Source organism: Streptomyces sp. NPDC018031 (genome assembly GCF_044327625.1).
In the GTDB taxonomy this organism is placed as follows: domain Bacteria; phylum Actinomycetota; class Actinomycetes; order Streptomycetales; family Streptomycetaceae; genus Streptomyces.
In genome coordinates, this window is the sequence record NZ_JBIRFT010000007.1 from 57,140 (window position 1) to 114,594 (window position 57,455).

Genomic DNA, 57,455 nt, shown 5'->3' on the forward strand with positions numbered 1-57,455 from the left:
GCGAGGTCATGCGCTCCATCATCGCCAAGTCGATGGGCCTGTGAGCCGCCCGGCCGCGGCGGCGCGCCGCCCGGCGGCCCGCACCACCCGGAACCCGGGCCGGTCATGAACCCCGCACTGCGGAGCCTGCTGGACCTGCTGGACCTGGAGCAGATCGACCGGGACATCTTCCGCGGGGCCAGCCGGCCCTCCCTGGTGGAGCGGGTGTTCGGCGGCCAGGTGGCGGCGCAGGCGCTGGCCGCCGCCGGCCGTACCGTCCCCGGGGACCGGCCGCCGCACTCCCTGCACGCGTACTTCCTGCGCCCCGGCGACCCCGGCGCGCCCATCGTCTACACCGTCGACCGGATCCGCGACGGCTTCTCCTTCACCAACCGGCGGGTGGTGGCGGTGCAGCACGGGAACCCGATCTTCCACCTCTCCGCCTCCTTCCAGGAGCACGAGGAGGGCATGGAGCACCAGGAGCCCATGCCGCACGCCCCGGACCCGCTGACCCTGCCCACCGCCGGGGAGCTGCTGCCCCGCTACGCCCACCGCTTCGCGGACCCGGAGCGGACCGTCCGGCGGATGCTCCGGGCGCGCGCCGCGGTCGACCTGCGCTATGTGGACGAGCCGCCGTACGGGCGCATCGGGCAGCCCCGCGAAGCCGCCTCCCAGGTGTGGTTCCGGACCGACGGCAAGCTCGACGGCGACCTGGACGGCACCCTGCTCCACGTCTGCCTGGCGGCCTATGTGTCCGACATGACGCTGCTGGACCCGGTCCTGCTCGCGCACGGACGGGGCGGCTGGGCGGTGGGCGACGTGGTCGGCGCCAGCCTGGACCACGCCATGTGGTTCCACCGCCCGTTCCGCGTGGACGAGTGGCTGCTGTACGACCAGGCGAGCCCGTCGTCGTCCGGCGGGCGGGGGCTGGCCAAGGGGCGGATCTTCACCCAGGACGGGCGGCTCGCGGTCTCGGTCATCCAGGAGGGCATGGTCCGCGTCCCACGCACCCGGCGGCGGCCGGGAGGCTGAGCGCGGCGGCACACACCGGAAGCGGCCGGCCCCCGCCCGGGTACGGATGGTTCGGCCAGGACCGGAGCGGGGCCGGGTACGGATGATCTGGCCAGGACCGGAGCGGGGCGGTGGGGCCCGGCCGCCCGGCCCGGGGACCGCGGCCGGCGTACGGGGAACCCGCGGGCGGGTGTGACCGCGCCGGGCGGGGCGGCCCCGGCGCGGCGGACCGGGCCGCGGGCCGCGGCCGGGCTCAGCCCCAGGACGCCAGACCGGCCGCGTCCAGCAGGTACGCGGTCAGCGGGTCGTAGAACCGCGGGTTGGTGACGTGGTCGTCCAGCGGCACCACCACCGCGAGGGTGCCCTCCGCCTCGGCGAGGAAGAGCGCCGGGTCGTTGCAGTCGGCGTAACCGACCGCGGTGAGCCCGCGCTGGGCCGCGCAGCCGGCCCAGCCGTGGTCGGCCACCACCAGGTCCGGCAGCGGACGGCCCTCGCGCTCCAGGCCGTCCAGGATCGCGGCCATCGGGGCGGGGGAGTGGGTGTGCCACAGGGTCGCCCCGCGCTCCAGCACCGCCACGTCGGCGAACTGGAAGACATAGCCCTCGTCGGCGGTCAGCCCGCCGGGGATCTCCACGATCTCGCAGCCCGCGGCCCGCAGCGCCACGGCCGTGGCCCGGTGCACGTCCAGCAGGCCGCCCGGGTGGCCGGTGGCGAAGAGCACCCGCTCCCGCCCCTTCGCGGCCTTCCGCAGCACCGCCGCCATCCGGTCCAGCGCCCCGACGGTCAGCTCCGGGTCGATGGTGTCCTGGCCCATCCGGTGCTGCGGGTCGTCGACCACGCCGCACCGCTCCGCCATCACGGCCAGGACGTCCTGCTCGTCCGCCCAGCGCTCGCCGAATTCCAGTCCGAACCAGTAGTGCCGGTCACCGTTCGCGAGCTTGCGGTAGTGGGAGAGGTTGTTGTCGCGGGGGGTGGCCACGTCGCCCGCGATGCGGGTGCGGACCAGGTGATCGATCAGTTCGGCCCGGGACGGGACGGGGCTGGCTATCGGCATGCCGCCCATTGTCCCCCCTGAACCCGGAAAATGGACGTGGTGTCCAAATGGCCGCGCTTGGGGCTCGGGAACGTACATGTGCGGAATCCGTCGTTCTGCCTACCCTCGGAGGTCGTACCCCTGATCCCGCACCGCCGAGAGGCAGCAGCCGCATGAGCACGGACGCCCGTCAGCCCGGTCAGCCCGCCGGCCCCGTAGGCCCGGTCGACTCCTCCCGCATCCCGCGCTACGCCGGGCCGGCCACCTTCGCCCGGCTGCCGCGCATCGACGAGGTCGGCGGCACCGCCGACGTCGCGGTGGTCGGCGTGCCCTTCGACACCGGGGTCTCCTACCGTCCGGGCGCCCGCTTCGGCGGCAACGCGATCCGCGAGGCCTCGCGGCTGCTGCGCCCGTACAACCCGGCGCAGGACGCCTCCCCGTTCGCGCTCGCCCAGGTGGCCGACGCCGGGGACATCGCCGCCAACCCGTTCAACATCAACGAGGCGGTGGAGACCATCGAGGCCGCCACCGACGACCTGCTGGGCACCGGTGCCCGGCTGATGACGCTCGGCGGCGACCACACCATCGCGCTGCCCATCCTCCGTTCGGTGGCCCGCAAGCACGGGCCGGTGGCGCTGCTCCACTTCGACGCGCACCTGGACACCTGGGACACCTACTTCGGCGCCGAGTACACCCATGGCACGCCGTTCCGCCGAGCGGTCGAGGAGGGCATCCTCGACACCTCCGCGCTCAGCCACGTCGGCACCCGGGGCCCGCTGTACGGCAAGCAGGACCTGGACGACGACGCGAAGATGGGCTTCGGCATCGTGACCTCCGCCGATGTGATGCGACGCGGCGTGGACGAGGTGGCCGACCAGCTCCGCCAGCGGATCGGCGACCGCCCGCTGTACATCTCCATCGACATCGACGTGCTGGACCCCGCGCACGCCCCGGGCACCGGCACCCCGGAGGCCGGCGGCCTCACCTCGCGGGAGCTGCTGGAGATCCTGCGCGGGCTGGCCGGCTGCCACCTGGTCTCCGCCGACCTGGTCGAGGTCGCCCCCGCCTACGACCACGCCGAGATGACCTCCGTCGCCGCGTCCCACACGGCGTACGAACTGACCACGATCATGGCGCGCCAGATCGCGGCCGAGCGCGCGGCCTGACGGCCGAACCCTCCGCGCTCGGGCCCGACGCCCGGCCTCCCCGTGCGGGGAGGCCGGGCGTCGGCACGTCCGGGGCCGGCCGCGCCCCGAGGCGGGCGGCGGGCGCCGCGTCCGGGGCCGGCCGTCCCCCGAGCCGAGCCGAGTCGGCCTTCCTCCGAGCCGGGCCGGCCGTGCCCCCAGCCGGGTCGGCCGTCCCCCGAGACGGGTCGGCCGTCCCCCGAGCCGGCCCGGGCACCCACCGGCCGGCGTGCCCGTCGGCGCCCTCCGGTCGCCGTCCCCGTCGGCATCCCGCGCCGTCGTTGTCGTGCCGACCCGTCCGCCCGGTGCCGCCCGGGGACGGTTCCTTGGGCCGAATGCATTCATCTTCTGAACATGTTGTGCGATCTATTGATGTCACGTGTTCAGGTCTTTATTGTCGCTGCGACCTTTCCGCGACCCGCGACGGAGAACGATGAGGCACTCCCCCCGGCCGTCCCGTCCTGCCCGGCTCCTCGCGCCGCTCCTCGTGAGCACGCTCGCCGCGGCGGTTCCCGCGACCCCGGCCGCCGCCGGCACCCCCGGCACCGGCCATCCGCACGCCCGCGCCACCCCCTCCTGCGCCCCGGACGGCACCCGGGCCGGAGCCGCCCGGCGGACCCCGGGCGGGTCCGCGTCCGACGCCTCCTGGGCGCCCACCGCCACCCGGATCGACCCCGAGGACAGCCACCACGCGTTCGTCGGCAACGGCTACCTCGGCCAGCGCGTCCCGCCGAACGGCACCGGGTACCCGGCGACCGGGGCCAAGACCGGCTGGCCGCTGTTCACTCCGCGCTACGACGGCTCGTTCGTCTCCGGGCTGTATGCCAACAACCCGCAGACCACCGAGAATCGGCAGGTCATCGCCGCCATCCCGACCTGGACGTCGCTGGAGGTGCGGACCGGCGGCAAGCGGGGCGAGACCTTCGGGCCCACCACCGGCGCCGACCGCGTCTCGAACTACCGGCAGACCCAGTTCCTGCGCTGCGGACTGGTCCGCACCTCCCTCACCTGGACCGCCTCCGACGGCCGCGCCACCGACCTGGTCTTCGAGGTGCTCGCCGACCGCAACACCGCCCGGGCGGGTGCCGTGCGGCTGCTGATGACGCCGCGCTGGAGCGGGCAGGCCACCGTCACCGACCTGCTGGACGGGCGGGGTGCCCGCCGGATCTCCGGGACCGGCGGCGGACCGCGCCCCGGTGGCCGGACGGTGGACGTCGCCTTCCGCACGGACGGCACCGGGACCGACGGGGCGGTGGCCTCCACGCTTCGACCCGGTCGCGGTGTCCATACAAAGGGTGAACGTCAAAAGGGCGTGGACGTAGCGAAGTTGACGGCCCGGCAGGCCGTTTCGTTTCCGGTGGAGCGCGGCCGGTCCTACGAACTGACCAAGTACGTCGGGGTGGACACCGAACTCACCTCCCGCGCCCCGCGCGCCGCCGCCACCGCCGTCTCCCAGGCGGCCGCCCGGCGCGGCTGGCACCGGCTGCTGGGCGCGCACACCGCCGCCTGGGAGAAGCTGTGGCGCGCCGACGTCGAGGTCCCCGGCCGGCCGGAGCTCCAGGCATGGCTGCGCGCCGCCCGGTACGGACTGCTCTCCAACACCCGTACCGGGGCCGTGAACAGCATCGCCCCGACCGGGCTCACCAGCGACAACTACGGCGGACTGATCTTCTGGGACGCCGAGACCTGGATGTTCCCCGGTCTGCTGGCCACCCACCCGGAACTCGCCAGGACGGTCGTCGAGTACCGCTACCGGACCCGCGCCGGAGCCCGCGCCAACGCCCGCCGGCTGGGCTTCCCCGGCCTCTTCTACCCGTGGACCAGCGGCGCCCGGGGCGACCTGCCGTCCGAGTGCCACAGCGTGGACCCACCGCACTGCCGCACCCAGATCCACCTGCAGAGCGACATCGCGCTGGCGGTGTGGCAGTACTACCTGGCCACCGGCGACCTGGGGTGGCTGCGCGAGCGCGGCTGGCCGGTCCTCAAGGGCATCGCCGAGTTCTGGTCCGGCCGGGTCGCCCGGAACGCCGACGGCAGTTACTCGGTGAAGGACGTCGCCGGGCCCGACGAATACAGCAACGGGGTGGACGACGGGGTCTTCACCAACGCCGGAGCGGCCACCACCCTGCGCACCGCCACCCGCGCCGCCCGGCTGCTCGGTGAACGGCCGGCCGCCGAGTGGAACCGGATCGCGGAGCGGCTGCGCATCCCCTACGACGCCGAACGGCAGGTCTTCCTGCAGTACGCGGGCTACCAGGGTTCGGTGATCAAGCAGGCCGACACGGTGCTGCTGATGTACCCGCTGGAGTGGCCCATGTCGCGGCAGGCGGCCGCCAACACCCTCGCCTACTACGCCGCCCGGACGGATCCCGACGGGCCGGCCATGACCGACTCGGTGCACGCCATCGACGCGGCGGCGATCGGCGAGCCCGGCTGCGTCACCCACACCTACCTGGAGCGTTCCATCCGGCCGTTCGTCCGCGGCCCCTTCCACCAGTTCTCCGAGGCGCGCGGCGAGAAGGCCGGGGCGAGCGACCCGCTGGCGGGTTCCCCGGCGCAGGACTTCCTCACCGGCAAGGGCGGCTTCCTGCAGGTCTTCACCCAGGGGCTGACCGGGCAGCGGCTGCGCGCCGACCGGGTGCACCTGGACCCGATGCTGCCCCCGCAGCTCTCCCAGGGCGTCACCCTCAAGGGGCTGCGCTGGCAGGGCCGTAGCTACGACGTCGCCATCGGGCCCGACGAGACCACGGTGCGGCTGACGTCCGGGCAGCCCTTCCGGATCGACACCCCGCAGGGTGAGCGGGTGGTCAGCGCCGGCTCCCCGGCGGTCCTCAAGACCCGCCGCCCGGACCTGGAGCCCACCGACAACCTGGCCCGCTGCCGTACCGCCACGGCCTCCTCGGAGGAGCCCGGGATGTACGCGGGCGCCGCGCTGGACGGCAGCACCGCCACCGCCTGGGTGCCGGACGGGGTGCGCGGCACGCTCACCGCCGACCTGGGCCGGGTCCGGCGGATCGGCGGGATCACGCCGACCTGGACCGCGGTGCGGCCCACCGGCCACACCGTCCGCACCTCGGCGGACGGCGTCCACTGGAGCGACTGGCGGCCCGGGGGAAGCGCCCGCGAGGCGCGCTACGTCGAGGTGGCCGTGGTCTCGGCGGACGACCGGAAGCGAGCCGGGATCGCCGAGTTGTCGGTGCGGCGAGCGGCCGGCGGCTGAGCCACCGGCCGGTCCGCGCCACCGGGCCCCTGCCTCCTGGACCGCCGGGTCCGGGGGCGGGGGCCGCGGCTGTCCGGGGCGGGTGGCCGGGCAGGGGGCGGCGGGAACGCCCAGGCGGGGGCCGGGCGGGTGACGGGCGACCGGGCAGGGGGCGGACGGGCGGGGCGGACGGGCGGAGGGTGATCGGAGAGGGGCCGGATAGGGGCCGACCGGACGGGGGCCGACCGGACAGGGGGTTGGACGGACGGGGTTGGACGGAACGTCCAGGCGCTGTACAGTCCATCCAGAAGCGTGTCGGCGTCCGGGTCGGCTCCGGTCGGTCTCCGTGAGCCGGCACCGGTCCGGTGCCGGAGGGAGGCATGGAGTGAACGCGGACGTGAACGCGGACGTGAACGCTGACGTGGATGCGGAGGCGGACCGGGCCGAGGCCGACGCCGTCCTCGCGGCGCTACGGCCGGTCGTCGACGGGCTGGCGGCCACCTTCGGCCGGTCCTGCGAGGTGGTCGTCCACGACTTCCGGCGGCCGGACGGCTCGGTGGTGCTGATCGCGGGCGACCTCACCGGCCGCACCGTCGGAGGGTCGATGAGCGAGATCGGCATGGACCTGCTGCGGCAGGGCGACGCCGCGCCCGACCGGCTCAACTACGTGACCCGGACCCCCTCCGGGCGGATGCTCAAGTCCTCGACGGTGGTGCTGCGCACCACCCGGGGCACCGCGTTCGGCGCCTTCTGCGTCAACCTCGACATCACCGCCCTCCACCAGGCCCACGAGGTGCTCGGTGATCTGGTGGGGGTGGCGCCCGCGGCCCCGGGGGCGGCGGTGCCCACCACCACCTTCAGCAACGACGTGGACGACGTGGTCGACGCCGCCGTGGACGGCCTCCAGCTCGCCCGGGGCAGGCAGTGGGCCGATCTGGACCGGGCCGAACGGATCGCCCTGTTCCGGCGGCTGGACGCGACCGGCGTCTTCGCGGTGCGGCGAGCGGTGCCCCGGGTGGCGGCCCGGCTCGGCATCTCCCGCGCCTCCGCATACGCCTACCTGGCCGATGTCCGCAGGAGCGAGGACACGCACGGCCCCCGGGAGTGATCGACGAGTGACACGGCCCGCAGGAGTGATCGACGAGTGAGAGGACGCCGGATCCCATGACCAGCACCGAGCAGGTCACCATCGACGACATCCGCGCCGCCGCGGCCCGGCTCGAGGGCGTGGCGCACCGCACCCCGGTACTGACCTCGCGCACCCTGGACGAACGGGTCGGCGCGGAGATCTTCCTCAAGTGCGAGAACTTCCAGCGGGTGGGCGCGTTCAAGTTCCGCGGCGCCTACAACACCATCGCCCAGCTCCCGCCCGAGCGGCTGCGCCGCGGCGTGGCCGCCTACTCCTCCGGCAACCACGCCCAGGCCGTCGCCCTCGCCGCCAGGATGCTGGGCGCGCCCGCCGTGATCCTCATGCCGGAGGACGCCCCCCGGACGAAGCGGGAGGCCACCCTCGGCTACGGGGCGGAGGTCGTCACCTACGACCGCTACACCGGCGACCGGATCGCGCTGGGGGAGCAGCTGGCGGCCGAACGCGGGCTGACCCTCGTCCCGCCCTACGAGCACCCGCACGTCATCGCGGGCCAGGGGACCGTCGGACTGGAACTCGCCGAGCAGGTCGCCGGGCTGGGGGCCCTGGTCGCCCCGGTCGGCGGCGGCGGACTGATGGCCGGGTGCGCCACCGCCGTGCGGGCCGTGGACCCGGCGGTCCGTACCGTCGGCGTGGAGCCGGAGGCGGGCGACGACTACAAGCGCTCGCTGGAGGCCGGGCGGCGGGTGCGGATCCCGGTGCCGCGCACCATCGCCGACGGCCAGGCGCTGGAGATGCCCGGCGAGCTGTCCTTCGCCGTCAACCGGCGGCTGCTGGACGAAGTGGTGCTGGTCAGCGACGACGAGATCCGCGACGCCATGGAGTTCGCCTTTACCCGGCTGAAGATCGTGGTGGAGCCGAGCGGCGCGACCGGGCTGGCCGCACTGCTCGCGGGCCGGCTGGGGGCGCTGCCGCCGCGGGTGGGCGTGGTGGTCTCCGGCGGCAACATCGACCCGGCCCGCTTCGCCGAACTGGTGGGGGCGCGCTGAGCGGGGTGGCCGGCCGGCGCGGTGCGCCCGCGGGCGGCCCGGCCGTCGACCGGGCTCCGGCGCCGGCGGCCGTCGGCGGGGTGCCCGGGTGCCCGGGCCGGTTCAGCGGACGGTGAGCACCCGGGGGCCGTCCTCGGTGACGGCCACCGTGTGTTCGCTGTGCGCGGCCCGGGCGCCGTCCGTGGTGCGCAGCGTCCAGCCGTCGTGGTCGGTCAGGTAGTCGTCGGAGCCGCCGGCCAGGAACATCGGCTCGATGGCCAGCACCAGCCCGTGCCGCAGCGGGAAGCCGCGCCCGGGCCGGCCCTCGTTGGGCACCGGCGGATCCTCGTGCATCCGGCGGCCGATGCCGTGGCCGCCGAAATCGGCCGGGATGCCGTACCCGGCGGCCCGGCCGACCGAGGCGATGGCGTGCCCGATGTCTCCCATCCGGGCGCCCACCACGGCGGCCTCCACGGCCGCCGCGAGGGCGCGTTCGGTGGCCTCGATCAGCCGCTGGTCCTCGGGGCGCGGGGTGCCGACGGTGAAGCTGACCGCGGCGTCGCCGACCCAGCCGTCGACCACCGCACCGCAGTCGATGCTCACCAGGTCGCCGTCGCGCAGCCGGTAGCCGTCCGGGATGCCGTGCACGATCGCGTCGTTGACGGACGCGCAGATGACGGCCGGGAAGGGGACCGGCGCGAAGTCCGGCCGGTAGCCCAGGAAGGGCGAGTCGGCTCCCGCCTCGCGGAGCACCGTCCGCGCCGCCTCGTCCAGTTCCCGGAGCCGGACCCCGACCGCGGCAGCGCCGCGCACCGTGTCCAGCGCCTCCGCCACCACGCGCCCGGCTTCGCGCATGGCGTCCAGGGCCGCGTCCGTCTTGATCTCCACCATGGCCGGCTCTCTCCGCTTCTTCCCGTTTCTTCCCGTACAACGGCTGTCTTCGGGGGCCGCCGGGTCCGCGCGCGCCGCCGAACATCCGGGGCGCGACATGGAGCGCACCGGCTCCCAATTCTTATACCGGTATTAGTATCACGGTCATGGTGCGCACCCCCCTGACCCCACTGGAACGCGAACGCGGCCGCCACCTCGGCGTCCTGCTGCGCGAGGCGCGCGGCGAACGGAGCATGGCCACCGTCGCCGCGGCGGCCGGCATCTCCGCCGAGACCCTCCGGAAGATCGAGACCGGGCGGGCCCCGACCCCGGCCTTCTTCACCGTCGCCGCGCTGGCCACCGCACTGGGACTGGCCCTGGACGACCTCGCCGCGCGCTGCGCGGAGATCACGGTCGTCCCGCCGGAGGAAGCCGGACACGCCGCCGCCTGACGCGGGCGTCGCCCGTACGGCCCACTTCACCCTTCCGGGTTTCTTTTGTTGCAGCAGGATGAAATCCGCACGTGTGTGCGTTGCAGCATCCGGTGGCGAGCCACGCCACGGGGCGGAGACGAAGCGTGAAGACGGGGAGGTCGCGGGTGGCAAGCGCGTCGATGGGGGACGGAGAGCAACAGGGCTGGGTGCGCAGGCTCACCCGGTACTGCTGGCGGTACCGGCGCAACGTGCTGCTCTCGCTGGGTGCCTCGCTCGCCGGCATGGCGGTCATGGCGCTGGTGCCGCTCGTCCCCAAGGTGATCATCGACGACGTGATCGTGGACCAGGAGCGGCCCATCGCCCCGTGGGCCACCCTGCTGGTCGTCGCCGCCGTGGTGGTCTACGTCCTCACCTACCTCCGCCGCTTCTACGGCGGCCGGCTCGCCCTGGACGTCCAGCACGACCTGCGGACCGAGATGTTCCGGTCGATATCGCGCATGGACGGCAGACGGCAGGACGAGCTCAGCACCGGCCAGGTCGTCGGCCGCGGCACCAGCGACCTCCAGCTCATCCAGGGGCTGCTGTTCATGGTGCCGATGATGATCGGCAACGTTCTGCTGTTCCTCATCTCGCTGGTCGTGATGGCGGTCCTGTCGCCCCTGCTCACCGTCGTGGTGCTGGCCGTCGCCCCCGCCCTGTGGATCCTCGCCTCGCGCAGCCGCATTCGGCTGTTCCCGGCCACCTGGTACGCCCAGGGACAGGCCGCGGCCGTGGCCGGGGTCGTCGACGGGGCCGTCACCGGGGTCCGGGTCGTCAAGGGGTTCGGCCAGGAGGAGCAGGAGACCGGGAAGCTCCGCGAGGCCGGCCGGAGTCTGTTCGCCGCGCGCCTGCGGACCGTCCGGCTCAACGCCCGCTACACCCCGGCGCTCCAGGCCGTCCCGGCACTGGGCCAGGTGGCCATGCTGGCGCTCGGCGGCTGGATGGCCAGCCGCGGGCAGGTCACGCTCGGTACCTTCGTGGCCTTCTCCACCTATCTGGCGCAGCTCGTCGGACCGGTGCGGATGCTCACCATGATGCTGACCATGGGCCAGCAGGCCCGGGCCGGTGTGGAGCGGGTCTTCGAGCTCATCGACACCGAGCCCGCGATCAGCGAGCGGCCGGACGCCCGTGAGCTGCCCGCCGACGCCCCCGCCACGGTGGAGTTCGACCGGGTCGGCTTCGGCTACGACACGGAGCGCCCGGTGCTCAAGGAGGTCTCGCTGCGCATCGAGCCGGGCGAGACCCTGGCGGTGGTCGGCGCCTCGGGCAGCGGCAAGTCCACGCTGTCACTGCTGCTGCCGCGCTTCTACGACCCGTCCGGCGGCGCGGTGCGGATCGGTGGCCACGACGTCCGGGACCTGACCTACCGGTCGCTGCGCTCGGCCATCGGGCTGGTCCCGGAGAGCAGCTTCCTCTTCTCCGACACCGTGCGCGCGAACATCGCCTACGGGGTGCCGGACGCCACCGAGGAGCAGATACGCGCGGCGGCCCGGGCCGCCCAGGCCGACGCCTTCATCACCGCGCTGCCCCAGGGCTACGACACCGAGGTGGGGGAACAGGGCCTGACCCTCTCCGGCGGTCAGCGCCAGCGCATCGCCCTGGCCCGTGCCATCCTCACCGATCCGCGACTGCTGGTGCTGGACGACGCCACCTCCGCGGTGGACGCCCGGGTCGAGCACGAGATCCACGAGGCGCTGCGCGGGGTGATGGCGGGCCGGACCACGCTGCTGATCGCCCACCGCCTGTCCACCCTGTCGCTCGCCGACCGCGTCGCGGTGCTGGACGCCGGCCGGGTGGTCGACGTGGGCACCCATGACGAGCTGCGGGCCCGCTGCGAGCTGTACCGGGCGCTGCTCACCGACCCGGACGAACTGGGCGGGGTGGCCCGGGACCCGGCCGGGCTCGCGGTCGCCGGGCGGGCCGCGGGCCGCGAGGTGGACCTGGCGCTGGAAGCCGGGCTGGAGGTCGAGGCGGAGATCGACAGCGAGCCGGTCAACGCGCGTCGTCGCGTGGTGGACGGGGTCACCCCCGAGCTGTGGGTCCGCTCCCAGGACGGCGGCACCGCCCAGGAGGGCCCGGCGGCGACCGGATCGGACGCCGCGGCCGCCGGCCGCCCGGGCGCGATGGCCGGTGCGCTGGCCGGTATGCCCGCCACCCCGGACCTGCTCGCCAAGGTGGCCGCGCTCCCCGCGGCCACCGACACCCCGGCCATCGACGAGGCAGCGGCCGAGCGGCCCGAGAAGGAGTACGGGCTGCGGCAGCTGCTGCGCGGGTTCGGAGCGCCGCTGACCGCCGCGCTGCTGCTGGTCGCCCTCGACGCGCTGGCCGGGCTGCTGCTGCCGGTGCTCATCCGGCACGGCATCGACGAGGGTGTTCAGCGCGCCGCGCTGGGCGCGGTGTGGGCCGCCTCCGGTCTCGCCCTGCTGGTCGTGCTGGGCCAGTGGGTGGCGCAGATCGGCGAGACCCGGCTGACCGGCCGCACCGGTGAGCGGGTGCTGTACTCGCTGCGCGTCAAGATCTTCGCCCAGCTGCAGCGGCTCGGCCTCGACTACTACGAGCGCGAACTGACCGGCAAGGTCATGACCCGGATGACCACCGACGTGGACGCGCTCTCCACCTTCCTGCAGACCGGACTGGTCACCGCGGTGGTCAGCCTGCTGAGCTTCTTCGGCATCCTGGTGGCGCTGCTGGTCATCGACGTCCAGCTGGCGCTGGTGGTGTTCGCGACGCTGCCTCCGCTGATCATCGGCACCGTCTTCTTCCGGCGGCAGAGCGTCAAGGCGTACGAGCTGGCGCGGGAGCGGGTCAGCGGTGTCAACGCCGACCTCCAGGAGAACGTCGCCGGGCTGCGCATCGTGCAGGCGTTCCGCCGCGAGGACACCGGCCGCGCGCGGTTCGCCGAGCGGAGCGACGGCTACCGGCAGGCCCGGGTCCACGGCCAGTGGCTGATATCGGTGTACTTCCCGTTCGTCCAGCTGCTGGCGTCGGTGGCCGCCGCCGCGGTACTGATCGTCGGCGCCCAGCGGGTCGCGGACGACACGCTGACCGCGGGCGCGCTGGTCGCCTACCTGCTCTACATCGACCTGTTCTTCGCGCCGGTGCAGCAGCTGTCCCAGGTGTTCGACGGCTACCAGCAGGCGAGCGTGTCGCTCCGCCGGATCCAGGAGCTGCTGCGGGAGCCGACCAGCACCCCCGCCGCCGAGGCCCCGCGCGAGGTGCGGGGGCTGAGCGGCGAGGTGGTCTTCGAGGACGTGCGCTTCCGGTACGGCGGGGCGGACGGCGCGGACGAGGAGGCGCTGGCCGGCATCGACCTCCGGATACCCGCGGGGCAGACCGTGGCGTTCGTCGGCGAGACCGGCGCGGGCAAGTCGACCCTGGTCAAGCTGGTGGCCCGGTTCTACGACCCGACCTCCGGCGCGGTCCGGGTGGACGGCACGGACGTGCGCGAACTCGATCTGACGGCGTACCGCCGCCGGCTCGGAGTGGTGCCGCAGGAGTCGTACCTCTTCCCCGGCACCGTCCGCGACGCCATCGCCTACGGGCGCCCGGAGGCCACCGACGCGGAGGTGGAGGCGGCGGCCCGCGCGGTCGGGGCGCATGCCATGGTCGCCACGCTGGACGGCGGCTATCTGCACGAGGTGGCCGAGCGGGGACGCAACCTCTCCGCGGGACAGCGGCAGTTGATAGCCCTGGCCCGGGCCGAGCTGGTGGACCCCGACGTCCTGCTGCTCGACGAGGCGACCGCCGCCCTGGACCTGGCCACCGAGGCGCTGGTGAACCAGGCGACCGACCGGCTCGCCGGGAGGCGCACCACCCTGGTCGTCGCCCACCGGCTGACCACGGCGGCGCGCGCGGACCGGGTGGTGGTGATGGACCATGGCCGGGTCGTCGAGGACGGCACCCACGAGGAACTGCTGGCCCGGGAGGGGCGGTACGCCGAGCTGTGGCGGACGTTCGTCGGAGAGGCGGAGCCCGCACAGGTCTGAGCCCCGCGGCCAACGGGCGCCCCGGCAGCCGTTTCACGACGCCGGGTCGACGCCGGCCACGACGCCGAGGACAGGGACGCGGACGAGGACAGGGAGGGGACGGGCGCGGCGCCGGTCCCTCCCGGTCCCCGCGGGGGCTCCGGCAGCCGATTCACGACGCCGGGGATGACGCCGGCCACGACGCGAGGACTCGGATGACGCCGGCCACGACGCGAGGACTCGGACGAGGACGATGCCGAGGACGGGGACGGGTGCCGGCCGGGGGAGGGACGCCGAAACGGGCGTTCGCGGCCGACGGGCGGGAACGGGGGCCGGGACGGGCGGGAACGGGGACGAGCCGGAGACGGGCAGGAGCCGGCCTGCCGCGCGGCGGGGGCAGCGCGCGCCCGGGGCGGCTCCGCGCCGGGCTGCTCACACCGTCCGGTTACCGCTCGGTCCGCCCCGTACGGCCGCATCGGTACTGAAAATCAGCATCGATTTCCTGCCCGCACCTCTCCGCCTCGTTTCACTCTGAGTGATCGTCACGGCTCCATGCCACTGGCCCGTGCGATCGCCTCGACCTCCTGCCGGTCCCGCTCCCGCCGCTCCGCGTCGGCGGCGATCCGGCTCTTGTGGCGGGCCAGGAAATCCGGGTCGTCCGCCTGGTCCGGCTCCACCAGGACCTGCATCCCGCGGGCGTGCGGAGTGTCCCCCAGATCGACCACGATCCGCTCCTCCTGTGCGGTGAGCAGCCCCAGCAGCACCAGGAGTTCGGCCTGCAGGGCGGGTGTGAACAGCTCTTTCTCCTCCGGGCCCATGCCCAGTTCGTAGGTCCCGCCGCGTACCGCGGGGGACGAGCTCACCTCGTGCAGCAGCCGCATCAGCAACTCCAGCGCGCGGGGGTCGACCCGCTCCTGAAGCTCACCCAGATAGCGCCTCAACCGCTCGGTACGCGCACTCCGCTCCGGTGGTTCGTCCCGGCCCTCGTCTCGGTCCATGTAGGCAGCATGCGTCATCACGCGCCGCTACGAAAGAGGGCGGGCCGCAACTCTCCGTATCCGTAAGGGAGCTGATCGGGGCTGGCGGGGCGGGCGTGGCGCGGGTAGGTTCGCGGCGACCTTTGCGACCCAGGGGAGGGCGAATGCACAAGGCGCTCAGATGTGTGGTGATGTCGGCCGTGCTCATAGGCACCGTCGGCGCCACCGGGGCCACCACCCATGCCGCCGGGCATGAGGGTGCCACGTCCGCCGGTGCGGCGACCGCCGCCAGCACGGACATCAAGGACCGGCTCCTCGCGATACCGGGGATGAGCTTCGTGGAGGAGAAGCCCTATCAGGGCTACCGCTTCTTCGTGCTCGAGTACGAGCAGCCGGTGGACCACCGCAAGCCGTCCAAGGGGACGTTCAAGCAGCGCATCACGCTGCTGCACAAGTCGACCGACCGGCCGACGGTGTTCTTCACCTCCGGCTACAACGTCAACACCAGTCCGCGGCGCAGTGAGCCCACGCAGATCGTGGACGGCAACCAGCTGTCGATGGAGTACCGGTTCTTCACTCCGTCCCGGCCGAACCCGGCCGACTGGACCAAGCTGGACATCTGGCAGGCGGCCAGTGACCAGCACCGCCTGTACCGGGCGCTGAAGCCGATCTACGGCAAGAACTGGCTGGCCACCGGCGGCAGCAAGGGCGGCATGACCGCCACCTACTACCGCCGCTTCTTCCCCCAGGACATGGACGGCACCGTCGCCTACGTGGCGCCCAACGACGTGGTGAACCAGGAGGATTCGGCGTACGACCGGTTCTTCCGGACCGTCGGGACCAAGGAGTGCCGCGACAAGCTCAACGCGGTGCAGCGCGAGGCGCTGGTCCGCCGCGACGAGATGGTCGCCCGCTACCAGAAGTGGGCGGACGACGAGGGGCAGACCTTCAAGGTCATCGGCAGTGTCGACAAGGCGTACGAGAACGCCGTGCTGGACATGGTGTGGGCGTTCTGGCAGTACAGCCTGGAGAAGGACTGCGCCGACATCCCCGCGCCGACCGCCTCCACCGACGAGCTGTACGCCTTCGTCGACGCGATCTCCGGCTTCTCCTCCTCGACCGACCAGGGCCTGGAGACGTACACGCCGTACTACTACCAGGCGGGCACCGAGCTGGGCGCGCCCACCGTCGCCTACCCGCACCTGAAGGGTCTGCTGCGCTACCCCGGCTACTTCGGCCCCCGCGTGTACGTGCCGCGGGACATCCCGATGAAGTTCAAGCCGGCCGCGATGCGTGACGTCGACCGCTGGGTGCGCAACCGGGGCGAGCAGCTGATGTTCGTCAACGGGCAGAACGACCCGTGGAGTGCCGAACCGTTCCGCCTGGGCAAGGGTGCCGAGGACTCCTACGTCTACTCCGCGCCGGGTGCCAACCACGGTGCGAACGTCGCCTCGCTGAAGGCGGGCGAGAAGGAGAAGGCCACCGCCACCATCCTCAAGTGGGCCGGGGTCGCGCCCGCCGCGGTGATCAGTGGTGACCAGCCCGCCAAGCCGCTGGCCAAGCACGACGCCAAGCTGGACAAGCGGGAGATCCAGCGGATGCCGGGCCTGCGTCCCTGACCTCGCCGCGACAGCCGCCACCCCACGGTCCCCGGACGGGCTCGGAACGAGCCCGTCCGGGGACCGCCGGTTTCCGCCCGGCCCGGCCGCGCGACCGTGCGGGCGGGCCGGTCAGTAGCGCAGGCCGTACCCGACGGGGAAGAGCACCCGGGACGGGTCGTCGGCGCGCGGCACCGGAACCGGCAGGGTGCCGCGCGGGTGGGTCCGTCCGGCGATGACCCGGGCGGCGGCCCGCAGCTCCACGTCGGTCCAGGAGTAGGCCGCCAGCGAGGCGGCCACCCCGGTGCCGGCCAACCGGGCGATGTCGTACGGGTTGCGCAGCGCCAGGTGGACGACCGGCACACCGGTGGCGGCCAGCGCGGCGACCAGGGTGCGCTGGCTGGAGGTGCCGCTCACGTTGTAGGTGGCCACGATCACCGCGTCCCGGCCCCGCGCGGCCGCGACCGCCGCGTCGATCACCTCCGGCGCCGGGTCGGGCCGGGAGCCGGTGCCGGTCGACCGCGCCTCGGCGGAGTGGCCCAGTTCGGTCAGGGCGCGGGCGAGCACGGTGGTGGGCGGGCCCCCGGTACCGGAGGGCGCGGCCGGATCCACCCCGACCACCAGCAGATCGCGGTGACGGCGCCGGGACAGCGGCAGCAGCCGGTCCTCGTTGACCAGCAGCGTGGTGGTGTGTCCGGCGATCCGGTCGGCGGCGGCCCGGTGCGCCCGGGTGCCCACGGTGCGGTCCACCGCCTGCCGGGTGGTGTAGGGATCGGTGAACAGACCGCGGCGCGCCTTGAGTTCCAGGATCCGCAGGATCGATTCGTCCAGCCGGGACTCGGGGATCTCGCCGCTCTCCACGGCCCGGCGCACCCCATGCCAGGCGGCCGGCAGGTCCGGCGGGTTCAGCAGCTGGTCCGCGCCCGCCTTGAGCGCGAGCACCGGCACCCGGTCGTCACCGTACTTCTCGCGCACCCCGGCCATGCCCAGCGAGTCGGTGACCACCACGCCGCCGAACCCGAGTTCGCCGCGGAGCACCCCGGTGAGGATGGGCCGGGACAGGGTGGCCGGGTCGTCGACCGGGTCCAGGGCCGGGAAGAGCAGGTGGGCGGTCATGATGGCGTCGATCCCGGCGGCGATGGCGGCCCGGAACGGCGGGGCGTCCAGCCGCTCCCACTCGGCCCGGGAGTGGGTGATCAGCGGCAGGCCGACGTGGCTGTCCACGGAGGTGTCGCCGTGCCCCGGGAAGTGCTTGGCGGTGGCCGCGACCCCGCCGCTGCGGTAGCCCCGGACCTGCGCGGCGACCAGCTCGGAGACGGCCCGCGGGTCGGCGCCGAAGGACCGCACCCCGATCACCGGGTTGGCCGGGTTGACGTTGACGTCGGCGACCGGCGCGTAGTTCTGCCGGATGCCCAGCGCGGCCAGCTCCAGCCCCGCGGTCCGGGCCGCGGCCCGGGCGTCCGCGCCGTTGCCCCCGGCGCCGAGGGCCATCGCGCCGGGGAAGAGGGTCGCGGGCGCGCCGACCCGGGCGACGATGCCGTGCTCCTGGTCGGTGGAGATCAGCAGCGGTACCGGGGCCGGCTGGGCGAGCCCGGCGCGCTGGATGCCGTTGGAGAGTTCCGCGATCTGGTGCGGGTCGCGGGTGTTGTGCGCCCAGGCGAAGTAGATGATGCCGCCGACGTGGTAGGCGGCGATGAGCTCGGCGGCGTTCGCCACGCCCATCTCCTTGCGGTTCGACTCCGCGTCCGCCGGGTCCGGGGCGGTGGCGGAGTGCCCGTACACCCGCATCACGAAGAGCTGCCCGATCTTCTCCGGGAGCGTCATCCGGGCGATGAGGGAGCGGAGTTCGGCGCGGTCGGGGCGGCGGGCGGCCTCGGCGGCGTGGGCACCGCCCTGTCCGGCGCCCAGGGCCGCGGCGCCGGCCGCGGCGGCGGTGGCGGTGAACAGGGCCCGTCGTGAGGGCGGGGCGGGGAACGGTCTCGGGGAGGCGGCGCGGGGACGGGGGCGGGAGGTGTGGTCTGGCACTTGCGCTCCTTAGCGTGGAAGGGGGGTGGCAAGCGCTGTCACTGACACCGATACGGATACGGGCAGATCCGGCGGCGGGTCAATGGGGGGAACGCGGACGATCCGGCGGCTTCAGCCGGGGAACCGGGGGCGGTCCGGCAGCCGGTCGTGCGGCACGGTGAAGACGGCGATGGTGTGGTACGGGGCGAAGCACTCGGGCGGCGGGGCCGGGTGCGGGCCCGGCAGCACGGCCAGGGTGCCGCGGCCGGCGTGGTGCAGCGTCGCGGACGGCCACTGCGCGCACCCGGTCGTGGACGACCAGCCGACCAGGGCGTGGGCGGAGAAGTCGGTGCCGGCGGCATCGGCGGTGATCTTCGCCGACCGTTTGCCGAACCGCCCGGCGAACGCCGCCAGTTCCGCGCGGCTCCGGATCACCGTGCGGACCTGCGGCACCGATCCGGCCGAACTGGCGAAGTGCGCCACTCCGGTGTCGATCCGGGAGTCCGCGCCCGGGCCGGGGGTGGCGGGCGCTTCGGAGGACGGGCCGGGGGACGTCCCGGTGCCCGGCGGGCGCCCGTCGTCGGGCGGCGCGCCGGCGGTGGTGCCCTGCTGCCCGCAGCCGGCGAGCAGGACGGTGAGCACGGCGGCGAGGAGGGCGGTCGGCAGCGCGGTCGGCGCCGCGCGCCGGACGTCGATCAGCGGCATGCCGCTCCGACGTGGCACGGGCCGGTCCGGTTCCGCGTGGGCGCGGCGCCGGAGACGGCCGGGCGACCGGGGCCGGGTGCGGGCGGTGACGGTGGCGGTGGCGGGGGCGCGGACGTCGGGGCGCATAGGCCCATGGTGCGCGCCACGGCGGCTACTCGGAGCTGCGCCGCGCCCCGCTGCGCCGTCCGGGGAGTCGCATGGTGAGCAGTTTGGCCCGTGGAGCGAGCCGCTGGACCATCGCGAAGACCGATTCGGTGCGGGAGCGGTCGGTGTCCAGCACGGTGAAGAGGTTCACCCCGAGGTAGAAGGTGATCGCGGCGTTGGCCAGGTCCCGGGGCGGGGTCAGCCGGGCCAGCGGGGTGCCGCCGATCACCCGGTCCAGGGTGGTCTCCACGAACTCCAGCCACGGCTCGGCGCGCCGCGACACCTCCTCGCGCAGCTCCGGTTTGGCGACGGCGGCGGCCACCAGCTCGGTGAAGAGCGTGATGTGCCCGCCTTCCAGGTCGTCCCGGTAGATGCGGGTGGCCGCCTCGGCGAGTTCCTCCAGGGTGCGGACGTCCTTGATGGTGGCGCTGTGCAGCGCCATCCGTTCGGCCGAGGACCGGTCCAGGGCGGCGAGCAGCAGCGGGTCGACGCCGCCGAAGTGGTAGAAGACCAGCGCCGAGTTGACCCCGGCCGCCTTGGCGATGGTGCGGGCGCTGGTGCCGCTGTAGCCGTGCTGCCGGAGCACCGCCGTGGCCGCCTCGATCAGCCGGTCCTTGGTGTCCGGGGTGCCTTTGGCGTCCGTCGTCACGTGTGACCCCTCCTCTCGCCGCTGCTGCATCGTACGCTTTAATCAAGTGATTAAGCCGTTCGGTCAAATCGTTCGGTCAAACCGGTCGATCAAGCCGGTCGGTCACGACGGAAAGGGGTGGGCGATGGCGGAGGATTCGCGACGACCCGAACCAACGGGAGGTCCCGCGGACCCGGCGGCCGGTCAACGGCCGGAGGAGGCACCCGCCGCGCCGGGCGGAGCGGCGGGACGGCTGTCGTCGGCACGGCTGCGGCTGGTCGCCGTCCTGGCGGCGCTGTTCGCGGCGATACTCGGCTACAAGGTGCTGCACGCCGGAGGGCTGGAGCAGACCGCGCTGTTCTACGTCGGCCTGCCCGCCGTGATCGCGCTGTGCGTGGCGGCCACCTGCCGGCCCAGGAGCGTCACCGGCACCGCGCTGGCCTCGGTCACCATCGGCCTGGCGCTCGCCGGTCCGCTGCTGGACGAGGGCATCATCTGCCTGCTGGTGGCCGCGCCCCTGTTCTACGCGCTCGCCGCGCTGATCGGCATGAACGTCGACGCCGCCCGCCGCCGGGGCCGCGGCGGCCGCGCCCACGCCTTCGTCACCGCGCCGCTGCTGGCCGTGCTCACCCTGGAAGGCGCCGGGGCGTACGACCTGCCGCGCGACACCCGTGTCTCGGTCACCCGTACCGTCGCGGTGAGCCCGGAGGAGTACCGGCGGGCCCTCGCCGGGCCGGTGCGGTTCGGCACCCCCGAGGCCCTCTTCCTGAAGATCCCCTTCCCGCGCCCCCGGAAGGTCACCGGCACCGGCCTCGCCACCGGCGACCGCCGGGACATCACCTTCACCCCGCGCAGGTCGCTGGGGATCGGCGCGCACCCCACGCCGCGCTCCATGCACCTGGTGGTGGCGGCCGGCGAACCCGGCCGGGTGGTCTTCGACGTCGCCCGCGACACCACCCTGGTCCGGTGGCTGGAGCTGCGTTCCGCCGAGGTCCGCTGGCGGGCCACCGGCGACGGCCGCACCGAGGTCACCTGGACCCTCCGCTACCGCCGCACCTTCGACCCCGGCTGGTACTTCGGCCCCGTCCAGCGCTACGGCATGACCCAGGCCGCCGGGTACCTCTCCGACACCTTCGCGGAGGCCGCCGCGCAGCAGCCGCGGCCCACCGCCCAGGGCGCGGCCCGGTGACCGCCGACCCGGCGCTGATCCGTGCGGTGGGGCTGTTCGTCCCGCTGCTGGCCACCGTCGCCGTGGCGGCGGCCCGTCCGCCCGGCTCCCGCGTCCTGGGCGCCGCGATCGCCGCCACCGCCTGGCAGGCCGTGTGGCTGCCGGTGCTCAACCTGCTCGCGGTACGCGCCGGCTGGTGGACCTTCCACGCCGAGGGCGGCACGGTCGCCGGACTCCCGGTCGACCTGCTGCTCGGCTGGGCCCTGCTGTGGGGCGCGCTACCGGTCCTGGCCGGCGGCGACCGGCTGCCGCTCCCCCTCCTGGTCGCCGCGCTGACCTGGCTGGACCTGGCCGCGATGCCGCTGGCCGACCCGGTCGTCCGGCTCGGCGACCACTGGACGGCCGGCGAGGCCGTGGCGGTCGCGGTGGCGCTCGTCCCCGGCCTGCTGCTCGCCCGCTGGACCGTACGCGGCACCCGGCTGGCGGCGCGGGCGGCCATGCAACTGCTGCTGAGCGGTGCGCTGATGCTCGCCGCGCCGCTCGCGCTGGTCGCGCCCGCCCTGCCGGGCGGCACCCCCGGGGCGGTGGCGGCCGCGCAGCTGCTGGCCGTGCCGCTGCTGCTGGGGGTGATGGCGCTGCGGGAGTTCGTCCAGCGCGGCGGTGGCACGCCGCTGCCCTACGACCCGCCGGTACGGCTGGTCACCAGCGGCCCGTACGCGTACGTGCGCAATCCGATGCAGCTGTCCGTCACCCTCAGCCATCTGCTGCTCGGCCTGCTCGCCCGGGACTGGCGGCTGCTCGGCGCCGCCGCGGTCGCCTTCGCCTACGGCGCCGGGCTCGCCGACTGGCACGAGAACGCCCGGCTGCGCCGCACCCACGGCGCGGCGTGGAGTGCCTACCGGCGTGCCGTACCGGCCTGGCTGCCCCGGGCGCGCCCCTGGCCGGGCACCGCCGCGGCCCGGCTCTACGTCGCGGCCGGCTGCGGACCGTGCAGCCAGTTCGGCCGGTGGGTGGCCCGCCGGGACCCGGTCGCCCTGGAACTGACCGCCGCCGAGACCCACCCGGAGCCGCTGCGCCGGATGCGGTACGAGACCGACGACGGGGCGGTACGCGCCGACGGCGTCGCCGCCTTCTGCCGGATGCTCGGTCACCTGCACCTCGGCTGGGCGGTGCTGGGCTGGATCCTCGCGCTGCCCGGCATCCGGCAGTTCGTCCAGCTCTGCGTGGACGCCTTCGGCGCGGGACCCCGCGACATCCCGCACCACCCGTCCCCCGCCGCGGCACCGCCCGGGGACCGGGTGCCGCCGCGGGCGGCGGAGGTCAGCCGTCCCGCCGGGGCCAGTGGTCCCGGAGCGCCCGTACCGCCTCGGTGATCGCCGGACGGCGGGCGGCGCCGGGCCGCCACAGTGCGTACAACCTCCGTACCGGTGTCGGCTCCAGGGGGACGGCGACCACCCCGGACGGCACCGCTCCGCGGCCCAGCCGGGGCACCAGGGCGATGCCCAGCCCGGCCGCGACCAGCGCGATCTGCGACTGGTACTCGGCCACCTGGTAGGCCAGGTCCGGCTCGTGCCCGTCCGCGCGCAACGTCCTGACCAGCCAGTCGTGGCAGACCGAGCCGGGCGGCTGGCAGATCCAGCGCTGCCCGGCCAGGTCGGCTCGGGCCAGCGCCGCCCGCCCGGCCAGCGGATGTCCGGCCGGCACCAGCACATCGGACGGATCGTCACCGATCACCGCGCGGTCCACCCCCTCCGGGGCGGGCAGCGGCGAGATGTCCCAGTCGTGGGTGACCGCCAGATCGATCACCCCGCGGGCCACCAGGTCCGGCGACAGGTGCGGGTCGACCTCCACCAGACGCGCGTCCAGCGAGGCGTGGTCCCGGCCCAGTCCGGCCAGCACCGACGGCAGCAGGCCGCGGGCCGCCGAGGCGAAGGCTCCGATCACCAGCCGGCCGGCGGGCAGCCCGCGCCGCTCCTCCAGCTCGGTCTCCGCCCGCTCCACGATGGCCAGCAGCTCCTGCGCCGTCGCCGCCAGCCGGTGCGCCGCGTCGGTCAGCGCCACCCCCCGCCCGCGCCGCTCCAGCAGCGTGGTCCGGGTCTCCCGTTCCAACTTGGCGATCTGCTGCGAGACCGCGGAAGGGGTGTAGCCGAGCGCCACCGCGGCCGCGCTGACCGAACCGTGGACGGCGACCGCGTGCAGCGCCCGCAGCCGGGACAGTTCCAGCACCGGTGACCCACCTCTCCGCCGTTCGCACGGCCCTCGCCGGCCCCGCCCGGGTCGGCGGACCGGGCGGTGACGCCGGGCCGGACCTTGTAGCGTCGCTGCATCCCATCATGAAGGAACCTGTGCTGGTGCTTCACGGTCGGCTGCCGGGATGCTCGTCCCATGCGACCCGTCCATCTGGCACTCGCCGTGCTCACCGCCGCGGTCTGGGGCGTCAACTTCGTGGTCATCGAGATCGGGCTCGACCACTTCCCGCCGCTCCTGTTCTGCGCGCTGCGGTTCGCCGCCGCCGCCTTCCCCGCCGTCCTCCTCGTCGGCCGCCCCCAGGTGGGGTGGCGGTGGATCCTGGCGGTGGGACTGGTGCTCGGGGTCGCCAAGTTCGGCACCCTCTTCGTCGGCATGGAGCAGGGGATGCCCGCCGGACTCTCCTCGCTGGTGCTCCAGAGCCAGGCGGTCTTCACCGCCCTGATCGCCGCTGTGGCGCTCGGCGAACGCCCGGGCCGGGTCCGGGTGCTGGGCATGGCCGTCGCCCTCGGCGGGATCGCGGTCGCGGCCGTCGACGAGGGCGCCTCCGGGCCGGTGCTCGGCTTCGGACTGTGCCTGCTCGCCGCACTCTGCTGGGGGGTGTCCAACGTGGTCACCCGGCGCGCCGCGCCGCCCGACGCGCTGCGCTTCATGGTGTGGGTGAGCGCGGTGCCGGTGCTGCCCCTGCTGGGCCTGTCGCTGATCTTCGAAGGCCCGGCCGCCGACCGGGCCGCGCTCGCCTCGCTGGACTGGGGCGGCGTGGGTGCCATCCTCTACGTCGCCTGGGCCACCACGCTGCTCGGCTTCGGCATCTGGGGCTTCCTGCTGCGCACCTACGACGCCTCGGCGGTCGCCCCGTTCTCCCTGCTCGTCCCGGTGTTCGGGATGTCCTCGGCGGCGCTGCTGCTGGACGAGCGGGTCAGCCCGCTGCGCTGGCTGGCCGCGGTGCTGCTCGTCGGCGGGGTCGCGCTCACCTCGCTGCCCGGCCTGCGGCGCCGGCCGGGCGGCCTCAGGCCGCGTCGGAGAGCAGCCGCATCAGATGCTCCCGTGCCGGGCCCAGCAGCGGCGGCAGCGGAGCCGCCTGCGGGTACCAGCGCCGCTCGTACTCCCAGCACAGCCAGCCTTCCCAGCCCGCGCGGCTGAGCAGTTCCACCACCTCGCCGATCGGCAGCACCCCCGCGCCCAGCGGCAACGGGGTGCTGTCCTCCGCCGCCGCGATGTCCTTGACCTGCACATAGCCCAGGTGGGAGGCGAGCGCGGCGAAGGTGTCGGCCGGTTCCTCGCCACCCAGCCACGGGTGCATCAGATCCCAGATCGCGCCGGCCTCGACCGGCCCGGCGGCGTCGAGCACCCGGGCCACCGCGGCCCCGGTGCGGTGCGAGTCATGGGTCTCCAGCAGCAGCCGCACCCCGCGCTCGGCGGCGTACGGTCCGGCCACCGCCAGCCGCCGGGCCGCCGCCGCGTCCGCCTCCCCGGGAGGCTGCTCGGCGCCGCCGGGGAAGACCCGCACGAACGGCGCGCCGAGGTCCGCCGCCAGCCCGGTGAGGTCCCGCAGCCCGTCGACCACCGGCTCGTCCGGGCCGGGCCCGGCGACGTGGACGTAACCCGCGACCCCGAGCACCTCCACCCCCGAGGCCCGGAACACCTCGGCGGTCCGCGCCCGTTCGGCGGCGGTCAGGCCCGGGTGCACCGGCTCCTCGGCGTGGGCGCGCAGCTCCACCCCGTGGTAGCCGTGGGCGGTGGCCAGCCCGACCACCTCCGGCACCGGCAGTCCGGGGACCCCGAGCGTGGAAAAGGCCAGCTTCATCGCGTCTCCTCGGGTGGGCGCAAGCGGGGTGTCGCCCGGCGCGCCGGACGGCTGACCGCGGTCGTCGGTCGTCCGGTCGTCGTTCGGCCGGTCCGGCGGTCGTCGGTCGGCCGGGACCGGATCCGGACGACGGACGCCCGGCGGCCCGGCCCGGTGCCGGGTTCCGGAGTCCGCCCCACCGCACCCGGTCGCGGGTGTCGGAGCGCCGGGCGGGGCCCGGTCACCGGACGTTAAGCGGCCGGGTCCGGCCCGGTCAACGGACTCGCCGGGGCGTCAGCCGCCACAGCGACGTCACCTCCGCCGCCCGGGCCGTGTGCAGCGGGTCCGCCGGGTCGAAGGCGCGCGGGTGCCGGGGCCGGGTGTCGTGGCGCCCGGCCACCGCCAGCCCGGCCCGGTCGAACGCGCCGAGCAGCTCGTCCCGGGACCGCAGCCCCAGGCGCTCCGCGAGGTCGGAGATGATCAGCCAGCCCTCGCCCCCCGGTGCCAGACGCTCCGCGAGACCGTCGAGGAACCCGAGGAGCATCCGGCTGCCCGGGTCGTAGACCGCGTACTCCACCGGCGAGCTGGGACGCCCGGGCAGCCACGGCGGGTTGCACACCACCAGGTGCGCCCGGCCGGCCTCCGCCGCCGGATACAGGTCCGCCGCCACCACCTCCACCCGATCCCCGGGGACCAGCCGGTCCAGGTTCTCCCGGGCGCAGGCCAGCGCCCTCGGGTCCTGGTCGGTGGCCACCACCCGGCGCACGCCGCGCCGGGCCAGCACGGCGGCCAGCACCCCGGTCCCGGTGCCGATGTCGAAGGCGGTGTCGGTACCGGCCGGCAGCGGCGCCTCGGCCACCAGGTCCACGTACTCGCCGCGGACCGGGGAGAAGACCCCGTAGCGCGGGTGCACCCGGTCACCGCCGAGTGCCGGGACGGCCACCCCGTTGCGCTGCCATTCGTACGCCCCGATCAGCCCGGTCAGCTCCCGCAGCGACACCACCGAGGGCGCGTCGCCGGGCCCGTACGCCGCGGTGCAGGCCGCCCGTACCTCGGGCGCCCGGCGCAGCGGGATCACGTATCCGGCGTCCAGCGGCACCAGCAGCATGCCGAGCTTCCGGGCGCGTTCGGCCTGCGCCTTGCGGTGCAGGTGGAACGCCTGCCGCGGGTCGCCGGCGGCACCGGCCGCCGGGGCCGCGGGCGGTGTCCGGCGGCGCCGGCGCGGGCCCCGGTCCACCCGCCGGGCCAGTGCCTGGAGCAGGTTGCGGGCCCCGTGGAAGTCGCCGCGCCACAGCAGCCCGGTGCCCTCGCAGACCAGCCGGTAGGCGGTGTCCGCGGGGAGCCGGTCGTCGGCCACCACCAGCCGGGCGGGCGGCGGCGCCCCGCTCTCGGAACGCCAGCGGGCGGTGTGTTCGCCGTCGTCCTCGGTCCAGCTGACGGTCCGCGGGCCGGCGGCGGGGTGCGGCTCGGCCGCGTGGTGCGTGTGGGGGGTGTTCAGTGGGTGCCTCTGTTCATCGGGGGAACGGTCGATCCTTCCCGGTGCGCCCCGTTCACGCCAGCGTGTTTCGGGCGTCCGGGGGCGTGCGTCGGCCGGTCAGCCGGTTCCCGGGGAGTCGGACGGCGGTGCCGTCGACGCGCGTGCCATCAGCTCCGCCCGGACCGTCGCCACGCCGCCGGGCGGCAGCGGTTCGCGGCCCAGTGCCAGCCGCCCCGCCCGGGCGCCCGCCTCGTGCAGCGGCAGCCGGACGGTGGTCAGGGCCGGTACCGCGTCGGCGCTGAACGGCAGGTCGTCGAAGCCGGCCACCGAGACGTCCTGGGGTATGCGCCGGCCCCGGTCGCGGAGGGCGGCGCACACCCCCAGCGCGATGGTGTCGTTGGCGGCCACCACGGCGGTCAGCCCGGGGTCCCGGCGGAGCAGCTCCATGGTGGCGTCGTAGCCCGCAGACCGGTCGTACGGGCCGAACAGGGTGAGCCGGTCGGCGGCGGGGCCGGAGCCGCCGTCCAGCCCCCGCGCGGTCAGCGCGGCGCGGTGGCCTTCCATCCGGTGGCGGGTGGTGGTGCGGTCGGCGGGACCGGCTATGTAGCCGATCCGCCGGTGCCCCAGCGCGAGCAGGTGCTCCGTCAGCCGGCGCGCCCCGCCGCGGTTGTCGAAGGTGAGCGTCACCGCGTCGGGGACCGGGGGGCGCCCGCAGAGCACCACCCGGGTGCCGGCCGCGGCGAGCCGGGAGATCCGGGCCCCGACCGCCGCGGCGTGGCCGGCGTCCTCCACCGCCCCGCCGGTGATGACCACGGCGGCGGCGCGCTGGCGCTGGAGCAGGGTCAGATAGGTGAGTTCGCGGGCCGGTGTGCCACCGGTGCTGCAGATGACCGCCAGCTTCTCGCCGCGGCGCCCCGGCGGTCCGTCGCCGCCCATCTCCGCCTGGACCGCGCCCGCCAGGATGCCGAAGAACGGGTCCGCGATGTCGTTGACGAGCACGCCCACGAGATCGGAGGTGGCGGCCGCGAGAGCGCTTGCCGGGCCGTTCGCCACGTACTCCAGCTCGTCCACCGCGCGCAGCACCCGGGCCCGGGTGGACTCCGCGACCGGGTAGTTGCCGCTCAGCACCCGTGACACGGTGGCCGCCGAGACCCGAGCGCGAGCCGCCACGTCCGCCAGGGTCACTGCCATGCATTCCTCCGTAGATGGACGACGCGTGCGCCGAACCCGCCGGGCGGGGCGGGGTGCCGGCGGGCCGGGCCGACGGCGTACATGGTCTCACCGGACCGGGCGGCGGCACGGTGCTTCCCGGGTTCTCCGGTCGATCCGGCGTCGCCGGGCGGGCGGCCGGCGCCCGTCACCCCGCGGCCCCGGGGCGGCCGGGTCCCCGGGGTAAGCGCTTGCCCACCGGACGGCGCCCGCATGCGGGGGTGCCGGGCCCGTCGGGCCGGTGCGGCGGGCGGGCGCCGGGGGAGCCGGGTCGCGGTACGGCGAACGCCCGGCACGCGGTGGGCGTGCCGGGCGTTCGCCGGGGCGGGTGCGGGGCGGCGGCCGTCCGTGCCGCCCCGGACGCGGGGCCGGTCAGAAGTACGACATGATCCGGCGCGGGGCGTCGATCAGGCGGCTGACCGCCTCCACCGGGAGCGGCGGCTGGTCCGCGTGCTCGCGGTCCAGGTGGTACGCGTAGTAGATCTGCTCCAGGGACGGGGGCCCCACGGCCAGGTTGCGGCGGACCGCACCCGGGCCGTTCTCCTCGCCGGTGCGCACCGCGTACGCGGCCGCCATGGTGCCGGTACGGCCCACGCCCGCGCCGCAGTGGACGAACACCTGACCGTCGGCGCTGCGCACCGCCTCCATGAAGCGGTCCACCTCGGCAGGCTCGGGCGTCTGCCCGTCGCGGATCGGGATGCGCACGACGTCCAGTCCGGCGCGCTCGGGGCCGGCCAGCTGGTGGGCCGACAGGTCCTCGGCCCGGAGGTCGATCACGGTGGTGAACTTCTTGTCCGCGAGCGCCTGGTAACCGGCCGGTGACGGGGCCGAGCCGCGCCACAGGTGCTGCTTGCTGTCCACCGGCTGGAAGTGGTTGATGCCCGTGATCTTGGTGGTGCCGGCCGGTGCCGGGGTCTGGCTGCGCACCAGGTGGGACGCGGCCAGGATGCCCAGCGCGCCGACGGCCCACAGGGCCAGGTAGCCGATGGCCAGGAAGCCGAGGACGCGCAGGGCGAGCCGCAGGCGGCTGCGGCGGGCGGGGGTGTCGGGGGAGTCGCCGGGGGCGAAGGGGGAGCGGCGGTTACGCCTCAGGAGGGGCGGGAGAACTGCCATGAAGTGGGACCCGGGGGGCTCGGGGACAAGACGCCGTGCCGTGGTGATGCACGGAAATGCGATATTAGCCCGAATTCTTACCCTGGGAAGTGACGCAGATCTCCTTGGCGCCCTCGACCGGGGTCGGCGCCCTCGCTCGGCGCCTCGCCAAGGTGGCGGCGAATCTTGATCGCATTTCTCCACAATGGCTTGATTCGCCAGTATCTGTCCGGATTTTCCGGGGGTGAGGCTTGGCGCGGCGGCGTCTGCCCGCCGATCGCCCCCGGAGACGCCGGAGTGACGAGCGTCTCAGTGGGTCAGTCGTTCTCCGGGTCGGTCTGGCCGATGCTGACCACCTGGAAGTGGGTGCGGTCCACGGAGGTGTCCTCCAGGCAGCCGCGCAGCCGCATCCGGTCGTGTCCGGTGAGCGCGGGATGCACCACCCCCGCGTACAGCCCGTCGTCCAGTTCTCCGAGCATGGCGTTGTCCAGCAGCCTGGACGTGGAGTCGCGGCAGCGCTCCCACAGCTGGTGGGCCGCGAGATCCGCCCGGACCGGGGGCTCCCCGTCCCGGAGCACCACCTTCACCAGCACCGTGGTCGCCGCCGCCTTGGTCTCCCGCTCGGGGCGGGTCTGGGTCAGGTCGGCGAGCCCCACGATCCCGGCGGCCAGCAGGGCCAGCACGGCCAGCGTGATGCCGCCGACCGTCCAGGGACCGCGCCCGCGCCCCAGCGCCGGCCGGTCCTCCAGCTCCGGCCCACCGTCGCCGGCGTCCAGCGGCGGTGACATCAGCGGCGCCAGCCGGCCGGCCAGCCGCCGGTCGGCGTGCGGACGGACGGTGGACTCGGCGATCCGCTGGACCACCCAGGCCAGCCCGGAGAGCAGCACCCCGGTGACCATCAGTACCGGCACGAACACATGGGTGCGGTCGACCCTCGGGTCGGCCGGCTCGGCCGGCTCGTCCAGCCAGCGGAAGCGCGGCCGTCCGGGGCCCGTGGAGAGCCCCTCGGCCGGCTGCCGCAGCCGCGCCAGCACCTCCGCCCGCCGCCGCTCGTCGGCCTGCCGCCGTTCGTCGTCCAGCCGCCGGTCCAGGTGCCGCTCCAGGCGCGAGACCCGGCCGAGCACCGCCAGACCCAGCAGCAGCACCTCCACCACGAGGAGCAGCACGCCGCACAGGATCGCCCGCTGCCACTGCCACCGGTAGAGGTAGATCACCACGTACGAGGCCGCGCCGAACGCGGCGGCCCCGCCGAACAGGTACGCCAGGTACTTCATCGGTCCACCTCCCGCTCCCCGCGCGCGGGGCGGCCGCCACCGGGGTGGTCACCGTTCGGGTGGTCGCCGTTCGGGTGGTGGCCACGGTGACGGTCTCCACCGGGGTGATCGCCGCCCGGGCGGTCGCCAGCGGGGTGGTCGCCGTTCGGGTGGGCACCGTGTGACGGCGCGCCGTCCCGGCGGGCCGCTGCCGGACGGGCCCCGTCGGGCCGCCCGCGGACGGCGGGTGCGGCGTCCGCCCGGGTACCGGTACCGCCGGCGCCGGGCCCCGCCGGACCGCCGGGGCGGCCGTCCGGCGGCCGGTCGCCGTCCGCTCCGACGGCGGCCGCTCCGCCGTCCCCGGCCGTCCGCCCACCGGTGCCGTGCGGCGTGATCTCGCCGGTGGTGCCGTCCAGGATCAGCCGGGAGCCCGGCGGGAACCGCCGTACGGCGTCCGCGACCCCGACCACCGCCGGCAGCCGGAACTCCCGGGCCAGCACCGCCAGGTGGGACAGCGGGCTGCCGTTCTGCGCGACCAGCCCGGCCACCGCGGGCAGCAGCGGGGCGAGGGCCGGATCCAGGTTCCGGACCACCAGCACCGCGTCCGCCGGCCGGGGCCCACTGCCGTCCCAGGCGACCCCGGCGGCCCGCCCGGCGGAGACCCCCCGGGGGGCGGACGCGTCCGGCCGGAGCGGGGAGCGCTCGGGCACCACCTGGCCGTCCGCCAGCCGGAAGGCGTCCGGCAGCGGCGCCGAGGGCGCGCGGGCCGGCCGCTCGCCGAGGTCGGCGGGGAGCGGCTGGTGACGCAGCGCGGCCACCAGTTCGGGCCAGCGCAGCAGCGCCATCCGCTCCCGCTCGGTCAGCGCGCCGCGGGCGGCCAGCCGCCGGGCCGTCTCCCGGACCAGCCGCGCCTGCAACTCCTGCACCCAGCGGATGCGCAGCCGCAGCCCCTCCCGGACCGGCAGGGCGGCCACTCCGGAGCCCACCTCCGCCGGGCCGCCGGAGAACCGGTCCGGCGTCCCGGCCGGCAACCGGGGCGGAGCGGTCACGCTGGGCGGCACCAGCGCCAGCACGGCCGGCGCGGTGGCGATGATCCGGGCGTCGGGCAGCCCCGCCTCCCGCCCCTCCAGCAGCGCGCCCAGCGCCTCCCCGGCCGCCGTGCCGCCCCGTTCGCCGTCCAGCAGCGCGCCCGCCAGTGCTTCCTGGGCGTGCAGGGCGACCAGCACGGCCCGGCCCCAGCGCAGCAGCGCGAGCAGCTCCGAGCGGTCCAGGTCGCCCGCCGCCGGTGTCTCGGCGAGCCGCCGGTCCACGTCGGCCAGCAGGTCCACGGCGAGCCCCGGCAGTACCGAGCGGAGCCTGCCCACCCGCCAGGCGGCGGACAGCTTGCGGGCGCCGGGCAGCGGGTTGAGCACGGACAGGAAGCGGTGCCGCTGCGGTACCGCGCCGAGCAGCCGCAGGTCGGCGGCCGGGCGCCCGCCGACCGTGGTGACCACCGGGGTGCGGTGCAGCCGGCGGCGCGGCACCGTCGCCGCGATGTCCAGGGCGGCGGCCAGCCCGCGGGCCATCGGCACCACCCACAGGTCCTCCTCCAGCGGCCGCAGGGTGTCCGGCAGCGTCTCCGCGACCGGACCCGGGCCCAGCAGCCGGGCGCCGCGCGGCGGGCGGGCCGCCATCGCGGTGATCGGGCGGCTCTGCAGCAGCCACAGCGCGCCGTCGCGGCCGAAGGCGAACTCGATGTCCTGCGGGCCGTCGAACAGCTGCCGGGCGTGCCGGGCCAGCCGGGCCAGCCGGCGCAGCTCGGCCCGGCCGAGCAGCCGGTCCCCGGCGCGTTCCGTGGGCTCGGTGCGCAGGCACCGGCCGGACCGGGTGACGTGGTAGTTCGTGCCCGACTGCGCCCCGCTGACCAGGGTGTCCGGGCCGCCGCGGACCACGCTCACCAGCATCCGGTCGTCCCGGCCCTCGACGGGGTCGGCGCCGAACAGCACTCCGCCGCGGTGTGCCGGGAGCATCACCTGGACCAGCACCGCCATGGCGGCGGGGGCCCCGGGAGCCCGCCGGGCGGACTCCAGCACGGTGGCCACCGCCTCCCGGAACGCCCGGCGTCCCCGGACGTCGAGGACGGAGGCGAACCGCCCCGCCATGGAGGACTCCCCGGTGTCCTCCTGGGACGAGGAGGAGCGGACCACCAGCGGGCGGGTGCCGTCGGCGGACAGCTCGCGCCAGGCGCGTTCGACCGCCGGGGAGGCCGGATCGGTTCCGTGGGGGATGACGAAGCCGGGCAGCACGGGCAGCCCGGCGCGGGCGGCGCGCGCCAGATGAGCGGCCTTCGCGCCCGTGGCGGCCTGTCGCTGGGCGTCGGGGTGGTCCAGCGGGACGGTCTCGGGCGCTCGTTCCTCGATCGCGGTCATGCACAGCTCCCCGTTTCCAGCCGCCAACAGGGGGGACGCGCGGGACTTGCCCTACGCCTGACAGCGGGACACAGGACGGGAGGCGGATCCGGGCCGGCCGGAGGTGCGGCGGCCGAAGTCGCCACCCGTTGAAAATGTTCGCACTCCGTTCGCCGTGAGACCAGGTCACCTCTGGTTTCCGGCCATCACACCGAGTCGACCGGGCGGGCCGCCGGCCTGACACCGGGTGATCCCGGAATCACCGGCTGGAACCGTGCAACCCTTTCGCCCCCTGGCGGGTCGTAGGGGGCGTCAGGCTTTCCGGGAGGGGATCCGGGGGGATTTCGATGGAAAGCCGCAGGGGGAGGGGAAAGGGGGCGACACGAGGGGCCCGGTCCGGTACCGGGCCCCTCGAAGCGTGTGGGGCCTCCGCGGGGGTATGTCACAAATAGGCAAAAGATGCCTGTTATCGGTCACCCAGGGGTGGAAGCGGTGGGTTCACCGTGCCCACCGGGCCCACCCGGCCCACCCAGTTCACCGGGGCCCACCCGGCTCTCCCGGTTCATCGGGCCCACCCGGCTCACCCGCCGCACCGGAATCACCCGCTTCCCCCGGCGGCCCGCGGCCACCGCCCCGCCCGCCGCGCGCCCGCCCGGCCCGCCCGCCCCGCGCCCGCTCGCCCGGCCCGCCTGCCGCGCGCCCGCTCGCCCGGCCCGTCCCGCCCGCCCCGCGCTCGCGCTGCCCCCGCCGCCCGGCCGCGCCCCGTTCCGCGTCCGCGCCCCGCCGTGCCCCGCCGCCTCAGTGGTCCGCCAGCTCCCTGGCGGTCGGGTAGGACTCCTGGGCCCCGGTGCGGGTCACCGCCGCCGCGCCCACCCGCACCGCGAACCGCACCGCCGGCTCCAGCCCGTCACCCGCCGCCAGCCGCAGGCAGAGCGCCCCGGTGAACGCATCGCCGGCGCCCGTGGTGTCCACCGCGGCCACCCGCGGGCTCGGTACCCGAACCGCGCCCCGTCCGTCGGCGGCCAGCGCGCCCGCCGCGCCCAGGGTCACCACCACCGCCCGCGGTCCGCGCGCCAGCAGGGCCCGTGCCCAGTCCTCCGGCCGGTCCCGCCCGGCCGCCGGGTCGCCGGCCAGCAGCACCCGCGCCTCGTGCTCGTTGACCACCAGCACGTCGCAGGCGGCCGCCACCCCGGCCGGCAGCGCGGCCGGCGGCGAGGGGTTGAGCACCAGCCGGGTGCCGGGCCGCACCGTGCGCGCCACCTCCTCGACCGTCTCCAGCGGGATCTCCAGCTGCACCGACACCACCCGGGCCGGGGCGAGCAGCCCGCGGGCGGCCCGCACGTCGGCGGGCGTCAGCCGGGCGTTGGCGCCGGGCGCGACCACGATGCTGTTGTCGCCCGACGGGTCCACCGTGATCAGGGCGGTGCCGGTCGGCGCCCCGCCCACCAGCACACCGGAGGTGCCGACCCCCGCCGCGCACAGGGCGTCCAGCAGCAGCCGGCCGTGCGGGTCGTCACCGACCCGGGCCAGCAGCGCGGTGCGGCCGCCCAGGCGGGCGGCGGCGACCGCCTGGTTGGCGCCCTTGCCCCCCGGGTGGATGGCCAGGTCGGAGCCGAGCACGGTCTCCCCGGGCCCCGGCCGGCGCTCCACACCGACCACCAGGTCGGCGTTGGCCGACCCCACCACCACGATCGCCGCGCCGCCGCCGTGGCCGTCGCCGTCGCCGTCGTCCCGCCCCGTACCGGCCGGTGCCCCCGGTGCCGATTCCGTCATCGGACACGTCCTCTCCCGTCGGTCCGCACCCGGCCGCCCTCCCGGCCGACCGGCCGGACGCCCGCGCCCCGGCCCCGGTCCGACCGCCCGGAAAGGGTGTCGGACCCCGGCGGTACCGTCGGACCATGCTCAAACTCGCGGTCGTGGAGGGGGTCCTGGAGCGGATCACCTACGCCAATGAGGAGAACGGCTACACCGTCGCCCGGGTCGACACCGGCCGCGGCGCCGGTGACCTGCTCACCGTCGTCGGGTCGCTGCTCGGCGCGCAGCCGGGCGAGTCACTGCGCATGGAGGGCCGCTGGGGCTCCCACCCGCAGTACGGCAAGCAGTTCACCGTGGAGAACTACACCACCGTCCTCCCCGCCACGGTCCAGGGCATCCGCCGCTATCTGGGTTCGGGTCTGATCAAGGGCATCGGGCCGCGCATCGCCGACCGGATCACCGAGCACTTCGGCGTCGACACCCTCGAGGTGATCGAGCGGGAGCCGGAGCGGCTGGTCGAGGTACCGGGCCTGGGCCCCAAGCGGACCCGGATGATCGGCGCGGCCTGGGAGGAGCAGAAGGCCATCAAGGAGGTCATGGTCTTCCTCCAGGGCGTCGGGGTCTCCACCTCCATCGCGGTGCGGATCTACAAGAAGTACGGCGACGCCTCCATCTCGGTGGTGAGGAACCAGCCCTACCGGCTCGCCGCCGACGTGTGGGGCATCGGCTTCCTCACCGCGGACAAGATCGCCCAGTCGGTGGGCATCCCGCACGACAGCCCGGAGCGGGTGAAGGCCGGCCTGCAGTACGCGCTCTCCCAGTCCACCGACAACGGCCACTGCTACCTGCCGGAGGAGCGGCTGATCGCGGACGCCGTGAAGCTCCTCCAGGTCGACACCGGGCTGGTCATCGACTGCCTGGGCGAGCTGGCGGAGGACCCCGAGGGCGTGGTCCGCGAGACGGTGCCCGCGCCCGAGGGCGGCGACCCGGTGACCGCGGTCTACCTGCTGCCGTTCCACCGCGCCGAGGTGTCGCTCGCCGGGCAGCTGCTGCGGCTGCTGCGCGGGACGGAGGACCGGATGCCGGCCTTCCAGGACGTCGACTGGGACAAGGCGCTGAGCTGGCTGGCCACCCGCACCGGCGCGGACCTGGCGCCCGAGCAGCGGGACGCGGTACGGCTGGCGCTGACGCAGAAGGTCGCCGTGCTCACCGGCGGGCCGGGCTGCGGCAAGTCCTTCACGGTGCGTTCCGTGGTGGAGCTCGCCCGCGCCAAGAAGGCCAGGGTGGTGCTGGCGGCGCCGACCGGCCGGGCCGCCAAGCGGCTGGCCGAGCTGACCGGCGCCGAGGCGTCCACCGTGCACCGGCTGCTGGAGCTGAAGCCGGGCGGGGACGCGGCGTACGACCGGGACCGCCCGCTCGACGCCGACCTGGTGGTGGTGGACGAGGCGTCCATGCTCGACCTGCTGCTGGCGAACAAGCTGGTCAAGGCGGTACCGCCGGGCGCGCACCTGCTGCTGGTGGGCGATGTGGACCAGCTGCCGTCGGTGGGGGCGGGCGAGGTGCTGCGGGATCTGCTGGCCGACGGCGGGCCGGTGCCGGCGGTGCGGCTGACCCGGATCTTCCGGCAGGCCCAGCAGTCCGGCGTGGTCACCAACGCGCACCGCATCAACTCCGGGGTGCCGCCGCTCACCCAGGGCCTGTCCGACTTCTTCCTCTTCGTCGAGGAGGACACCGAGGAGGCCGGGCGGCTGACGGTGGACGTGGCGGCCCGCCGGATCCCCGCGAAGTTCGGCCTCGACCCCCGCCGGGACGTCCAGGTGCTCGCGCCGATGCACCGCGGCCCGGCCGGGGCCGGTGCGCTCAACGGGCTGCTCCAGCAGGCCATCACCCCGGCCCGGCCGGATCTGCCGGAGCGGCGGTTCGGTGGGCGGGTCTTCCGCGTCGGCGACAAAGTCACCCAGATCAGGAACAATTACGAAAAGGGCACCAACGGGGTGTTCAACGGCACGGTGGGTGTGGTCACCGCCCTCGACAACGACGAGCAGCGGCTGGTCGTGCGTACCGACGAGGACGAGGAGGTGCCGTACGACTTCGACGAGCTGGACGAGCTGGCGCACGCCTACGCGGTGACCATCCACCGCTCGCAGGGCAGCGAGTATCCGGCGGTGGTGGTTCCGGTGACCACCGGGGCTTGGATGATGCTCCAGCGCAATCTGCTCTACACCGCCGTCACCCGGGCGAAGCGGCTCGTGGTGCTCGTCGGTTCGCGGCGGGCGCTCGGGCAGGCGGTGCGGACGGTTTCCGCGGGGCGTCGCTGCACGGCGCTCGACCACCGGATCGGCGGCGGCGGTGCGCGGACCGCATCGGGTGACGGCCAGCGTGTCGCAAGGGTTTGCGAACAGTGACGAAGGGGGCAGTATGGGCATGATGGCGGCACTGAGTGCCGTTGATCTACCCTTCGGCCGACCCCGAGTGCACGTTCCTCGTCCAAATGGGGGAAGGTAGGGGGAGTCAGGGCACCTCGAGGAAGAGAACCAGACGTCGGTGAGGGATGACGTGAGCGACAACTCTGTAGTACTGCGGTACGGGGACGGCGAATACACCTACCCGGTGGTCGACAGCACTGTCGGCGACAAGGGCTTCGATATCGGCAAGCTCCGCGCCCAGACCGGTCTGGTGACCCTGGACTCGGGATACGGCAACACCGCCGCGTACAAATCCGCGATCACCTACCTGGATGGTGAAGCGGGCATTCTGCGTTACCGGGGCTACCCGATCGAGCAGCTGGCCGAGCGCAGCACCTTCCTGGAGACGGCGTTCCTGCTGATCAACGGTGAGCTGCCGACCGTCGACGAGCTCGCGCATTTCCGCGAGGAGATCACGACGCACACGCTGCTGCACGAGGACGTCAAGCGCTTCTACGACGGCTTCCCGCGTGACGCGCACCCGATGGCGATGCTGTCCTCCGTGGTCAGCGCGCTGTCGACGTTCTACCAGGACAGCCACAACCCGTTCGACGAGAAGCAGCGCCACCTGTCGACCGTCCGGCTGCTGGCCAAGCTGCCGACCATCGCGGCGTACGCGTACAAGAAGTCGGTCGGCCACCCGATCGTCTACCCGCGCAACGACCTCGGTTATGTGGAGAACTTCCTCCGGATGACCTTCTCGGTGCCCGCCGCGGAGTACAGCCTCGACCCGGTCGTGGTCAGCGCCCTGGACAAGCTGCTGATCCTGCACGCCGACCACGAGCAGAACTGTTCGACCTCGACGGTCCGGCTGGTCGGTTCCTCGCAGGCGAACATGTTCGCCTCCATCTCCGCGGGCATCAGCGCCCTGTGGGGCCCGCTGCACGGTGGCGCCAACCAGAGCGTGCTGGAGATGCTGGAGGGCATCCAGGCCACCGGCGGTGACGTCGACTCCTTCATCCGCAAGGTGAAGAACAAGGAAGACGGCGTGAAGCTCATGGGCTTCGGGCACCGCGTCTACAAGAACTTCGACCCCCGGGCGAAGATCATCAAGTCGGCGGCGCACGATGTCCTCTCCGCCCTCGGCAAGAGCGACGAGCTGCTGGACATCGCGCTCAAGCTGGAGGAGCACGCGCTGGCCGACGACTACTTCGTCGAGCGCAAGCTCTACCCGAACGTGGACTTCTACACCGGTCTGATCTACCGGGCCATGGGCTTCCCGACCGAGATGTTCACCGTGCTCTTCGCGCTCGGCCGGCTGCCCGGCTGGATCGCCCAGTGGCACGAGATGATCAAGGAGCCGGGTTCCCGCATCGGCCGCCCGCGCCAGATCTACACCGGCGTCGTCGAGCGCGACTTCGTCCCGGTCGAGCAGCGCTGACGGCAGGCGCCCGCGACCGGCGGGCGCCGTCGCCCGCGGACATGAAAGCGCCCCGCTTCCGATCCCCCCACGGGTCGGAAAGCGGGGCGCTTCCGTTTCCCGGTGCGGATTCCCCCCACGGGATCCGGCCGGGCGTTCACAGGTGGTACTCCGCGACCTGCCGGGACGCGTACGTACGGGAGGGCCGCTCAAAGCTCCCCGGGTACGTGCCCCGGCCACGCGTGGCCGGCAACGTCCCCCAAGACGAGCCAGCCGCAGGGTTAGACTCCCCACCCCTGCCAATGGTTACGTTCTTCTGAGTGTGATCTGCGTCTCTTGCCATATGGGCACGTAAAAGGGCAAGAGCCTCGATCTGGAGATCGAGGCTCAGGCGTATGGGTGTTGTGCGGCTTATGGGGGTCGAGTGAAGCTTTGCGGATCATGTGAAGACCCGCGGCCGCACAACCCGTGCTGCCGGGCGGTGTCCGGCCGCCCTGCCCGGAGCGGGTCAGGCGCGACCGGTGAGCTCGTAGCCGGCCTCGTCGACGGCCGCGCGCACGGCCTCGTCGTCCAGCGGGGCGGCGGAGACCACGGTGACCCGGCCGGTGGCGGCGGTGGCCGTCACCGAGCTGACGCCGGCGATGGCGGAGATCTCCTGGGAGATCGCCCCCTCGCAGTGACCGCAGGTCATGCCGGTCACCTGGTAGACGGTGGTCACGGCGCCCGCTTCGGCGCCGGTCGACGCGCCGGTGCCGCAGGAGCCGTCGGGGGTGCAGCAGGAACCGGACTTCGCCTCGGTGGTCATGTGGCTTCTCCTGGATGAGTGGGTACGCGCTGGTCCGCCGGTTCCGCGGGGTTCCCGCGGGCTCCGACACTCCGAACTATATACCCCTCGGGGGTATCTCGCACCCCTGCTCCGGTCTCCGTCGCGGGCGGGTGCTCAGTCCCGGGACCGATTGCCCGGGCGGCGTGCCACCCAGGCCCTGATCGTGTCCGCGTACCAGTAGGGCTTGCCGCCCTGTACCAGGTCGGGCGGTGGCAGGTGGCCGTGCTTGCGATAGGACCGCACGGTGTCGGTCTGGACGCCGATGTGCGCGGCGATCTCCCGGTAGGACCACAGCCGTCCCCGTTCGGTCATCTCGTCCGCCTTCCTGCAAGGCGTCGCGGCCTGCGCCCGGGGGAGCCGGAAGCGAGGGCCGGACGCGTCCACTGTTGATCACAGCCTGTGCCCGGTCGGTGGCAGGCCGGGGCCGGGAGCGGTGGGTTGTCGAGCGACTGTGACGGAAATTCCGTAGGAACGTGATGTTGGTGACGAAGAGGTGAAGTGCGGCCCGCCCCGTAAGCGGCGGGACGGGACGGACGGGGCCGGTGCGTACGTATGGGGCGGGAGTGCCGCGGCCGGCGGGGGCACCGGGCGCCGCCGGGGCCGGGCGCCCGGGCGGGCGACTGCGGCGGGGCGGGCGGGTGCGCCGCGGCGTGCCGGTGTGGCGGGGCGTGCCGGTGTGGCGGGCCGGGGCGAGCGTCCGGCCGGGTCCCCGCCGGCGCCCCCGGGCGCGTCCGAGCGGTCGGCGCGGGGGCGCCACGGCCGGGGCGCCCTGGTCGGGCCGGCGAAGCCCGGAAGGGGGTCAGGGGCGGAGGAAGAAGGGCCAGGGGCGGCGGGCAGGGCCGTTGCGGCGGAAGTTCCAGGGGCAGGGGCGGGGGCGGCGGACGGACGGGGCGGGGGTGGTGGGCGGACCGGGGCGCCGGGGGACGGTCGGGGGGCGGCCGGGAGGGCTAGGGGCGGTAGAGGGCGGGACGCTCGACCAGTTCCACGGCCACCCGTTCACCGGTGGCCTGGGCCCGCACCCCCGCCTCGCAGACCGCGGCGGCCGCGTACCCGTCCCAGGCGCTCGGCCCCTCCACGGTGCCGCGCAGGGTGGCGTCCACCCATGCCTGCACCTGCCGGTCGTACGCCTCCCGGAAGCGGACCGTGAAGTCCTGGGCGATCTCGCCGCCCCAGCGTCCGGCCTGGTTGACCAGCATGCCGTGTGCGTCACCGACCCGGGCGGTGCCTCGCTCGCAGACCGCCTCCGCCTGCACCTGGTAGCCGAAACCGCAGGTGGCGAAGATCTCCACGTCCACCAGGACGCCGCCGTCGGTCTCGAAGACCACCAGTTGCGGGTCGCCGATGCCCGCCGGGGCGTGCCCGCTGGGTCGCGGGCGGAGCACGGTCACCGAGGTGATCTCCTGCTCCAGCAGCCAGCGCGTCTGGTCCATCTCGTGCACCACCGAGTCGTTGATCAGCATCTGCTCGGTGAAGAAGGACGGCACCGAGGCGTTGCGGTGCCGGCAGTGCAGCAGCAGCGGGCGGCCCAGCCCGCCCCCTGCCAGCAGCGCCTTCAGCCGGCCGAACTCGGGGTCGTAGCGGCGCATGAACCCCACCTGCACGCGCCGGTGCCCCAGCCGCTGCTCGGCCTCCAGTACCCGCAGGGCGGAGGCCGCGTCCGGGGTGAGCGGCTTCTCGCAGAGCACCGGCAGATCGCGCCGGAACGCCTCCAGCAGGGCCGCCTCGTGGGCCGGCCCGGGGCTGGCCACCAGCACCGCGTCCACCTCGGCGGAGGCCATGGCGGCGGCCGGGTCGGTGTACGCCGCGCAGCCCCCGACGGACCGCGCCACCGCCTCGACCCGCTCGGCGTCGACGTCCACCACGGCCGCGACCCGCGCCCCGCTGGTCACTTCGTGGATGCGGCGCACATGGTCGGCGCCCATCCGGCCGGTTCCGACGACCGCGACGCCGAGCGTGCCCTGCTGCGCCATGGGGTGTGCCTCCTCGTGGTTCGCGGTGTCCCGCTGTGGTTCCCGGCGGCCCGGACCGCCGGTCTCAGACGCCGCAGCCGCGCAGGAAGCGGCGGGTGCGCCGGGCGATCGGGAACGGCTGGTCGGGCGGGCAGGGGTACATGTCCTGCTCGACGATGGCGAACAGGTCGATGTCCAGCCCCCGGGCGGCGGTCAGCACCGGCTCCAGCGCCGGGATGCCGCCCGGCGGCTCGCACATGACCCCCTGCCGGACGGCGGGCCCGAACGGCACCCGGTCCCGGACCACCGCGGCCAGGATCTCCGGATCCACCTGCTTGAGGTGGAGGTAGCCGATGCGCTCGCCGTAGGTTTCGATGAGCCGGACGCTGTCGCCGCCGCAGTAGGCGTAGTGCCCGGTGTCCAGGCAGAGGCCGACCAGGTCCGGGTCGGTGGCGTCCAGGAACCGGGCGACGTTCTCCTCGGTGTCGATGTGGGTGTCGGCGTGCGGGTGGACGACGATCCCCAGCCCGAACTCCTCACGCACCGCACGCCCCAGCCGCTCCGTGCCGGCGGCCAGGTCCCGCCACTGACCGGCGGTCAGCCGCGGACTCTCGATCAGCTCGGCGGTCTTGTCGTCGCGCCAGAAGGACGGGATCACCACCAGGTGCCGCGCGCCCATCGCCTGGGTGAGGGCGGCGACCCGGCGGACCTGCCGCCAGGTGTCCTCCCAGACCGCGGGGCCCCGGTGCAGCGCGGTGAAGACGGTCCCCGCCGACACCGCGAGTCCGCGCCGCGCGGTCTCCTCGGCGAGCCGGACCGGGTCGGTCGGCAGATAGCCGTACGGGCCCAGCTCGATCCACTCGTAGCCCGCCTCGGCGACCTCGTCGAGGAACCGCCGCCAGGGCACCTGCCGGGGATCGTCGGGGAACCACACCCCCCAGGAGTCGGGGGCGGAGCCGACCCGGATGCGGCCGGCGGCGGTGGATTCGGGGGAGGCGGCGGCAGTCATGGACGCGGGGCTCCTCTCGCCGGTCTTACCGGCAGCTTCACCGCCCGGACCGGTGGCCGTCAAGGCCAGGTCAGGACATACGGACGTATGGTCAGCTGACGGCGCGTCGGGGTGGCGGCCGACGATCGACCGGATTTTGTCATGACGGCATGACGGCATGACGGCATGACGGCATGACGGCATGACGTGACGCGTGACGCGTGACGTGATGGCGTGACGTCCGGACGTGCGGGCGCGAGCGGGCGCCGCGCGGCCGGGCCCGGAGCCGTCCGGTCCTGACGTCAGTATGTAAGGACAATCCTTGACAGTGGGTCGCGCGCGCGTCTAGACCTGAGGTGCCGGGCCGGGCCCCGGGCCGGACCGGCCCGTGTCCCCGGGCCGGGTCCGGGTCCGTGGTCCTCCACGAAGGGGCGCATATGAGCGAGCCGTACGACCTGATCACGATGGGCCGCATCGGAGTGGACATCTACCCCCTCCAGACCGGCGTCCCGCTGTCCCGGGTCGAGACGTTCGGGAAGTTCCTCGGCGGCTCGGCGACCAACGTCGCGGTGGCCGCCGCCCGGCTGGGCCGCCGTACCGCCGTCATCACCCGCACCGGGGCGGACCCGTTCGGCGACTACCTCCACCAGGCTCTGGGCGAGTTCGGCGTGGACGACCGCTGGGTCACCCCGGTGCCCGCGTACCCCACCCCGGTGACCTTCTGTGAGATCTTCCCGCCGGACGACTTCCCGCTCTACTTCTACCGGCAGCCCAAGGCACCGGACCTGGAGATCCACCCGGACGAGCTCGACCTGGACGCCGTCCGGGCCGCCCGGATCTTCTGGATGACCGGCACCGGGCTGTGCGAGGAGCCCAGCCGGACCAGCACGCTGGCCGCCCTGGCGGCCCGCGGCGCCGCGCCGGCCCCGCCCCGGCCGGAAGCCGCCCCCGCGTCCGGTACCGGGGACCGGTCCCCGGCGCACCCGGCGGGGCCGCCCGCCACCGTCCGGCACACCGTGTTCGACCTCGACTGGCGCCCGATGTTCTGGCGCGACCCGGACCAGGCCCGGCCGCACTACGCCCGGGCGCTGCGACACGCCACGGTGGCCGTGGGCAACCTTGACGAGTGCGAGATCGCCACCGGGCTCCGCGAACCGGCCGCCTGTGCGCGGGCCCTGCTGGACGCGGGGGTGGAGCTCGCGGTGGTCAAACAGGGCCCCAAGGGGGTGTTCGCCGCCCACCGGGACGGCGGCACCGCCGAAGTGCCGCCGGTCGAGGTGGACGTGGTCAACGGGCTGGGCGCGGGCGACGCCTTCGGTGGCGCGCTCTGCCACGGGCTGCTCGCCGGCTGGGAACTGGAGCGCACCCTGCGGTACGCGAACGCGGCGGGCGCCATCGTCGCCGGGCGGCTGGCCTGCTCCTCCGCCATGCCCACCGCGGCGGAGGTGGCGGAGCTGCTCGGACCGGGCTGACCGCGCTGCCGCCCGCCGGCCCGGAAGCCCGGGCACCGGCCCCGGACACGGCCCCGACGCCCGAAAGCCCGGGCACCGGCCCCCGGACTCGGCCCCGACGCCCGAGAGCCCGGACACCGGCCCCCGGACGCCGGAGAGCCGGAACACCGGGGAGAGCCGGAACACCGAGGAGTCCGGACACGGCCCCGGAAGCCCGGGTACCCGGAAGCCCGGACACCGGGAACCCGCCCGACGCCACACGCCAGGAGCGACCTTGAGCATCGACATCGCCGACCTCGCCGGGGTGCGCGCCCGGCACCCCGGGGCCATCGCGGAGGCGGCCGCGCGCCGGGTCCGCCGCCCGCTCATGGGCCCCGGCGGACAGCTGCTGATCATCGCGGCCGACCATCCGGCCCGCGGCGTGCTGTCCGCCGGGGACCGGCGGCTGGCCATGGCGAGCCGCGCCGACCTGCTGGACCGGCTGTGCCGCGCCCTGGCCCGCCCGGGCGTGGACGGCGTCCTCGGCACCGCCGACATCCTGGACGACCTGCTCCTCCTCGGCGCCCTCGACGGCAAGGTGGTGATGGGATCGATGAACCGCGGCGGGCTCGCCGGCGCCGCCTTCGAACTCGACGACCGGTTCACCGGGCACCGCCCCCAGGACCTCGCCCGGCTCCGCTTCGACGCCGGCAAGCTGCTGCTGCGCATCGACTACCAGGACCCCGGCTCGCTCACCACCATGGTCTCCGCCGCCCGGGCGATCGACGAGATGGCAGCCCGTGAACTGCCGGTCTTCGTGGAACCCTTCATCACCCGCCGGGTGGACGGCAGGGTCGTCAACGACCTCGGCGCGGAGGCGGTCACCCGCTCGGTGGCCGTCGCCTCCGGGCTCGCCGGCACCTCCGCGTACACCTGGCTCAAGCTCCCGGTCACCGAGGACCCCGAGGACATGGCCGCGGTGCTGGAGACCTCCACCCTGCCCACGGTGCTGCTCGGCGGCGACACCGGCAGCTCCGCGCGCGAACAGCGGGGCGTCTACGACCGGTGGCGTGCGGCGCTCGGGCTGCCCACCGTCCACGGCCTGGTGGCCGGGCGCTCCCTGCTCTACCCGGCGGAGGGCACCGTGGAATCCGCCGTGGACACCGCCGTCGGCCTGCTCCGGGCGGCTGAGCGGCCCGCACCCGGGAAGACTCACACCGTGACCGCCACGACCCCAGACACCGCCGAGCCCGGCGAACCCGCGCAGCGCGCCCGGCGGACCGGCACCACCGGTACCGTCGGCACCACCGGCATCAACAGCGCCACGGAGCACACCAGCACCGCCGAGCCCACCGGCGCCAACAGCCCCACAGAGCCCAATGGCACCAACAGCCCCACGAATCCCACTGGCATCACCGAGCCCAGCGGCGCCGTCGGCACCAGGGAGCGCGCCGGGACCACCGCCGCGTCCGCCACCGCCGAGGCGCCCGGGCCCGCCGGAACCACCGGAACGACGGGAACGGCCGGAACCACCGGAACCACCGGAACCACTGGAACCACCGCAACCACCGGAAGCGGTCACCGGCGCGCGTTCCACCTGGCGGCCGGACAGGCGGCGAACGGGCCGTACGACGTGGACGTCGACCCCGCGCGGGCCGGCTGGGAGCACTCCTCGCTGCGTGTCCTGACGCTCCCGCCGCACGGTTCGCACACCTTCCCCACCGGGGACAGCGAATGGATCGTGCTCCCGCTGAGCGGCGGCTGCACCGTACGGGTGGCCGACCTGACCTTCGCACTCCACGGCCGCCCGGACGTCTTCAGCCAGGTGACGGACTTCGCGTACCTGCCGCGCGACAGCCGGGCGCTGATCTCCAGCGAGGCCGGCGGCCGGTTCGCGCTCGCCGGGGCCCGCTGCGAACGGGCCCTCCCGGCCCGCTACGGGCCGGCCGCCGGTGTGCCCGTCGAACTCCGCGGCACCGGAAGCTGCTCCCGCCAGGTGAACAACTTCGCGTCCGCCCCCGCCGGGGACGGCGCGGCGCCCGGCGGGTTCGCCTGCGACAGGCTCATCGCGGTGGAGGTCCTCACCCCCGGCGGCAACTGGTCCTCCTACCCGCCGCACAAGCACGACGAGTCCCGACCCGGCGAGGAGTCCGAACTGGAGGAGATCTACTACTTCGAGATCGCCGCCGCGCACGGCACCCCCGGACTGGGCTACCAGCGCGTCTCCCCGTCCGGGCGCGGCCGGGGCACCGACGTCCTCGCCGAGGTCCGGACCGGCGACACGGTGCTCATCCCCGACGGCTGGCACGGCCCGTCCATCGCCGCCCCCGGGCATGCCATGTACTACCTCAACGTCATGGCCGGGCCGGGACCGGAACGCCGGTGGCTGATCCGCGACCACCCCGACCACGCCTGGATCCGCGACACCTGGCCCGACCAGCCGACCGACCCCCGCCTGCCGCTGTACACCGCCCCCGCCGCCCCGCCCGCACCCACCGGAGACGCGCGATGACCGCCACCGACGCCCGCGCGGCCGCCGCGCCCCACGGCGCGACGACCGCGCCCGAACCGACCGCCGGGCCGACCCGGCGGCTGACCGTCGCCCAGGCCCTGGTGGAGTTCCTCGGCCACCAGTACACCGAGCGCGACGGCACCCGGCGCCGGCTGATCACCGCCTGCTGGGGGATCTTCGGCCACGGCAACGTGGCGGGCCTCGGGCAGGCCCTGCTGGAATCCGGGCCCGGGACCCTCCCGTTCCTCCAGGGCCGCAACGAACAGGCCATGGTGCACGCCGCCGTCGGCTACGCCCGGCAGTGCGACCGGCTCTCCGCCCAGGCCGTCACCACCTCCATCGGCCCCGGCGCCACCAACCTCACCACCGGCGCGGCGCTCGCCACCGTCAACCGCCTGCCGGTCCTGCTGCTGCCCGGCGACACCTTCGCCACCCGGCCCGCCGACCCGGTGCTCCAGCAGCTGGAGGTGCCGTACGCCGGCGACGTCTCGGTCAACGACTGCCTGCGCCCGGTCTCCCGCTACTTCGACCGGATCACCCGCCCGGAGGCCCTGATCCCCGCCGCCCTCCAGGCCATGCGGGTGCTCACCGACCCGGTCGACACCGGGGCGGTGACCCTCGCCCTGCCGCAGGACGTGCAGGCCGAGGCGTTCGACTGGCCGGCGGAGTTCTTCGCCGACCGGGTCTGGCGGGTCCGCCGGCCCGCCCCGGACCCGGCCGCGCTCGCCGACGCGGCGCGCGCCGTCCGCGCCGCGCGCCGCCCGCTCATCGTGGCCGGCGGCGGCGTGCACCACAGCGAGGCGGAGAACGCACTGAAGGCGCTGGTGGACGCCACCGGCATCCCGGTCGCGTCCACCCAGGCCGGCAAGGGCTCGCTGCGCCACGACCACCCGGCGGACGTCGGCGGCATCGGCCACACCGGCACCGCGGTCGCCGACGACCTGGCCCGCACCGCCGACCTGGTCCTCGGCGTCGGCACCCGCTTCACCGACTTCACCACCGCCTCGGCGACCCTGTTCGCCGACCCGGAGGTGCGGTTCGTCCACCTCAACGTCGCCGCGTTCGACGCCCACAAGCTCGCCGCGCTGCCCCTGGTCGCGGACGCCCGCGCCGGGCTGGAGGCGCTCACCGGGGCGCTGGCCGGACACCGGGTGGACGCCGCGTACGAAGCCGGGTACACCCGGGGCAAGGAGCGCTGGGAAGGCCTGGTGGACGCGGCCCACGCGGTGCCCGACCCGGCCGCGCGACCCAGCCAGACCCAGGTCCTCGGCGCCCTGGACGCGGTCGTCGGCGACCAGGACGTGATCATCAACGCGGCCGGGTCGCTCCCCGGCGACCTGCACAAGCTCTGGCGCACCCGCTCCCGGCGCCAGTACCACCTGGAGTACGGCTACTCCTGCATGGGCTACGAGATCCCCGCCGCCATCGGGGTGAAGCTCGCCGCCCCCGACCGCCCGGTGTGGGCGCTGGTCGGCGACGGTACGTATCTGATGATGCCCACCGAGATCGTCACCGCCGTCCAGGAGGGCATCGGCATCACCGTCGTCATCCTGCAGAACCACGGCTACGCCTCCATCGGCGGGCTCTCCGCACAGACCGGCGGCGAACGCTTCGGCACCGCCTACCGGTACCGGGCCGCCGACGGCGGCTACACCGGGGAGCCGCTGCCGGTGGACCTGGCGGCCAACGCCGCGTCCCTCGGAATGGAGGTCATCCGGGTCACCACGGCCGGCGCGCTGCCCGCCGCGCTCGCCGCGGCGCGTGACGCCCGGCACCCCACATGTGTCCATGTGGAGGTCGAAACAGCCGACACAGTGCCGGGCGCGCCCGCCGCTCAGGCGTGGTGGGATGTGCCCGTCGCCCAGACCGCGACCCGCCCGGCGGCCGTCGCGGCGCGCGAGGAGTACGAACGGCGGGCCGCCGCCCGCCGCCGCCACCTCTAGCGCCGCGCCCGGCCGCGTCCACCGCCCGTCCCGCACCCCCGTCGAGAGAGGCCCGCACATGAAGACCATCGACCACTGGATCGACGGCAAGGCCGTCGAGGGCGCGTCCGGCGCGTACGGGCCGGTCTACAACCCCGCCACCGGCGCCCAGGACACCCGGGTCGCCCTCGCCGCCACGGACGAGGTGGACCGGGCGGTGGCCGCCGCCAAGGAGGCGTACCGCAGCTGGGGCACCGTCTCGCTGGCCAAGCGCACCGCGATCCTCTACAAGTACCGCGAACTGCTGGACGCGCACCGGGACGAGATCGCCGCGCTGATCACCGCCGAGCACGGCAAGGTCCACTCCGACGCGCTGGGCGAGGTGGCCCGCGGTCTGGAGATCGTGGAGCTGGCCTGCGGCATCACGCACAAGCTCAAGGGCGAGCTGTCCACCGAGGTCTCCAGCGGCGTCGACGTCGCCTCGATCCGCCAGCCGCTGGGCGTGGTGGCCGGCATCACCCCGTTCAACTTCCCCGCCATGGTGCCGCTGTGGATGTTCCCGGTCGCCATCGCCTGCGGCAACACCTTCGTGCTCAAGCCCAGCGAGAAGGACCCCTCGGCCGCCTTCCGGCTCGCCGAACTCGCCGCCGAGGCCGGGCTGCCGGACGGCGTCCTGAACGTCGTCAACGGTGACAAGGTCGCGGTGGACCGCCTCCTGGAGCACCCGGACGTGGCCGCCGTCAGCTTCGTGGGCTCCACCCCGATCGCCAAGTACATCCAGACCCGGGCGGTCGAGCACGGCAAGCGCGTCCAGGCGCTGGGCGGCGCCAAGAACCACATGCTGGTGCTGCCCGACGCCGACCTGGACGTGGCCGCCGACAACGCCATCAACGCGGCCTACGGGTCGGCCGGCGAGCGCTGCATGGCCGTCTCCGTCGTCGTCGCCGTCGGCGAGATCGGCGACGACCTGGTGAAGAAGATCGCCGACCGGGCCACCGCCCTCCGCATCGGTCCGGGCACCGACCCGTCCTCCGAGATGGGCCCGCTGATCACCCGCGAGCACCGCGACAAGGTCGCCTCCTACGTCCACGGGGCCGCCGCCCAGGGCGCGGAGGTCGTCGTCGACGGCACCGGCTACACCGTCGCGGACCACCCGGACGGCTTCTTCATCGGCGTCTCGCTGCTCGACAGGGTCCCGGTGACCGCCGACGCCTACCGCGACGAGATCTTCGGCCCGGTGCTCTGCGTCGTCCGCGCCGAGACCTACGAAGAGGCCATCGAGCTGATCAACAGCTCCAAGTGGGGCAACGGCACGGCCATCTTCACCCGCGACGGCGGCGCCGCCCGCCGCTTCCAGCTGGAGGTGGAGGCGGGCATGGTCGGCGTCAACGTGCCCATCCCGGTGCCGGTCGGCTACCACTCCTTCGGCGGCTGGAAGGACTCGCTCTTCGGCGACCACCACATCTACGGCAACGACGGCGTGCACTTCTACACCCGCGGCAAGGTCGTCACCACCCGCTGGCCCGACCCCAGCGACGGCGGCATCAACCTGGGCTTCCCGCGCAACCACTGACCCACCCCCGACGGCCCCCTCTCCCCCCGGGGGCCGGGAACCCCCGCCGACATCGGCCCGGCGGGGGTTCCGCCATGCCGGGCGCCGCATGCCCCGGCACGGGAAGCCGCTCACCCCTCCGGACACGGGTGGCCGGGCCGCACCCGGTGCGGGCACGCGCGAGGTGGACCTCCTGTGCTGTCCCTCGGCGTCCCGGCTCGTCCGGGACGCCCGAGGGGACTGCGAAGGGCCCTTGGGGGGCCCACCTGCTCCGGCCGCCCGGTCCGCCAGGACATGCGGTGGCCGGGGCAGGGTCCTGGGGGACGGGGCGCGCCGGTGCGCCGCCCGCCTCAGGCGACGGGCCGGCCGGGCGCTGCGGCCTCGGGCGGATCGATGTCCTCGTGCGGGGTGACCCGCCAGAACATGGTCACGGTCAGCCGGTAGCCGGTGTGGTGGCGTCCCTCGCTGTCGACCCGGCCGGTGTGGGCCAGCGCCCAGTCCCCGGCCTCGTCCCGCCGCTCGCCCGCCACTCGCTCCGGCACGGGGCCGGACGCGGCGCCGCAGGTGGTGCACTCGACCTGGAGGAGGTACGGCTCGGCGTCCGGGTCCGGGGCGATCGACATGTCGACGTACCGCATCCGGACCCGGCTCAACGGACGGCCTCCGGTGCCGAGGTGGTGTCCGGTGCGGTGCTGGTCGCGATCCGCAGCGCGAGGAAGAGCGTGTCCGTGTCGGTCAGCTCCCGCCCGGCCGGCACCCGCCACCGCAGCCCCGGCCCCTCGGTCCAGTGCACCGGCGGCACCCCGACGTAAACCCGCTCGGCGTCGGACGCGGGCAGCACCGCGACCGCCCGCAACTCCGGGCACGGCCCCGCCCCGGCCGGCACCAGCCAGTACATGCTGCGCCAGTCCTGGATGACGGCCCCGCTGTCCTCCCCGAGCAGGGCCAGGGCCCGTTCGCCGATGTGCGCAGGGACGCGTACCGCCTTCCACCATCTGCCGGCGGGTAGCGCTGCGACCTCAGTGCCGTGGTGCGGTGTCCATGAATTCGATGCGTTGCTCATGCGTCCCCTTCCCCATCACGGGTAGTGAGGAGACACAACCGCCTGTGATCGCTGCTCGCCAGTGTCGACCCGCTGGACGCATGGATCTATGCGTTCCCCGCATAGGGGTGGTGGGCGATGGAAGAGGGCCAGGTACGAATGAGGCAGGGGGTGGAGGCTGTGAACTGGTCAGCGCAGGCCGTCCGGGACGCCGCACGGCGAGGCGAATACGGCCGGGTGGTGCGGCTCGCCCGAACTGCCGCCGGCGTATCCCAGCGTCAACTCTGAGAGGCGTGCGGGGTCAGTCAGTCCGCGATCTCGCGACTTGAAGGCCGCGGGACCTCCTCCTACGACATGACGCTTCTGGCAAGAGTCGCCACACACCTTCACGTCCCTCCGCGCTTGGTGGGCCTAGCGGATCATGCGGTGGTCTCTGCCACCGAAACCGACGGGACCTCAGTGGAGCGACGTAATTTCCTCGCCGGGGCAGCGGCTGTGGCGACCACACCGGTGCTGGCAGCACTTCCCACAGCACAAGCGCATCCGGCGGACGGCAGCCAGATATCGGCGCTCCGATCTGCTACCACGGCCTTCCGCCGTATAGACGGTACGACCCCGTCCCGACACCTGACCGAGCCCGTACTGGCACATCTCCGCCTCGCCCGGACCATCGCGGGCGAGACCCAGAGCTCCGAGCATCGAGCACGACTGGCAGCTGTGGGGAGCGAAGTCGCTTCGCTGGCCGGGTGGTTGTCCTGGGACATGGGCGATCACGGCTCCGCCAGAACGTGGTACGGCACCGCGATCAAGGCCGCACGCAGCTCAGGCAACCGCCTGCTCGCCGCTTACCAGATGGGCAGTCTGGCCCAGTTCGAGGCTCATGCGGGCAACACCGCTCAAGGTCTCAGCCTGGTCCGGTCTGCCCGCCGCCAGCTCGACGATCGACAACCGGCGATCTGCACGGCCTGGCTGTGGGCGGTCGAAGCGCTGGCGTATTCGGCTGCCGGTGACCGCGCCGCTGCCGAAGAGGCGCTTGCCGCCGCTGCGCGCGACGCTCAGATGGTCCCCCACGAGGACCCGCCCCCGTGGCCCTGGGTGTTCACCTTCGACGCCAGCAAGGTGGCGGCGATGCGAATGTCCTGCGGAGCGAAACTCGGTGCGGCGAGCTGGGTGTTCGGCGCCCAGGACGATGCTGCTGCGGCTCTGGCATCCGGTCACGAAAAGCAACGTGCCCTGCTCACGCTCGACCTCGCGACGGCTCACTTGTCGGCAGGTCGACTCGATGGTGCGTTCGTGTTGGCCGCCCGCGCGCTGGCGACGGGCGTGCGGTTCAAGTCGGGCAGGATCATCGAGAGCGCGAGGGCCTTGCGGCGTACCTGTACCTCGACCACGCCACCCAGGGTCGTCAGGGACTTCGACGATCAGTTGCACGGCATTTACCTGTGAACCACGTGGAGGGACGCCCATGAAACTCGGTATCACCGGACATCGCGGCCTGCCAGAAGCCACTGAACGGCTCGTTCGCACAGCAATCCAGGAGGAGATTCGACGTCACCGGCCAGACGACCTGGTGGCAGTCTCCTGTATCGCCGATGGTCCTGACGCCTGGTTCGCCGAGGCCGTCCTGCAGGCGGGTGGGCGTCTCGCAGTCGTCATCCCGGCGGAGCGGTACCGGGACGGCCTGCCGGAGGACCACCACCCCATGTACGACACGCTGCTGGGCCGGGCAACCGACGTCCACGCCACGGGAATGACCGATTCCGGCTCGCAGGCGCACATGGCCGGCAGCGAGATTCTGGTAGATCTCGCGGACGAACTGATCGCCGTATGGGACGGACAGCCCGCCCGGGGATACGGCGGAACAGCCGACGTCGTGGCCTATGCCGACCGGATCGGAGTCCCGGTCCGCCGCATCTGGCCGGCGGGGAGCAGCCGTGACTGATCTCAAGGCCTTGCCTGCCTGCTGCCGAGCCGATGGGGAGAACCCGTGACGACCATCGCCGTGACCGGTCACATGGACCTCACCGAGGCCAGCGTCCCCCTGGTCCGCAGCGCCCTGGAAACCCTGCTGGCATCCCACACGGATGGTGAACTGGTCGGCCTCTCGTGCATCGCGAAGGGTTCCGACTCCCTCTTCGCCGAGGCCGTGCTCGACGCCGGCGGCAGGCTGGTGGTGGTGATCCCGTCACAGGACTACCGCCGGGCCAAGGTCAAGCCGGACCACGGCACCACCTTCGACACCCTCGTCGAGGCCGCCGCCGAGGTGCTGGTCATGCCGCATGAGACCGCGAACCGCGAGGCGTACGAGGTGGCCAACTCCGTGCTGCTGGAGCGCGCCGAGCGACTGGTCGCGGTCTGGGACGGGCAGCCTCCCAGCGGCAAGGGCGGCGGTACCGCCGACGTGGTCCTCCAGGCACGGCACGCGGGCATCCCGGTCGACGTGGTGTGGCCGCAGGGCGCGGCGCGCGTGGGGCGGTGACCGTGATGGCCGGGAGCAGCCGTACCTGAGTTGCGTGCGCTGCCATTGAGGTCTGGCTGAGGCGTGAGAGGAGACGAGCGGTGGCTGACGATCTGCACGCGGTAGCGCGGTTCCTGTTCGAAGCGGGAACGTTGAAGCAGGCGCGACGCACCGGATGGTGGATGGCTGGCGTGCGGGACCCGGAGAGCGTCGCCGAGCACGCCTGGCGCACCTCGCTGATTGCCTCGGTCATTGCCACGCTGGAGGGTGCGGACCCGGCGCGATCCGCGCTCCTGGCGGTCTGGCACGACTCGCAGGAGACCCGTACGGGCGATGTGAACCACCTGGCCAAGAAGTACGCCACCGGCGCTGATCCGCAGGAGGTGACCGCTGACCAGACCGAGGGTATGCCGGACATCCTTGCCGTATCGGTGCGCACATTGGTGGCTGAGTACGAGGCGAAGGAGTCGCCCGAGGCGTTGTGCGCCCGGGACGCGGACAAGCTCGAATGTCTCCTCCAGGGAATCGAGTACAAGGCTCAGGGCTACGAAAGCGCCCAACGGTGGATCGACAACAGTCGCGGCAGGCTGCTGACCGAAACCGGGAAGCGACTCGCCGATGAGCTCCTCGGGCAGGGAACGCTCGACTGGCTTCGCGCCGCGCTCGGCGAAAGCTCATAGGTCACGCACCACCGGCGTGTTCGTCCACGCCCGGCACGCGGGCATCCCGGTCGACGTGGTGTGGCCGCAGGGCGCTGCGCGTAAGGCGTAGCGCGAGCCCGCCCCGAAGCCGGGCGGGCCCGGCGAGGGGCTCCCCGGTCGTGGATCAAGCCCGTACCCTGCCCCGTATGAGCTGGTCACGGGCGTTGAAGGAGGCCGTGCGCTCGGGGCTGACCATCGAGCGGACGCGGCTGGAGCCGCTGGTCGCCGTGCGCGGGGCGTGCGGGGTCGCGATCGTCATCGGGCTCACCCTGTGGCTGGGCTCGCCCGCGCTCGCGGTGTCCTCCGCGTTCGGCGCGATGTCCTCCGGCCTGGCCACCTTCCAACAGAGCTGGCGGCCGCGCCCCTTGCTGGCGCTGGCGGCCGCCGGGGGGCTGGCCGTCAGTACCTTCCTGGGCTACTTGGCGGGGGCGAACACCGCCGTCTTCGCCGCCGGACTGGCGGTGTGGACGCTGCTGACCGGCATGGCGTGGGCGGTCGGGCCGGTGTCCGGCCTGGTGGCCACCCAGATGGTCGCGGTCATGCTGGTCACCGTCACCCTGCCGACATCGGTGGCGGGGGCGGTGCAGCACACCGCGCTCATCGCCTTCGGCGGCGTCGTCCAGGCCACGCTCATCGTGCTGTTCCCGGTCCGCCCCTGGGGGGTCCAGCGCGACGCCCTGGCCGACGCGCTCGCCGGGGTCGCGGACTACGCCCGCCGGCTGCGCGACGACCCGACCGCGCCCTTCGACCCGCAGTTGCTGATGGAGGCGCGCGGTGCCGCCGCGCTGACGCCGCGGCAGGCCCGCAACCGGCCGTGGCAGCTGCGCGGCCTGCGTGGGCCGGTGGAACGGATCCGGGCGGTGCTGGCCTCGCTGGCCGATCCGGTCGTCGGCGCCCCGCACGTCGGGCCGCAGCGCGACCGGGTACGGGAGCTGCTCGCGGCCACCGGGTCGGTGCTGGACGCCGTCGCGCACGCGGTGCGCCGGGGCGAGCCGGTCCGGCTGCCGCCCGCGGCCATGGCCGCCTTGGAGGTGCCGGCCGGCGGTCCGGTGCTGGACGGTGCCCCGCGCCGGGCCGCGCTGCGGCTGATGGCGCTCGTCGCCGACGTGGTGGAGGCCACCGAGGGCCCGGTGGAGGCGGTCACCAGTGAGGGGCGCAAGGACACCACCCGCCATCTGCCCCGCCCCGGGGTGCCCGGCCTGGTCCCGGTGGTGCTGCGCGCGGTGCGCCGGGAGGCCCGCTGGTCGTCGCCGGTGCTGCGGCACTCGGTACGCCTGTCCGCCGTCGCCGTCAGCGGCTATCTGCTGGTCACCGCGCTGCCCTGGGAACACGGCTACTGGGCCCCGATGACCTCGGTGATGGTGATGCGGCCCGACTTCGGCCAGACCTACGCCCGCGGTGTCGCCCGCTTCGCCGGCACCCTGGCCGGGGTCGCGCTCGGCGGGGCGGTGGTGGCCCTGGCCGATCCGGGCGCGGTCGTCAGCGCGGTGCTGGCGGTGCTCTGCGTCGGCCTGCTGTACCTGCTGCTGCGCACCGGGTACGCCGTCGCCTCGGCCTGCATCAGCGGCTACGTGATCTTCCTGCTCGCCATCGCGGGGGAGGGCGCCGGGCAGACGGTGGCGGAGCGCCTGGCCCTGACCCTGCTCGGCGGGGCGCTGGCGCTGGCCGCGTACGCGGTCTTCCCGGCCTGGGAGACCCCGCTGCTGCGCAACCGGCTGGCGGACTGGGTGACCGCCAACGGCCGCTACGCCGTCGCCGTCTTCGAGGCCCACGCCCGGCCCGCGGACCGGCGCCCCCGCGAGGTCCGGGACGCCCTGCTGGACGCCCGGGCGGCCCGCGCGGCCTGGGAGCAGAGCCTGGCCCGGGCCCAGCAGGAGCCGGTCGGGCACCCCGACCTCACGCGGGACACCGCGGAGGCGGCGGGCACGGCGGTGGGGGCCATGGGACGGGTCACCATGCTGCTGGAGGCGCATCTGCCGGACCCGGACGCGCCCGGGACGCCGGAGGCCGGTGCCTTCGCCGCTGCGCTGAACGAGACCCTGCCCGCGGCGGCGGACGCGGTACGCGCGTCGCGGCCGCTCGCCCGGCACCCGGTGCGGACCGCGCTGGAGCGCTGGCAGGAGGGCGCCGGGGAGCGGCCGGGGGTGGCGGTGCGCTGCGCCGACCTGCTGGCCGAGGCGCTGGACGAACTGGCGGCGGCCCTGCCGCACCGGGCGCGCTGACGCCGGCCGACCTCGCGGCGGGGCCGGGCCGGAACCGGGATGCCGGAAAGGACGCTTCACCGATCCTGCCGGCTTGTTCCGTGCCCGGCGGGGCCGGCGGCTCGCTGGTCGGGACAGCAGCCGTCTTGGGAGCGTGCGGGAAGTGGTCGGCCCATTCGGTGATGTCGGGACAGGACGAGTCCCAGCCGAGTCGGGTGGCTGCGGCCTCGATGACGAAGAGCGTGGTGCGGAGTCCGAATCGACGAGCGTGGTGCGGAGTCCGACGCCCGGGCCCAGCAGGGCCCGGTGCGCTCCGGTCCGTGCGTAGGGCGTGCCGACGCTGCCGGAGTCGATCACGAGCCGGCCGTGGGCGAGGCGGACGAACGGCGTGTGGGTGCGGCCGCAGACCACGGTGTCGCCGAGGGGCCTGAGGGAACCGCTTCGGCGCGATGGGCGAAGGACAGGTGAAAGCCCAAGTATTCGAGCAACGTCCCTTGGACGAGAGGAGCCCCGATGACCGTCGGACCAGGCGTCGGCATCGGCACCGCGCGTGCCGATGTGGAGAGCGACGCCTCAGTGATCGCGCGGTCCCGGGATGAGCCCGAGGCGTTCGCCGCGCTCTTCGACCGGCACGCCGACGCCGTGCACCGCTACACGGCCCGCCGCCTCGGCGGCGAGGTCGCCGATGACCTCGTGGCGGAGACCTTCACCACCGCATTCCAGCAGCGGCATCGCTACGACCCGGCCCGCGGCGCGGGCGCCGACGCCCGGCCCTGGCTGTTCGGCATAGCGACCAACCTGGTCGGCCGGCATCGGCGGGCCGAGGCCCGCCGGTTCAAGGCCATGGCCCGGGTCCCGGCCCCCGCCGACCACGACGAGCCGCTGGCCGACCGGGCCGCGGACCGGGTGGTGGCGCACGCCGTACGCCGAGAGCTGGCGGCGGCGTTGGCCGCGCTGCCCGCTCGGCACCGGGACGTGCTCCTGCTGGTGGCCTGGGGGGATCTCAACTACGGGGAGGCGGCCCAGGCCCTCGGTATCCCCGTGGGAACGGTCAGATCACGGCTGCACCGGGCTCGCAGCAAGCTGCGCGAAGCATTGGGCGGATCCAATCCGACGGCACTGCGAGAGGTATCCGACCATGAATGACGAACTCGAAATCTTGAGGGAGTGGGACGCGGACGCGGCCCCGCTCACCGGTCCGGCCCGGGACCGGGCCCGGCACCGGCTGCTCAACGCGATGGCCCACGCGGGCCGGCGCACCGGCACCCGCCCCGGTCGCCGCCATGCACTGCGCCTCGCGGCGACCGTAGTGGTCGCCACGGCGGTTGCGGGGACGGCGGTGCTGATCGGCACGGACGGCTCCGGCGAGGGCGGCGCACCGGGCACGAGCACCCTGCGGGTGGAGAACGCCGCCGCGACGGTGCTGAACGGGGCGGCGGCGTGGGAGCGCGAGCAGGAGAAGGAGCCGGTGGCGCCGCGCGACGACCAGTTCATCTACTCGAAGCGGATCATCAAGGAGACGGAGCAGAAGACCGGCGAGGTCAAGACCTACACCGACGAGATGTGGGACTCGGTGGATGTCTCCAAGCGCTCCTTGTCCATGGAACTGGGCCGCGAGATGTGGGAGGAGCCCGCGGGGAAGGGCGGCGGAGTGTGGCCGCCCCGGAAGTGGAGCGAGCTGCGGAAGCTGCCCCAGGACCCGGAGAAGCTCATCTGGGCCATCCTCTCCTTCGGCTCCCGCGCCGACGACCGGTCGATCAGCGATCTCGACAAGCTCGAACGGTTCGAGG

Annotated in this window: 44 protein-coding genes and 2 pseudogenes (2 of these 46 running past the window's edge); 26 read left to right on the forward strand and 20 right to left on the reverse strand. The window is 74.4% G+C overall.

Annotated elements, in window-relative coordinates:
- Both ACH4B3_RS18295 and ACH4B3_RS18300 read left to right on the forward strand, forming a co-directional pair.
- A protein-coding gene (locus ACH4B3_RS18295) for an acyl-CoA dehydrogenase family protein (protein ID WP_398463892.1) crosses the window boundary here: on the forward strand, positions 1-44 show its end. It extends 1,114 nt beyond the left edge of the window; only the last 44 of its 1,158 coding nucleotides appear in the window; the start codon falls outside the window, past its left edge; it ends in the stop codon at positions 42-44.
- A gap of 61 nt (positions 45-105) precedes the next feature.
- The gene (locus ACH4B3_RS18300; RefSeq protein WP_398463893.1) at positions 106-1,011 is read left to right on the forward strand and encodes an acyl-CoA thioesterase; all 906 of its coding nucleotides are present in this window, start codon (positions 106-108) and stop codon (positions 1,009-1,011) included.
- A gap of 232 nt (positions 1,012-1,243) precedes the next feature.
- Here the strand turns inward: ACH4B3_RS18300 and ACH4B3_RS18305 are convergent, their stop codons facing one another.
- On the reverse strand, positions 1,244-2,053 hold the full coding sequence (locus ACH4B3_RS18305) for a phosphatase (protein WP_398463894.1): 810 nt from the start codon (positions 2,051-2,053) through the stop codon (positions 1,244-1,246).
- Between the two features lie 143 nt (positions 2,054-2,196).
- On the opposite strand from ACH4B3_RS18305, the gene speB reads away from it, so the two are divergent.
- From speB to ACH4B3_RS18325, 4 genes are all read left to right on the forward strand, one after another.
- Positions 2,197-3,189, forward strand: coding sequence for an agmatinase (gene speB, locus ACH4B3_RS18310; protein ID WP_398463895.1), 993 nt, complete (start codon positions 2,197-2,199; stop codon positions 3,187-3,189).
- Positions 3,190-3,640: 451 nt separating this feature from the next.
- The gene (locus ACH4B3_RS18315; protein WP_398463896.1) at positions 3,641-6,427 is read left to right on the forward strand and encodes a glycosyl hydrolase family 65 protein; all 2,787 of its coding nucleotides are present in this window, start codon (positions 3,641-3,643) and stop codon (positions 6,425-6,427) included.
- 364 nt (positions 6,428-6,791) lie between these two features.
- Positions 6,792-7,514, forward strand: coding sequence for a transcriptional regulator (locus ACH4B3_RS18320; protein WP_398463897.1), 723 nt, complete (start codon positions 6,792-6,794; stop codon positions 7,512-7,514).
- Positions 7,515-7,570: 56 nt separating this feature from the next.
- On the forward strand, positions 7,571-8,542 hold the full coding sequence (locus ACH4B3_RS18325) for a pyridoxal-phosphate dependent enzyme (protein WP_398463898.1): 972 nt from the start codon (positions 7,571-7,573) through the stop codon (positions 8,540-8,542).
- 102 nt (positions 8,543-8,644) lie between these two features.
- Here the strand turns inward: ACH4B3_RS18325 and map are convergent, their stop codons facing one another.
- Complete coding sequence (map, locus tag ACH4B3_RS18330) at positions 8,645-9,412, reverse strand: type I methionyl aminopeptidase (protein ID WP_398463899.1); 768 nt, start codon at positions 9,410-9,412, stop codon at positions 8,645-8,647.
- A gap of 146 nt (positions 9,413-9,558) precedes the next feature.
- On the opposite strand from map, the gene ACH4B3_RS18335 reads away from it, so the two are divergent.
- Positions 9,559-9,843, forward strand: coding sequence for a helix-turn-helix domain-containing protein (locus ACH4B3_RS18335; protein WP_398463900.1), 285 nt, complete (start codon positions 9,559-9,561; stop codon positions 9,841-9,843).
- A 161-nt stretch (positions 9,844-10,004) separates the two neighbouring features.
- On the forward strand, positions 10,005-13,850 hold the full coding sequence (locus ACH4B3_RS18340; RefSeq protein ID WP_398464158.1) for an ABC transporter ATP-binding protein: 3,846 nt from the start codon (positions 10,005-10,007) through the stop codon (positions 13,848-13,850).
- A gap of 521 nt (positions 13,851-14,371) precedes the next feature.
- On the opposite strand, the gene ACH4B3_RS18345 is transcribed toward ACH4B3_RS18340, so the two are convergent.
- The gene (locus tag ACH4B3_RS18345; RefSeq protein WP_398463901.1) at positions 14,372-14,827 is read right to left on the reverse strand and encodes a hypothetical protein; all 456 of its coding nucleotides are present in this window, start codon (positions 14,825-14,827) and stop codon (positions 14,372-14,374) included.
- A gap of 143 nt (positions 14,828-14,970) precedes the next feature.
- Here ACH4B3_RS18345 and ACH4B3_RS18350 point away from each other — a divergent pair, with 143 nt between their 5' ends.
- Positions 14,971-16,425 (forward strand): S28 family serine protease, encoded by a 1,455-nt coding sequence (locus ACH4B3_RS18350; RefSeq protein WP_398463902.1) that lies wholly within the window; start codon positions 14,971-14,973, stop codon positions 16,423-16,425.
- A gap of 111 nt (positions 16,426-16,536) precedes the next feature.
- Here ACH4B3_RS18350 and ACH4B3_RS18355 read toward each other — a convergent pair whose 3' ends face one another.
- The 3 genes from ACH4B3_RS18355 to ACH4B3_RS18365 form a co-directional block, all read right to left on the reverse strand.
- Positions 16,537-18,351 (reverse strand): glycoside hydrolase family 3 protein, encoded by a 1,815-nt coding sequence (locus tag ACH4B3_RS18355; RefSeq protein ID WP_398464160.1) that lies wholly within the window; start codon positions 18,349-18,351, stop codon positions 16,537-16,539.
- Positions 18,352-18,540: 189 nt separating this feature from the next.
- A complete protein-coding gene (locus tag ACH4B3_RS18360; RefSeq protein WP_398463903.1) occupies positions 18,541-19,113 on the reverse strand; it encodes a hypothetical protein in 573 nt (190 codons plus the stop codon).
- A gap of 151 nt (positions 19,114-19,264) precedes the next feature.
- The gene (locus ACH4B3_RS18365; RefSeq protein ID WP_398463904.1) at positions 19,265-19,906 is read right to left on the reverse strand and encodes a TetR/AcrR family transcriptional regulator; all 642 of its coding nucleotides are present in this window, start codon (positions 19,904-19,906) and stop codon (positions 19,265-19,267) included.
- A 124-nt stretch (positions 19,907-20,030) separates the two neighbouring features.
- Here ACH4B3_RS18365 and ACH4B3_RS18370 point away from each other — a divergent pair, with 124 nt between their 5' ends.
- Positions 20,031-21,074, forward strand: a complete 1,044-nt coding sequence (locus ACH4B3_RS18370; protein WP_398463905.1) for a hypothetical protein — start codon at positions 20,031-20,033, stop codon at positions 21,072-21,074.
- A complete protein-coding gene (locus ACH4B3_RS18375) occupies positions 21,071-22,426 on the forward strand; it encodes a methyltransferase family protein (protein ID WP_398463906.1) in 1,356 nt (451 codons plus the stop codon). The genes ACH4B3_RS18370 and ACH4B3_RS18375 overlap by 4 nt, the downstream gene beginning before the upstream one ends.
- Here the strand turns inward: ACH4B3_RS18375 and ACH4B3_RS18380 are convergent.
- On the reverse strand, positions 22,374-23,279 hold the full coding sequence (locus tag ACH4B3_RS18380) for a LysR family transcriptional regulator (protein WP_398463907.1): 906 nt from the start codon (positions 23,277-23,279) through the stop codon (positions 22,374-22,376). The genes ACH4B3_RS18375 and ACH4B3_RS18380 overlap by 53 nt on opposite strands.
- A 159-nt stretch (positions 23,280-23,438) precedes the next feature.
- On the opposite strand from ACH4B3_RS18380, the pseudogene ACH4B3_RS18385 reads away from it, so the two are divergent.
- Positions 23,439-24,266, forward strand: a pseudogene (locus ACH4B3_RS18385) (EamA family transporter); the annotation flags it as partial.
- A gap of 43 nt (positions 24,267-24,309) precedes the next feature.
- Here ACH4B3_RS18385 and ACH4B3_RS18390 read toward each other — a convergent pair.
- The 7 genes from ACH4B3_RS18390 to ACH4B3_RS18420 all read right to left on the reverse strand — a co-directional run bounded on the left by ACH4B3_RS18390 (position 24,310) and on the right by ACH4B3_RS18420 (position 34,277).
- Positions 24,310-25,107 carry a sugar phosphate isomerase/epimerase family protein gene (locus tag ACH4B3_RS18390; protein ID WP_398463908.1) on the reverse strand — a complete coding sequence of 266 codons (798 nt, stop codon included), beginning with the start codon at positions 25,105-25,107 and terminating at the stop codon, positions 24,310-24,312.
- A gap of 253 nt (positions 25,108-25,360) precedes the next feature.
- Positions 25,361-26,584, reverse strand: coding sequence for a methyltransferase (locus tag ACH4B3_RS18395; RefSeq protein WP_398464162.1), 1,224 nt, complete (start codon positions 26,582-26,584; stop codon positions 25,361-25,363).
- A gap of 96 nt (positions 26,585-26,680) precedes the next feature.
- Positions 26,681-27,754, reverse strand: a complete 1,074-nt coding sequence (locus ACH4B3_RS18400) for a LacI family DNA-binding transcriptional regulator (RefSeq protein WP_398463909.1) — start codon at positions 27,752-27,754, stop codon at positions 26,681-26,683.
- Between the two features lie 390 nt (positions 27,755-28,144).
- Positions 28,145-28,885, reverse strand: a complete 741-nt coding sequence (locus ACH4B3_RS18405) for a dual specificity protein phosphatase family protein (protein WP_398463910.1) — start codon at positions 28,883-28,885, stop codon at positions 28,145-28,147.
- A 296-nt stretch (positions 28,886-29,181) separates the two neighbouring features.
- Positions 29,182-30,138 carry a hypothetical protein gene (locus tag ACH4B3_RS18410; RefSeq protein WP_398463911.1) on the reverse strand — a complete coding sequence of 319 codons (957 nt, stop codon included), beginning with the start codon at positions 30,136-30,138 and terminating at the stop codon, positions 29,182-29,184.
- Positions 30,135-32,525, reverse strand: a complete 2,391-nt coding sequence (locus ACH4B3_RS18415) for a PEP/pyruvate-binding domain-containing protein (RefSeq protein WP_398463912.1) — start codon at positions 32,523-32,525, stop codon at positions 30,135-30,137. Before ACH4B3_RS18415 ends, ACH4B3_RS18410 begins: the two co-directional genes overlap by 4 nt.
- Before the next feature lie 777 nt (positions 32,526-33,302).
- A complete protein-coding gene (locus ACH4B3_RS18420) occupies positions 33,303-34,277 on the reverse strand; it encodes a ribokinase (protein ID WP_398463913.1) in 975 nt (324 codons plus the stop codon).
- Between the two features lie 125 nt (positions 34,278-34,402).
- On the opposite strand from ACH4B3_RS18420, the gene ACH4B3_RS18425 reads away from it, so the two are divergent.
- A complete protein-coding gene (locus ACH4B3_RS18425) occupies positions 34,403-36,664 on the forward strand; it encodes an ATP-dependent RecD-like DNA helicase (RefSeq protein ID WP_398463914.1) in 2,262 nt (753 codons plus the stop codon).
- 151 nt (positions 36,665-36,815) lie between these two features.
- Entirely contained in the window at positions 36,816-38,105 is a 1,290-nt protein-coding gene (locus tag ACH4B3_RS18430; RefSeq protein WP_398463915.1) for a citrate synthase, read from the forward strand.
- 487 nt (positions 38,106-38,592) lie between these two features.
- Here the strand turns inward: ACH4B3_RS18430 and ACH4B3_RS18435 are convergent, their stop codons facing one another.
- The 4 genes from ACH4B3_RS18435 to ACH4B3_RS18450 all read right to left on the reverse strand — a co-directional run bounded on the left by ACH4B3_RS18435 (position 38,593) and on the right by ACH4B3_RS18450 (position 41,868).
- Complete coding sequence (locus tag ACH4B3_RS18435; protein WP_398463916.1) at positions 38,593-38,889, reverse strand: heavy-metal-associated domain-containing protein; 297 nt, start codon at positions 38,887-38,889, stop codon at positions 38,593-38,595.
- Positions 38,890-39,024: 135 nt separating this feature from the next.
- Positions 39,025-39,222: a helix-turn-helix transcriptional regulator gene (locus tag ACH4B3_RS18440; protein ID WP_398463917.1), complete on the reverse strand. Its 198-nt coding sequence runs from the start codon at positions 39,220-39,222 to the stop codon at positions 39,025-39,027.
- Positions 39,223-39,857: 635 nt separating this feature from the next.
- The gene (locus tag ACH4B3_RS18445; RefSeq protein WP_398463918.1) at positions 39,858-40,880 is read right to left on the reverse strand and encodes a Gfo/Idh/MocA family protein; all 1,023 of its coding nucleotides are present in this window, start codon (positions 40,878-40,880) and stop codon (positions 39,858-39,860) included.
- 64 nt (positions 40,881-40,944) lie between these two features.
- Positions 40,945-41,868, reverse strand: coding sequence for a sugar phosphate isomerase/epimerase family protein (locus ACH4B3_RS18450; protein WP_398463919.1), 924 nt, complete (start codon positions 41,866-41,868; stop codon positions 40,945-40,947).
- A 416-nt stretch (positions 41,869-42,284) separates the two neighbouring features.
- Between ACH4B3_RS18450 and iolC the strand changes: the two genes are divergently transcribed.
- The 5 genes and pseudogenes from iolC (at position 42,285) to ACH4B3_RS18475 (ending at position 49,284) form a co-directional block, all read left to right on the forward strand.
- Entirely contained in the window at positions 42,285-43,319 is a 1,035-nt protein-coding gene (iolC, locus tag ACH4B3_RS18455) for a 5-dehydro-2-deoxygluconokinase (protein ID WP_398463920.1), read from the forward strand.
- Positions 43,320-43,572: 253 nt separating this feature from the next.
- Positions 43,573-44,457, forward strand: a pseudogene (locus ACH4B3_RS18460) (deoxyribose-phosphate aldolase); the annotation flags it as partial.
- Between the two features lie 417 nt (positions 44,458-44,874).
- Complete coding sequence (gene iolB, locus ACH4B3_RS18465) at positions 44,875-45,789, forward strand: 5-deoxy-glucuronate isomerase (protein ID WP_398464164.1); 915 nt, start codon at positions 44,875-44,877, stop codon at positions 45,787-45,789.
- Entirely contained in the window at positions 45,786-47,732 is a 1,947-nt protein-coding gene (gene iolD, locus ACH4B3_RS18470) for a 3D-(3,5/4)-trihydroxycyclohexane-1,2-dione acylhydrolase (decyclizing) (protein ID WP_398463921.1), read from the forward strand. The genes iolB and iolD overlap by 4 nt, the downstream gene beginning before the upstream one ends.
- A gap of 58 nt (positions 47,733-47,790) precedes the next feature.
- Entirely contained in the window at positions 47,791-49,284 is a 1,494-nt protein-coding gene (locus ACH4B3_RS18475) for a CoA-acylating methylmalonate-semialdehyde dehydrogenase (protein ID WP_398463922.1), read from the forward strand.
- Positions 49,285-49,613: 329 nt separating this feature from the next.
- Here the strand turns inward: ACH4B3_RS18475 and ACH4B3_RS18480 are convergent, their stop codons facing one another.
- Together ACH4B3_RS18480 and ACH4B3_RS18485 are read right to left on the reverse strand one after the other, a co-directional pair.
- A complete protein-coding gene (locus ACH4B3_RS18480) occupies positions 49,614-49,901 on the reverse strand; it encodes a hypothetical protein (RefSeq protein WP_398463923.1) in 288 nt (95 codons plus the stop codon).
- 11 nt (positions 49,902-49,912) lie between these two features.
- The gene (locus ACH4B3_RS18485) at positions 49,913-50,326 is read right to left on the reverse strand and encodes a hypothetical protein (protein WP_398463924.1); all 414 of its coding nucleotides are present in this window, start codon (positions 50,324-50,326) and stop codon (positions 49,913-49,915) included.
- 696 nt (positions 50,327-51,022) lie between these two features.
- On the opposite strand from ACH4B3_RS18485, the gene ACH4B3_RS18490 reads away from it, so the two are divergent.
- The 7 genes from ACH4B3_RS18490 to ACH4B3_RS18520 all read left to right on the forward strand — a co-directional run.
- Positions 51,023-51,751 (forward strand): DNA-binding protein, encoded by a 729-nt coding sequence (locus ACH4B3_RS18490; RefSeq protein ID WP_398463925.1) that lies wholly within the window; start codon positions 51,023-51,025, stop codon positions 51,749-51,751.
- Positions 51,752-51,770: 19 nt separating this feature from the next.
- Complete coding sequence (locus ACH4B3_RS18495; protein ID WP_398463926.1) at positions 51,771-52,247, forward strand: hypothetical protein; 477 nt, start codon at positions 51,771-51,773, stop codon at positions 52,245-52,247.
- Between the two features lie 45 nt (positions 52,248-52,292).
- On the forward strand, positions 52,293-52,784 hold the full coding sequence (locus ACH4B3_RS18500) for a hypothetical protein (protein WP_398463927.1): 492 nt from the start codon (positions 52,293-52,295) through the stop codon (positions 52,782-52,784).
- Positions 52,785-52,864: 80 nt separating this feature from the next.
- A complete protein-coding gene (locus tag ACH4B3_RS18505) occupies positions 52,865-53,443 on the forward strand; it encodes an HD family hydrolase (RefSeq protein ID WP_398463928.1) in 579 nt (192 codons plus the stop codon).
- A gap of 167 nt (positions 53,444-53,610) precedes the next feature.
- Positions 53,611-55,686: an FUSC family protein gene (locus ACH4B3_RS18510; RefSeq protein ID WP_398463929.1), complete on the forward strand. Its 2,076-nt coding sequence runs from the start codon at positions 53,611-53,613 to the stop codon at positions 55,684-55,686.
- Between the two features lie 492 nt (positions 55,687-56,178).
- Positions 56,179-56,811 (forward strand): RNA polymerase sigma factor, encoded by a 633-nt coding sequence (locus ACH4B3_RS18515; RefSeq protein WP_398463930.1) that lies wholly within the window; start codon positions 56,179-56,181, stop codon positions 56,809-56,811.
- A protein-coding gene (locus ACH4B3_RS18520) for a CU044_5270 family protein (protein ID WP_398463931.1) crosses the window boundary here: on the forward strand, positions 56,804-57,455 show its 5' portion. 320 nt of this gene lie beyond the right edge of the window; only the first 652 of its 972 coding nucleotides appear in the window; the start codon lies at positions 56,804-56,806; the stop codon falls past the right edge of the window. Before ACH4B3_RS18515 ends, ACH4B3_RS18520 begins: the two co-directional genes overlap by 8 nt.

Excerpts from the sequence above, each read along its gene's own strand:
- ACH4B3_RS18300 (WP_398463893.1), top strand. The coding sequence starts at position 106 with ATGAACCCCGCACTGCGGAGCCTGCTGGACCTGCTGGACCTGGAGCAG.
- ACH4B3_RS18305 (WP_398463894.1), bottom strand. The coding sequence starts at position 2,053 with ATGGGCGGCATGCCGATAGCCAGCCCCGTCCCGTCCCGGGCCGAACTG.
- speB (WP_398463895.1), top strand. The coding sequence starts at position 2,197 with ATGAGCACGGACGCCCGTCAGCCCGGTCAGCCCGCCGGCCCCGTAGGC.
- ACH4B3_RS18315 (WP_398463896.1), top strand. The coding sequence starts at position 3,641 with ATGAGGCACTCCCCCCGGCCGTCCCGTCCTGCCCGGCTCCTCGCGCCG.
- ACH4B3_RS18325 (WP_398463898.1), top strand. The coding sequence starts at position 7,571 with ATGACCAGCACCGAGCAGGTCACCATCGACGACATCCGCGCCGCCGCG.
- map (WP_398463899.1), bottom strand. The coding sequence starts at position 9,412 with ATGGTGGAGATCAAGACGGACGCGGCCCTGGACGCCATGCGCGAAGCC.
- ACH4B3_RS18335 (WP_398463900.1), top strand. The coding sequence starts at position 9,559 with ATGGTGCGCACCCCCCTGACCCCACTGGAACGCGAACGCGGCCGCCAC.
- ACH4B3_RS18340 (WP_398464158.1), top strand. The coding sequence starts at position 10,005 with ATGGGGGACGGAGAGCAACAGGGCTGGGTGCGCAGGCTCACCCGGTAC.
- ACH4B3_RS18345 (WP_398463901.1), bottom strand. The coding sequence starts at position 14,827 with ATGGACCGAGACGAGGGCCGGGACGAACCACCGGAGCGGAGTGCGCGT.
- ACH4B3_RS18350 (WP_398463902.1), top strand. The coding sequence starts at position 14,971 with ATGCACAAGGCGCTCAGATGTGTGGTGATGTCGGCCGTGCTCATAGGC.
- ACH4B3_RS18360 (WP_398463903.1), bottom strand. The coding sequence starts at position 19,113 with ATGCCGCTGATCGACGTCCGGCGCGCGGCGCCGACCGCGCTGCCGACC.
- ACH4B3_RS18370 (WP_398463905.1), top strand. The coding sequence starts at position 20,031 with ATGGCGGAGGATTCGCGACGACCCGAACCAACGGGAGGTCCCGCGGAC.
- ACH4B3_RS18390 (WP_398463908.1), bottom strand. The coding sequence starts at position 25,107 with ATGAAGCTGGCCTTTTCCACGCTCGGGGTCCCCGGACTGCCGGTGCCG.
- ACH4B3_RS18400 (WP_398463909.1), bottom strand. The coding sequence starts at position 27,754 with ATGGCAGTGACCCTGGCGGACGTGGCGGCTCGCGCTCGGGTCTCGGCG.
- ACH4B3_RS18405 (WP_398463910.1), bottom strand. The coding sequence starts at position 28,885 with ATGGCAGTTCTCCCGCCCCTCCTGAGGCGTAACCGCCGCTCCCCCTTC.
- ACH4B3_RS18410 (WP_398463911.1), bottom strand. The coding sequence starts at position 30,138 with ATGAAGTACCTGGCGTACCTGTTCGGCGGGGCCGCCGCGTTCGGCGCG.
- ACH4B3_RS18415 (WP_398463912.1), bottom strand. The coding sequence starts at position 32,525 with ATGACCGCGATCGAGGAACGAGCGCCCGAGACCGTCCCGCTGGACCAC.
- ACH4B3_RS18420 (WP_398463913.1), bottom strand. The coding sequence starts at position 34,277 with ATGACGGAATCGGCACCGGGGGCACCGGCCGGTACGGGGCGGGACGAC.
- ACH4B3_RS18425 (WP_398463914.1), top strand. The coding sequence starts at position 34,403 with ATGCTCAAACTCGCGGTCGTGGAGGGGGTCCTGGAGCGGATCACCTAC.
- ACH4B3_RS18435 (WP_398463916.1), bottom strand. The coding sequence starts at position 38,889 with ATGACCACCGAGGCGAAGTCCGGTTCCTGCTGCACCCCCGACGGCTCC.
- ACH4B3_RS18440 (WP_398463917.1), bottom strand. The coding sequence starts at position 39,222 with ATGACCGAACGGGGACGGCTGTGGTCCTACCGGGAGATCGCCGCGCAC.
- ACH4B3_RS18445 (WP_398463918.1), bottom strand. The coding sequence starts at position 40,880 with ATGGCGCAGCAGGGCACGCTCGGCGTCGCGGTCGTCGGAACCGGCCGG.
- ACH4B3_RS18450 (WP_398463919.1), bottom strand. The coding sequence starts at position 41,868 with ATGACTGCCGCCGCCTCCCCCGAATCCACCGCCGCCGGCCGCATCCGG.
- iolC (WP_398463920.1), top strand. The coding sequence starts at position 42,285 with ATGAGCGAGCCGTACGACCTGATCACGATGGGCCGCATCGGAGTGGAC.
- iolD (WP_398463921.1), top strand. The coding sequence starts at position 45,786 with ATGACCGCCACCGACGCCCGCGCGGCCGCCGCGCCCCACGGCGCGACG.
- ACH4B3_RS18475 (WP_398463922.1), top strand. The coding sequence starts at position 47,791 with ATGAAGACCATCGACCACTGGATCGACGGCAAGGCCGTCGAGGGCGCG.
- ACH4B3_RS18480 (WP_398463923.1), bottom strand. The coding sequence starts at position 49,901 with ATGCGGTACGTCGACATGTCGATCGCCCCGGACCCGGACGCCGAGCCG.
- ACH4B3_RS18485 (WP_398463924.1), bottom strand. The coding sequence starts at position 50,326 with ATGAGCAACGCATCGAATTCATGGACACCGCACCACGGCACTGAGGTC.
- ACH4B3_RS18495 (WP_398463926.1), top strand. The coding sequence starts at position 51,771 with ATGAAACTCGGTATCACCGGACATCGCGGCCTGCCAGAAGCCACTGAA.
- ACH4B3_RS18510 (WP_398463929.1), top strand. The coding sequence starts at position 53,611 with ATGAGCTGGTCACGGGCGTTGAAGGAGGCCGTGCGCTCGGGGCTGACC.
- ACH4B3_RS18515 (WP_398463930.1), top strand. The coding sequence starts at position 56,179 with ATGACCGTCGGACCAGGCGTCGGCATCGGCACCGCGCGTGCCGATGTG.